Source organism: Shimia isoporae, assembly GCF_004346865.1.
In the GTDB taxonomy this organism is placed as follows: Bacteria; Pseudomonadota; Alphaproteobacteria; order Rhodobacterales; family Rhodobacteraceae; genus Shimia; species Shimia isoporae.
The window spans coordinates 170656-226650 of the sequence record NZ_SMGR01000004.1; the positions used below are offsets into that span (position 1 = coordinate 170656).

The window sequence follows — 55995 nt, forward strand, 5'->3', positions numbered from 1 at the left end:
GGCAGGCGAATAGCGGCATCAACAGGTGGAAATTGTCGTAACTGTGCGACGCAAAGGTTAGAGGCGCCAAACAACTTTTCCATGTATTGATGCCGAGCTCCTCGTGAAGTTCACGGATGAGAGCAGCCTCCGGAGTTTCGCCGGTTTCCACTTTTCCCCCGGGAAATTCCCAAAGGCCGGCCATGGACTTACCTTCCGGACGCTGAGCCAGCAAAACGCGACCATCCACGTCTATCAAGCAAACGGCAGAAACAAGAACAGTCTTCACGAGCGATAGTCCGCATTGATCGTGATATAGCCATGCGTCAAGTCGCAAGTCCAAACCGTGGATAACCCTTCGCCCAGGCCAAGGTCGACCGAAATTTTTATAGTCTCGTTTGTCATATATTGCGCGCCTGCCTCTTCCGTATAACTGGGAGACACCCAACCGGCCTCAGCGACGAGAATATCGCCGAAGCGAATTGTCAATCGATCTCTATCCGCACCGGCACCGGATTTACCGATGGCCATAACCACACGACCCCAATTCGGGTCTTCGCCTGCGATGGCTGTTTTCACGAGCGGTGAATTGGCAATTGCCAAAGCGTGCGTACGTGCGTCTGGACTTGAGGCCGCACCTGTAACTTCGATTTCGACAAATTTCGTTGCACCTTCACCGTCACGCACAACCAGATGAGCGAGTTCCAGCATTACCTGGTGCAGGGCGTCGCGGAATTTGTCGTCGCCTTCAACGTCAACGCCACTTTGTCCAGTAGCAGCGAGCAAAAGCGTGTCGGAAGTGGACGTGTCGCTATCGACGGTTATGCTGTTAAAGGTCTTTTCGTTCAGGTCCGACAGCATTGCCTGAAGCGCTGGACGCGCAATTTTGCCATCAGTGAAAATATAAACGAGCATGGTTGCCATGTCTGGTGCAATCATGCCCGAGCCCTTGGCAATTCCCGCGATTTTCACAGGACCATTTGGCGTAAAAATTGTTCGATAGGCACCTTTGGAAAACGTGTCAGTAGTACGGATCGCTTCAGCTGCACTTGCCAGACCGTCTTCGGACAAAGTGTTGGTAAGTTCCGCCAGCTTACTTGTGATGCGATCATGTGGAAGTGGCTCCCCGATCACGCCTGTTGAACTCGAAAACACCCTATTTTCAGGCAACTGTAGCGCCTTTGCTACTGCATTTGTAACTGCCTTGGTCGCAGACACGCCATTCTTGCCGGTAAACGCGTTCGCGTTTCCGGCATTCACCAAAATGGCAGCACCTTTGTCGTTATCCACACCAATTTTTTCCTGACAATCAAGGACTGCGGCCGAGCGCGTTGCCGACTTGGTGAATACGCCAGTCATAACTGTGCCTGGGGCAAGGTGCGCAAGCATCACGTCAAGTCGGTCGCTGTACTTTACGCCCGCCGCTACGCTTGCAAAGCGAGCGCCTTTGATTTCCGGCAATTCTGGAAATGTTCCGGGTGCCAACGGCGATACATGGGAGATTTCAGCCATAGTCAGTCCTGAACAACAACGTCTTCAAGAAGTTCGCCACGCCGAATGATCTCAGGGCTGAACGAGGCAGCATCCGTTTTGACGATCTCGGCATCCGCCGTCAGTTCGGCAATGTAATCACGAACGGCATCCTCTTGGGCTTCGCTCATTAGTTGCTCGCGCGTTTCCTCAAAGCTTGGCGCCGATACTTCGCGCGTGTCATTCAACTTGATGACGTGCCATCCAAACTGTGTTTGGACTGGTGCCGAAATGCCGCCAACGCTCATTTCGACGACGGCTGCTTCGAATGGCTGAACCATCTGGCCCATGCCGAACCAGCCAAGTTCGCCACCGGAAGGCCCAGAAGGTCCGGTGGATTTGGCCTTGGCCAGCTCCGCAAAATCCGCGCCGCCCTCCAATTCTGCGACAAGCGCAAGCGCTTCTTCTTCTGTTGCGACGAGGATGTGGCTTGCGTTGAATTCAGATTCATCAGCTAGATTTGCGAATTTGCGTTCGTAAACCTTGCGGAGGTCTTCGTCCGTGATCTCCCGCACAGAGATAAAATCTTCTAGCGCCTGGGTGGCCAAAAGCGCGCGTTTTTCATTTTCGAGCGTCAGTTCGACTTTTTTGGGCATCTCTTCGCCCATCGTGGCGGCCAAGGCGGTCTGTTGAATCAGTTGTTCGAGTATGCTGTCGAATAGAACGTTGTCGGGCAAATCCTTGTATTGCTCTGGCAACGCTTCGCGGACCGCAATCATTTGACCCAGTGTGATATCCGTGCCGTTCACAGTTGCCAGCACGGTTTCCGCAGTTGCTGTGTCTTCCGCAAGTGCGGGAGTGGCTATCATCAGCGCGACAGCGCCAGCGCGCAGGAATTTGAGGGTTTTTGACATCGTTTTGTCCTTGGCTGGGGCCGCATGGGTCGGCGGCGTTGACACTGTATGACACGCCCCTTACATCGCTTTGAGGCTGAGGCATACGCCTGTTTGCACCCTTGTATGGGGACCACGGCAGGACAGCAAGAAATAGCCTCGCACGAATGCGTCAATGAAGGACACGACAAGCATGCTCGGATTTGGAAAAATCGCCCGAAAGGTTTTCGGAACTCCGAACGACCGAAAGATCAAGGCGACGCGTCCTCTCGTTGATCAGGTCAATGCACTGGAGCCTGAGTTCGAAAAGTTCTCTGACGAAGATATCAAGGCCAAGACTCAAGAGTTATCTGAACGCGCCAAAGGTGGTGAACCACTGGACAAGTTGCTGCCTGAGGCATTTGCCAATTGCCGGGAAGCAGCAAAGCGGGCGCTGGGGCTGCGTGCATTTGATGTACAATTGATGGGCGGTATTTTCCTGCACCAAGGCAACATCTCTGAAATGAAGACGGGCGAAGGTAAAACTCTGGTTGCGACCTTTCCAGCTTATCTGAATGCGCTGACCGGTAAAGGCGTTCATGTAGTTACAGTGAACGACTATCTCGCCAAGCGTGACGCAGAATGGATGAGTAACGTTTTTGGTGCTCTCGGAATGACAACTGGCGTCGTGTATCCGCAACAGCCAGAAGACGAAAAACGTGCGGCATATGCCTGCGATGTCACCTATGCGACAAATAACGAACTCGGCTTTGATTACCTTCGTGACAATATGAAGTCCGAGTTGTCGGAAATGAGTCAGCGAGAGCACAACTTTGCAATTGTTGACGAGGTGGACTCTATCCTGATCGACGAAGCGCGGACTCCTTTGATCATTTCGGGCCCCGCTCAGGACCGCACCGAGCTTTATGTGGCGATCGATAAACTCATTCCGGACGTACAGGAAGACCACTACGAACTGGATGAAAAAACACGAAATGTGACTTTTTCGGATGAAGGCAACGAATTCCTGGAGGAACACCTTCAGGCCCGTGGTCTTCTGCCGGAAGGTCAAAGTCTATATGATCCGGAAAGCACGACAATTGTGCACCATATCAACCAAGGTCTGCGTGCTCACAAGCTTTTCACCAAGGACAAAGACTACATCGTTCGCGACAACCAGATTGTACTGATTGACGAATTCACCGGTCGTATGATGGCTGGCCGCCGTTTGTCTGACGGTTTGCACCAGGCCATCGAGGCTAAAGAAGGCTGTGATATCCAACCGGAAAACGTCACTTTGGCGCAGGTTACGTTCCAGAACTACTTCCGGCTGTATAACAAACTTGGCGGAATGACCGGCACTGCCGCGACTGAGGCCGAAGAATTTGCTGAAATTTATGGTTTGGGTGTGGTGGAAGTTCCCACCAACCGCCCAGTCGCTCGAGTTGACGATGACGATGCCGTCTATCGCACTGTGCGCGAAAAGAACGATGCTATTGTAAAGACGATCAAGGAAGCTCACGAAAAAGGGCAGCCTATCCTCGTTGGCACCACTTCCATCGAAAAGTCGGAGATGTTGTCAGTTTTGCTGAATGATGCCGGTATCAAGCATAATGTCCTAAACGCGCGGCAACACGAGCAAGAGGCGCAGATTGTTGCTGACGCAGGTAAACTGGGCGCGGTCACCATTGCTACGAACATGGCTGGCCGTGGTACCGACATTAAACTGGGCGGCAACGTTGAGTTCAAAGTACTGGAAGCAATCGCAGCTACCCCGGACGGGGACCATGAAAAAATCCGTGCTGACATCGAAACCGCGCACGAAGCGGATGAGAAGGCCGTAAAAGACGCTGGCGGATTGTTCGTTCTTGCAACCGAACGGCATGAAAGTCGACGAATTGACAACCAGTTGCGTGGCCGTTCTGGCCGCCAGGGCGACCCTGGCCGATCTTCGTTTTTCCTGAGCCTAGAAGACGATTTGATGCGTATCTTCGGGTCGGATCGACTCGAAAAAGTCCTGTCTACCCTTGGTATGGATGAAGGCGAGGCGATTGTTCACCCTTGGGTCAATAAGTCACTGGAACGCGCGCAGGCAAAAGTTGAAGGCCGCAACTTTGACATTCGGAAACAGCTTCTGAAGTTCGACGATGTTATGAACGATCAGCGTAAGGTTATTTTTGGCCAGCGCCGCGAAATAATGGAAGCCGAGGATCTTTCTGAAGTGGCACAGGATATGCGTCACGATGTGATCGCGGATCTTGTAGACCAGTACATGCCTCCCAAGACGTACGCTGATCAGTGGGATACTGAGGGATTGTATGCCGCAGCAATTGAAAAACTGGGCATTGATGTGCCGGTAATCGAATGGGCAGACGAAGAAGGCGTAGACGATGATGAAATCCGAGAACGTCTGGAAAAAGCCGCGGACGAGATGATGGCTTCAAAAGCTGTCAGCTTTGGTCCCGAGGCCATGAGAATGATCGAAAAGCAAATTCTGCTGCAAACGATCGATACCAAATGGCGCGAACATCTTTTGACTTTGGAGCACCTGCGTTCCGTCGTTGGCTTCCGTGGATATGCGCAACGCGATCCGTTGAACGAGTACAAAAACGAGTCTTTCCAGTTGTTTGAGGGGATGCTCGATAACTTGCGGGAAGACGTGACCACGACGTTGTCCCGAATCCGTCCGATCTCGGAAGAAGAGCAGCGTGAATTGGCCCAACAGATGGCGGCGCGCCAGCAACCCGCGCTTCAAGACGCCACGCCAGCTCCGCAAGAAGATGAGCCACAACCAAACCCCGAAAACGCGCTACAGGGTTTTGACGAGAACGACCCGACCACTTGGGGGAATCCGGGCCGAAATGACAAATGTCCTTGTGGTTCCGGCAAGAAGTTCAAACACTGTCACGGCCGCTTGGCCTGACCAATTTGCGACAGACTTAAATCAAAAGGGTGCCTTATGGGTGCCCTTTTTGTTTGTGACCTTGGACTTCCTGTTTGAAGTTCCAGAGGCTGCCATGCGCAATATGAGAAACGTCTATCGCCGCTATTCAATGGCGTGTGCGACCGCGACCATCGCAATCTTTATTGGTTTCGTGATGGAGCGTACTGAGGCCAGTCAGGCTATGGTGGTTCCTCAGGGCTCTTTGAAACCGGCGCCTTCTCTGGTTGTTCCGGCAAGTTTGGGTACGGGAGCTCTTCCGGTTGAAGAGGAAGCTGCACGCTTGCCTTTGCCACCAATGCCGAAAGACTACAGTACAGAAATTGTTTTACCAGGTGCGCCAACAGTTGTTGCGACTACGGACTCTCTTCCAAAGGGACTGATTTCAGAGCAAAGCGCTGCGCCGGAAGGGAACTGTGAAATCGAGTTGCGGGCGGAAGCAGGCGCTGGCGCGATGGTTCTGCTTTCTCTCAAAGCCCCCTGCTTAAGTGGTGAACGTGTAACTATCGAGCACGGCTCATTGGTTTTTTCCGAACTTGTTGGCGAGGAGGGGGTCGTCACTCGCTCAGTGCCAGCGTTGGCGGTAGAGGCGACGTTCTCTGCGCGTTTTGCCAACGGGCAGGCTGCGAGTGTCACTTTGGAAGTGGATAGTTTGGTGTTTTATGAACGCACCGTTATTCGTTGGACAGGAAACAGCGGGGTGGAACTCCACGCTCGAGAATTCGGTGCGTCCTACGGAGATGATGGCCACGTTTGGCGTGGGAGCGCTCGAGACATATCCGTACTTGTTGGCGGAATGGGCGGTTTTCTCACCGAATTAGGGGATGTACGTTTGCCGGATGCAGCCAGGGCGGAGGTTTATACTTTCCCTTCGGTGACGGCGCAGCGAAGCGGGCTGATTTCTCTAAGCGTTGAGGCTGAGATTACTGAAGCAAACTGCGGCAAAAGCATCTCCGTACAGACAGAGCGAATCAAAGACGGCGAAACGGTTGCCAGCCGCGAAATGGCTATGGACATTCCCGGATGTGAAGCGGCCGGACAATTTCTGGTGTTGAAAAACCTCGTGGAAGACCTGACAATCGCCCAAAAATAAATGGCGGTCAGGACATCCAGATGTTGAAATTCTGTGCGGCGATTTGCGCCGCACTTTGTTTATTTTCCGGTACCAGCGCGGTAAGGGCGCAAGATGTGACACTAAAGTCGCACGATGGTGCTGTTGAGATTGTGGGTACGCTGCTTGGCTTTGATGGAGAGTTCTACAGGGTGGAATCCATCTATGGTGAGCTGACAGTCGACGGTTCCGGTGTGACGTGCGAGGGCCCCGGATGCCCTAACCTTATCAACTATGTGGCTGATATTTCGATTTCTGGATCGGAGAGTATGGCCGAGGTTCTCATGCCGGCGCTGCTTGAAGCTTTCGCGCTTAGAAATGGCTACGGAATTTCACGAAAGGATGCCGGAGAAAATCGATTTGAGTACCATCTAACGCAACAGGACACTGGCGATCTGCGCGCAAAGTTTCGATTTCATGCCAGCAGTGCGGACGAAGGCTTCGCAGAATTGCTCGCGGACGAGGCTGATATTGCAATGTCGCTGCGTGAAATTCGGTCACGCGAGGCTGCGATGGGGTATGAGGCAGGTCTTGGCGACATGAGTGATACCAATCGAAGCCGTGTCCTTGCGCTTGATGGCATGGTACCCATTGTTGCTCCCGGAAATCCGATTTCCACTTTGTCATTGGCTGAATTGGCCAGAGTGTTTTCCGGCGATGTCCGGAATTGGACAGAGCTGGGTGGGCCAGATGCACCGATTTCGGTCCATCTAACCAAGGCCAGTTCAGGGTTTTCCCAAGCGGTAGAAGACCAGTTGATGGCGCAAGCCGGTCTCAAATTTTCCTCGGAAATTATTCGCCACGCAAAAACCGACACACTCTTGTCTGCGGTCTCTCGCGATCCGTTCGCCATTGGAATCACGAGCTTTTCCGACACAAACGCTACCAAGGTACTGACCCTGTCTGGCGCTTGCGGGTTTTCGCTTCAGGCGTCACGCCGCAACATCAAGACCGAGGACTACCCGCTCAATGCGCCGATGTTCCTTTATTTCCCAGCTCGTCGATTGCCAAAACTGGCGCGTGATTTTCTTGCCTATACCCGAGGGCCATCAGCTCAGGTTGTAATTCGGCGGGCGGGTTTCGTTGATCAGACCTCGGAAGAAATCGCTGTCAATTTACAAGGTGATCGACTGGCGAATGCAATTTCGGTTGTGGGCGACGATCTGACTTTTGAAGACACACAGGAGATGATGGCGACGCTTTTGGGTAAAAAGCGGCTGACGACGTCGTTTCGTTTTCAAACGGGTTCGTCGCGTCTGGATGCACAGTCACGATCCAACGTACACCAGTTGGCTCGGGCGATCGAAGGTGGTCGATATGATGCCCGAAAGCTTTATTTTGTTGGATTTTCTGATGGGGAAGGGCCAGCGAGAATCAACCGGAATATTGCTTTGAAACGGGCTGAAACTGTGAGGGACGCAGTCCTTAAAGCGGCAGAGACAGCCAATCCGGATCGGTTGGATCTTGAGGTGGTCGCCTTTGGGGAAGCAATGCCGATGGCCTGTGATGACACGTCATGGGGGCGGCAGGTGAACCGTCGCGTGGAAATCTGGGTCGACTGATTTCAGAGATAGCCCTCGGACCGGAAGCTGAGTTCGCGTGATTTCCCGATGATCAGATGATCGTGCAAAGTGATTCCGAGCACGTGTGCTGCTGTATTGATTTGTTGCGTCATAGTGATGTCGCTGTCTGATGGCGTCGGATCCCCGGATGGGTGATTATGCACTAAAATCAACGCGCTGGCGTTAAGCTCAAGTGCGCGTTTGGCGACCTCTCGAGGATAGACGGGCACGTGATTTACCGTGCCTTGAGCCTGTGCTTCATCAGCGATCAGGGTGTTTTTGGTATCGAGGAAAAGAACGCGGAATTGCTCTGTGTCTCTGTGTGCCATTGTGGTGTGACAGTAGTCGACCAACGCGTCCCAGCCAGACAGCACGTGGCGCTGCAAAACGCGGGATCGGGCAAGACGATGAGCCGCAGCTTCGACGATCTTGAGTTCGGTCACGATGGCGGTACCCACTCCTTTGACCTCTTCCAGGCGGGCAACCGGCGCGGACAGCACTGAGTTAAAATCTCCGAATTTTTTCAGCAGCTTATGCGCAAGTGGCTTTACATCCTGACGCGGAATTGCACGAAAAAGGACGAGCTCCAGCATTTCATAGTCAGGGAGCGCGTCTGCTCCTCCGCTCAAAAATCGCTCCCGAAGGCGTTTGCGATGGTCGCTGATGTAAGAAGGCAGTTTTCCGGGTGTCAGTGGGGCGACAGGAGCTTCGTCCGCCTCAAAGAGCGGCAAGGTCTTTTCGGAGAAACGACGCTGGTCTGACATCACATCAGCTTGCGTTGGCATGGTAAATCAAAGGTTAACGGATGCTGTGATGAGCGGGATCCGGTGTGTCTGCAAAACGTCGGTATTACGTCTGCAAAACGTCAGTGTCATTTTAAGTTGTGACGGCAGGGGTTCAATGGAATGCTTCAATAGGGTCGCATGGGATTTGCGGCGGGATGATGGAGACTTTGATGCGCATTTTTTTGGCGGCTGTTTTGGCTGCGACGACACTTACAGCGACCACCGGCAGCGGCCTTGCCCAAACTATTGAGCGCATCGTCGAACGGAACGAATTGCGTCTGGGGTATCGTCGCGACGCGCCACCGATTTCGTTTGAAACAACCGATGGTCATCCCAGTGGATACGCGCCCCAATTGTGCGTGCATGTTGCGCATGGGATCGTCAAAGCGCTCGAGGCAGAAAGCCTTGATGTGCAGTTTGTGAACGTCGACGCGACTGATCGGTTCGACAAAGTCGCCAACGGTGACATCGATCTCTTGTGTGGCGCTGCTACGATCACACTGGAGCGTCGCGCCGAGGTCGATTTTTCGATTCCGATCTACGTGGATGGAACTTCTGTGCTTCTGCCCGCGGGAGCGGAAGAAGATTTGCGCGCGCTCGAAAATTCAAAAGTGGGTGTTCGGCGCGGAACGACCACCGAGGCACGCATGCGAGAATTGCTGGACACGACGGGGCAGGAATTTGAACTTGTCCGGTTTGCCGACCACGAGAGCGCCATTGTCGCCATGGAAAGCGGAGACATCGGGGCCTATTTTGCGGATCAGTCGATCCTTGTGGGCCTATGGATGTCGAGCCCCAAGCGCGACAGCCTGAAGCTGGCACGTGAGATTTTCACGGTTGAGAAGCAGGGACTGGCGATGGCCCGTGGTGACACCGATTTTCGCCTGATGGTGGATGGCATTCTGTCCGACCTTTTTGCCAGCGGGGTGGTGCGCGAAACAATGGAAGCCGCAATTCCCGGTATTGAACCGGGGCAAGGTTTGAAAGCCATGTTCCTTATGGCGCCAATTGTGAAATAAAACTTACCGGGTCCATTAGAGAATTTTTGGGCCCGGATTTTTCGACTTGTTAAAATTTTATTTCTAAGGTCTTTTGCCCCAAACAACCAAAAGACGACTATTTAATGCCTTTCAAAAATTTACTCTTTATTCTGGCCGGAATTCTTCTCACATCTTGCATGACCACTACGACCCAAGCGCCTGACCCGCGGTATGCAGGTGTGGAGCCGAGTATCGTCGAAGTAAACGGAATGCGCTGGGCGGTGTTTGAAAAGCAAGGATCGGATCGTGTCCTTGCGAGACGAGCGGGGCTTCAAGGGGAACAGTTTAGCACAACTCGTACTCATTCAGGCAGCGTTGAGAATCGTCTCAAAATAGCATTGAGAAAACACTTCACCTCGACAGGCAGGTCCTGCGACGTCGGATCAGGGACGCTTATCACCGAAACCACCTATGAGTTCCGGTATACGTGCAAAGCCTCGCCGAAGCCGGTCAGATATTGCGTGACCGAGACAGAGTGTCGGACGTTTGCGTCGCAGGGATTTGCGGTGGATCGGAGTTTTGTTGGACCAGTGGCGGGTGTTTCCTTCGGTGGTTATTTGGCGGATGTGGCTGAGGACAGCGAAAGCGGCAGAGTTCTTGTAAGAGTAAAAAATGACCCGAGAAATGCATCAAGCGGCAACCGATATCCGGAAATCGCGCGTCAGTATTTTGCAAATGGGAAACGGAAATGCTCCGTGTCGCGTTTGGAGATTGTGACAGAGGACACCCAGATTTTCAGCTACTCCTGCTAAAAGAAAAGCCCCGGCGCATTGCACCGAGGCTTTTGAATTTTTGTCGCTTGCTATTGAAGGCTTTTACCCCTTCATCGAGTCCCAGAAGCTCTTCACCGAACTGAAGAAGCTGGAGCTTTCGGGGTTGTTCTCTTCGCTCAGGTCTTCGAATTCACGCAGGAGTTCTTTTTGACGGCTTGTGAGGTTCACCGGAGTTTCTACCGCCAGTTCGATCATCATATCACCGGAGCCGCCGCCGCGCAGGGCGGGCATGCCCTTGCCGCGCAGGCGCATCTGACGGCCGGACTGCGATCCGGACGGGATTTTCACGCGCGAGCGGCCGCCGTCTATGGTTGGCACTTCGATGTCGCCACCCAAAGCTGCGCTGGCCATGGAGACCGGGACGCGGCAATAGAGGTTCACGCCCTCGCGTTCGAAGATCTTATGCGGGGTGACCTCGATAAAGATGTAGAGGTCACCGGAAGGTCCGCCACGCATGCCGGCTTCGCCTTCGCCAGCAAGCCGAATGCGGGTGCCGGTTTCGACGCCTGCAGGAATGTTGACTGACAGGGCGCGGTCTTTCTCGACGCGGCCCTGGCCTCCACAGGATTTGCAGGGGTTCTGGATGATCTGACCGAGACCGGAACAGGTCGGGCATGTGCGTTCGACGGCGAAAAGACCCTGTTGCGCACGCACCTTGCCCATACCGGAACATGTGGGACAGGTGGTCGGTTCGGACCCGCCTTCAGCACCGGAGCCGCTGCAGCTGTCGCATTGGACCGAAGCCGGTACGTTGATGGTCTTTTGCATCCCGCCGAAGGCTTCTTCGAGCGTGACACGCAGATTATAGCGCAGGTCGGCACCGCGGGTGGCACGACGTCCGCCACCGCGTTGACCTCCGCCCATAAAGTCGCCGAACAGGTCGTCGAACACGTCAGAGAAAGCAGAGGCGAAATCACCCTGACCAGGGTGGCCGCCGCGTGGACCTCCGCCCATGCCGCCTTCAAATGCGGCGTGGCCATAGCGGTCATAGGCCGCTTTCTTTTCAGCGTCTTTCAGAACTTCGTAGGCCTCATTGGCCTCTTTGAACTGACCTTCCGCCTCGGGATTATCCTTGTTGCGGTCAGGGTGCAGCTCTTTGGCCTTTTTACGGTAGGCCTTCTTTATTTCGTCTGCCGAAGCCCCTTTGGCGACGCCAAGCACCTCATAGAAGTCACGTTTTGCCATGGGTTACTCCTTTGGCCCGAATGCAAAAGGCCGATCCGGTGACCGGACCGGCCCTTTTGTTACATCCGGACGCGCACTATCAGCGCTTGTCGTCGTTCAGGTCTTCGAAGTCGGCATCGACGATGTCGTCGTCGCCCGGACCCATGTCAGCGGCGTCCGGCTCTGCGTCGCCTTCTTCCTGGCTGGCCTTGTAGATGGCTTCGCCAAGTTTCATCGCGGACTCGGTCACGTTCTGGATGCCGGATTTGATTTTCTCGGCAGAGGCGTCCTCTTTTTCCAGATCGTCCTTGAGTGCGGCGATTGCCAGCTCGATGGCTTCGACGGTGGTCGGGTCGACCTTGTCGGAGTGCTCTTCCACAGACTTCTCGGTCGAGTGGATGAGGCTTTCCGCCTGGTTTTTCGCTTCGATCAGCTCGCGGCGCTCTTTATCGGCCTCGGCGTTCTCTTCCGCGTCCTTGACCATTTTATCGATGTCCTCGTCGGAGAGGCCACCAGATGCCTGGATGGTGATCTTCTGCTCTTTGCCGGTGCCTTTGTCAGCAGCGCCGACAGACACGATGCCGTTGGCGTCGATGTCGAAGGTCACTTCGATCTGTGGCATGCCGCGCGGTGCGGGCGGGATGTCTTCGAGGTTGAACTGGCCGAGGATCTTGTTGTCGGCGGCCATTTCGCGCTCACCCTGGAACACGCGGATGGTCACGGCGTTCTGGTTGTCTTCGGCAGTCGAGAAGATCTGCGATTTTTTGGTCGGGATCGTGGTGTTGCGGTCGATCAGGCGGGTGAAGACACCGCCGAGGGTTTCAATACCCAGAGACAGCGGAGTTACGTCCAGCAGAACCACGTCTTTGACGTCGCCTTGCAGAACGCCGGCCTGAATGGCGGCGCCCATGGCAACCACTTCGTCCGGGTTCACACCCTTGTGGGGCTCTTTGCCGAAGAACTTGGTCACTTCCTCGATGACGCGCGGCATGCGGGTCATACCACCGACCAGAACAACTTCGTCGATCTCGTTTGCTGACAGACCAGCGTCTTTCAGAGCGGCCTGACAGGGCTTCAGCGAAGCTTTGATCAAGTCTCCGACCAGCGACTCAAGCTTGGCACGGGTCAGTTTGATGACCATGTGCAGCGGGGTGCCGGAGGACGGGTCCATGGAGATGAACGGCTGGTTGATTTCGGTCTGGGAAGAGGAAGACAGCTCGATCTTGGCTTTCTCTGCCGCTTCTTTCAGACGCTGCAGTGCCATCTTGTCTTTGGTCAGATCGACGTTGTGCTCTTTTTTGAACTCATCCGCGAGGTAGTTCACGATGCGCATGTCGAAGTCTTCACCGCCGAGGAACGTGTCACCGTTGGTGGATTTTACTTCGAACAGGCCATCGTCGATTTCGAGGATGGTCACATCGAACGTACCGCCGCCGAGGTCATAGACCGCGATGGTTTGGGTTTCTTCTTTGTCCAGACCATAGGCCAGTGCGGCTGCGGTCGGCTCGTTGATGATGCGCAGGACTTCGAGACCAGCAATTTTACCGGCGTCTTTGGTTGCCTGACGCTGGGCGTCGTTGAAGTATGCTGGCACGGTGATGACCGCTTGGGTCACATCTTCTCCGAGATAGGACTCAGCGGTTTCCTTCATCTTGCCGAGGATGAACGCGGAGATCTGCGAAGGGGAGTATTTTTCGCCCTTGGCTTCGACCCATGCGTCGCCGTTGCCGCCGTTGATCACGGAGAACGGCATGTTTTTCAAATCTTTGGCCAGATCCGCGTCGTCAAACCGACGGCCAATCAGTCGCTTTACGCCAAAGACGGTGTTTTCAGGGTTGGTGACGGCCTGGCGTTTTGCCGGCTGGCCTACGAGGCGCTCGTCATCTGTGAAAGCCACGATGGAAGGCGTGGTGCGTGCACCTTCTGCGTTTTCAATGACTTTCGGCTGGGAGCCATCCATGATGGCCACACAAGAGTTGGTTGTACCGAGGTCGATACCGATCACTTTGCTCATTCTATATCCCTTCTACTTAAGGCGATGTATGGTGCCCGGACCCGTTTTGGCATCCGTGGCCTGATCCAGTTTGCCTTCCCGAGAGATCGGAAAAGCGCTTCGGAGCGTATATAGGGCGACGAAATAAGCCCTGCAAGCGCCAGCAAGGGGCGATTCTGCAGGAATCATGACATTTGTTTTGGCAATTGCGCGGAGAGCACAGGCGAAGATGAACAGTCCGTTAAAAATTCGGGGCTTCGAAGTACACAAAGGCCTTTTGGACTCGCAAGCGCAGGCGGAATTGGTTTCAGACTTGAGAGATGTTGCTCGGGCGGCTCCGATGCGCTCGCCAGTGACCCGCTGGGGGAAGCCCATGAGCGTGAAAATGACCAGCGCCGGACGGCTGGGCTGGATTTCTGATCGCCGCGGGTATCGCTACGAACCAAGACATCCTGACGGCATGGAGTGGCCGCCGATCCCGTCACGGATTCTCGCATTGTGGACGTCCGTTACCGGACTCGAACGGGCGCCGGATTGCTGTCTCATCAATTATTATGGGGAAGGCGCGCGCATGGGACTGCATCAAGACAATGACGAGGGCGATTTCGACTGGCCGGTTCTTTCGGTGAGCCTCGGAGACGAGGGCTTGTTCCGCATGGGGAACGTGGAGCGTGGTGGCAGCACCGAGTCGGTGTGGTTGCAGTCCGGTGATGTGGTGGTGATGGGCGGCGCGGCGCGGCTGGCTTATCACGGAGTAGACAAGATCAGGTTCGGTTCTTCCCGACTGCTTCCCGATGGGGGGCGAATCAACATCACGTTACGTGTGGTTGAGGCGTAGCTTGGTTTGGCTTCAATAGCCGGCAATTGCGCAGCAGCCGGAGAGCAGTGAAATTTCACCCGAATGCAGTTTGTAGAGTGCGACAGACAGGCCGAACTGTCTGTCTGACATGCCATCGGAACAGGCTTCGCGTCGGAAAGTAGCGACGGAATCTCCGTATCCCATTGCCCAGAGCCCGGTCACACCGCGCCCGGAAACCATAAGCCCAGCGCCGGGGGTTTCATACTCCCCTTCAGGAGAAGAGAAGCGCACCAGTTCGCCTTGCACAAACATAGCGTTCCAGAACGGTTCGTTGCCGTAGCAGAACAGGCGTTTTGCGAGCGCATAGTCCGGGTTTGGCTCTTGCGCCTGCAAATAGCGCATTGAAACCCAGCCGGACGTTTCACCAAGGTTTATGCGGCCCCATGTTGCGGCTTCGTTGAGGTCAACGACTTCGATGGATGTGGCATCCGGGGAAAGAGAACCGAGCAATTCACCAGATGCAGCCGGTTCTGACCGCACGTTCAGAACGTCATCCTTGGCAACGCCTGTCACATCATAGAGCGCTGGAAGGTCATTGGCCCAAAGTAGGCCGGGCAACAACAGGAAGATGGCGACCAGACGGATCATCGTTTTGCATTCCAGGAAAGGGAGGCGTGACGGCGTGTATAGAATTCGCCCATCAGACCAATCATCAGCAGGACGATACCAACCATGAGCGGATACATCACCGAAGAGTTGCGCGGAAAGTAGTTTATGAAGGCGAAACCGCGGGACTGGTCGATGCAATGAAAAAGCGGGTTCCAGTCAAACATCGCGAGCATGAAGCTGGGAAGTGTGTTTGCCACAAACATTTTGCCGGAAGCGATCATGTTGGCACGCGCATAGACTGTTGAAGCGATGCTGACGAAGGTGGGGAACCATGGCTTCAACGCGAGAAACACCGTGCCAATGGCAAGACCGGTAAACCATCCCAAGAGCAACATACCAAATGTCGGGATTGGCTTGTCGATGGATATTGGCGTGAACGCCACATGATACACGAACAGGATCGCGAAGAGCGACAGCACCTGAATATAGAGCGTGCCGAGGGCTGCGGACATGATCGAGATGATCGTGTTCATCGGCGCGTGTTTCATCATGGGCGATGAGGGTCCTTCTGAACCCACCACCGCGCCCAGCGTTTTGGTGTGCGTCAAAAACAGAAACACACCGGACATGAGGTAAATCAGGAAATCGCCGCGCAAGGCTGCGCTGCGTAGCCCGAGGACAGAGAACATTACGTAAAACGCGAGTACGAAGATGATCGCCTGCAGCATGTTCATGATGATCGACAAAACCGCGTTGCCGTGTGACTTGCGCACGTTTCGCACGATCGAGTGATAAATCAGCTCGAATATATTCAGCGCGGACGAAAGCGTCGTTTTATGTGCGGTTTGCTGAAACATGCCTGTGCCGTTTGCGGGGTTTCTGCTGTTATCGCAGGGAATTCTTGCCGTTCTGTTACGCTGGTATCATAAGGGGCGCCGTGTAGCAGTTCAACAAATGCCGCGTAGGAGAGATCTTTTGAATTACGATGTGCTGATTCCCGTTATCCGTAAACTTGCGATCGAGGCGGGTGCCAAGATCATGGAGATCTACAATTCCGACGATTTCGACGTGAAGGTGAAGTCAGATGACAGCCCAGTTACGGCGGCCGACGAGGCAGCGGATGCCATTATTTCTGCAGGTCTTCGTGCAGCATTTCCGGACGTGATGCTGGTGACGGAGGAGCAGGCAGAGAGCCATGCCGCGAAGGGCGACACCTTCCTGATTGTTGACCCGCTGGATGGTACCAAAGAATTCATCCATCGCCGCGGGGATTTCACCGTGAACATTGCCTATGTGGAGAACGGGGTGCCGCAGCGCGGTGTGGTCTACGCACCGGCCAAGGAACGTATGTTCTTTACCCAGGCGGACGGACAATCCGTCGAAGAGGTTGGTGCCTTTGATCTGGAAACCGTAGGCGAAACCCGCGCGATCAACGTTGCGAACTCGGACAACAGCGCACTGATGGTCGTGGCGTCCAAATCGCATCGGGATCAGGCCACCGACGACTACATCAATAAGTACAACGTCAAAGACAGTAAGTCGGCGGGCAGCTCGCTGAAATTCTGTCTGGTGGCAACTGGCGAAGCGGATATCTATCCACGTGTGGGTCGTACGATGGAATGGGACACAGCCGCCGGTCACGCGGTTCTGCTCGGTGCCGGAGGACAGGTCGTGCGCTTTGACGATCACACTCCGCTGACCTACGGCAAGGAAGATTTCGCCAATCCGTTCTTTATCGCCTATGCACCCGATGTGGCATTGAAGAGTGCCTGATGTCTGTTCTGATTGTCATCCCGGCCCGCTATGCCTCGACCCGCTATCCCGGAAAGCCTTTGGCGGAACTGCGTGGCGCGACCGGACAGGCGCGCAGCCTGATACGGCGCAGCTGGGATGCAGCCTGTGCGGTTGAGGGCGTGGACCGCGTCGTCGTTGCCACGGATGACATTCGGATCAAGGAGGCCGCTGAAGGGTTCGGCGCAGAGGTCGTAATGACTTCGGAGGATTGTGCGAACGGAACTGAGCGCTGTGCAGAAGCCTTTGATGCGCTGGGCGGGGGCTACGACATTGTCGTGAATTTGCAGGGCGACGCGCCACTGACACCTGCCTGGTTTGTGGAAGATCTTGTCAAAGGCCTTCGCGAAGACAGTATGGCAGAGGTGGCGACGCCGGTATTGCAATGCGACGGGCGCGCATTGAACGGTTTTCTGGAAGACCGTCGTGCGGGGCGCGTCGGCGGAACAACAGCGGTCTTCACTACGGATCGTCACGCGCTTTACTTCTCAAAGGAAGTGATCCCGTTCACCTCTGACACTTACGCGGATGACGACGGCACACCGGTGTTCCACCACGTCGGAGTCTATGCCTATCGACCCTCTGCGCTGGGCGCATACCCGCGCTGGTCCGCCGGCCCTCTTGAGAAACTGGAAGGCTTGGAACAGCTGCGGTTTATGGAGCACGGCCGGCAGGTTCTTTGTGTCGAAGTTGAAGCTCGCGGGCGTCAGTTCTGGGAGTTGAACAATCCCGAAGATGTTCCGCGGATCGAAGCGATGATGGCCGAGATGGGCGTCGCATGACGCAACCGCCGGTCAGCGTGGTCGTGGTTAGTAAGGGTCGACCCCGATCTTTGCGGCGCACGCTGACGGCAGTGTCCCAGCAAGCCTATCCCGAGTTCGAAATCATCGTTGTCACCGATGATGATGGCGTGGACGCGGTGGGGTTTCTGGAATTCGGGCACCAGATCAAATTGGTGTCTTTTGACGAGGACAACATTTCCACAGCGCGCAATCAGGGTATCGCTGCTGCGGCGGGAGAAATCGTTGCCTTTATCGATGATGATGCGGTGCCGGAGACGGGCTGGTTGTGGCATCTGACGGCGCCGTTTTCCGAGGCGGAAGTCGCCGCAGCAGGCGGGTATGTACGCGGACGCAATGGCATCACCTTTCAGTGGCGGGCGCGATCGGTCAACAGCGCGGCAGAATACGATGACATTGCGATTTCAGGCGACAAGCCGGTGGTGATGACGCCCGCCAAGGGGCGCGCGATCAAGACCGAAGGGACGAATATGGCCTTTCGCCGGGACGTGATTGCCGAAATGGGCGGTTTTGATCCGGCATTTGAATTCTATTTGGATGAGACTGACGTGAACATGCGGCTTGCAGATCAAGGCGCGGCCACAGCAATTGTACCCTTGGCGGAAGTTCACCACGGATTTTTCGAAAGTGCGCGGAGGACCGCTCGACGGGCACCTCGAGATCTTGCCCAGAACGGCGCAAGTATGGCGGTGTTTCTGCGCAAACACTGCCGCGAGGCAGATCGTGCCGACGTTTGGAGCGCGTATCAACGCGGGCAACGCAAGCGGTTGGTGGATTATATGATCAAAGGCGAGCTGATGCCCGGGGATGTGGCGCGTCTGATGCGCGGGTTACGCAAAGGATATGCAGAGGGGCTGGAGCGGAAAATCACCGTTCTGGAACGCATTCCCAGAGCTTCGGACGGGTTTCGCGCTTTTGAAAGGCAGGTCGCTGGCGCCGAAATCATAGCTGGACGTCAGTGGCGCAGGGCTGCAATCCGGCGCGAGGCACTCGCAAGCTCCCGCGCAGGCAGAATACCGTCAGTATTTGTTTTTTCGCGCACCGGATTGTTTCATCGCGTGACGTTTCATTCCGAAGGATACTGGGAGCAGGTCGGCGGATTGTTTGGCCGATCGGACCGTGCGCAAAGGCTTTTTCGGATTACCGGATTTCGCAAACGGTTGCGGCAGGAACAACAAAGGGTTGCCCGACAGCGACTCTTGTTGGATGAAAGCGAGACTTCGGCCAGAGAGGGCAAAGCATGACGCAAGAACAACGTACGGCACTTGTGACCGGGTCTGCGGGATTCATCGGCTATCATACGTCCAAGCAGCTGTTGGCGGATGGCTGGCGCGTGATCGGTCTGGATGCGATGACGGATTACTACGACGTTTCCCTTAAAGAGCGTCGACATGCGATGCTGCTGCAAAACGGAGGTTTCGCAGCCATCAATGCCCGGCTGGAGGAGCCGGGCAAGCTTACGTCAATTTTCGAGGAATACCGCCCCGACGCGGTGATCCATTTGGCGGCTCAGGCCGGGGTGCGCTATTCGATTGATGAGCCGCGGTCCTATGTCGAGGCAAATCTGATCGGGACATTTGACCTTTTGGAAGCGGCAAGGGCCTTTCCGCCCGCGCATATGCTGATGGCGTCAACGAGCTCAGTGTACGGTGCGAACACGGAAATGCCTTATGCGGAGACTCATAAGGCCGATAGCCAAATGTCGTTTTATGCGGCAACCAAGAAGGCGAATGAAGCGATGGCGCATTCCTATGCGCATCTCTATCACTTGCCGATCACCATGTTCCGTTTCTTTACCGTTTATGGACCTTGGGGGCGGCCCGACATGGCGTTGTTCAAGTTCACCAAGGCTATTTTGGAAGGCAAGGCGATCGACGTTTACAACCACGGCGACATGAAGCGTGACTTCACCTTTATCGACGACCTGGTGCGGGGAATTGTGAATCTGGTTGAAGCCGTACCTGCGATGCCGGATGCCCGCGAAACCGTCTATGAAAACGACAGTCTGAGTGCAGTTGCGCCTTGGCGGGTCTGCAACATTGGCAACGGGCAGCCGGTCCAGTTGATGGATTACATCAAAGCCATCGAGTTGGCGCTTGGACGGGACGCCGACAAGAACTTCATGCCGATGCAAGCTGGCGACGTTCCTGCAACGTGGGCAGACGCGGGTTTGCTGGAGCAGTTGACGGGCAACATACCTCAAACGCCTGTCGAAGTCGGTGTCGCAAAGTTTGTCGCGTGGTATCGGGAGTACTACGACGTCTGATCAGCCTTCGCCGACAACTGTCAGATCAGGACCGTCAGAGGCGTCACCGGATTCCATCCAGCGATTCATGGTGTTGCGCAGAAGATCGGCATCCCGCTGATCCACAGCGCGCCGCAAATCCTGCAGGGCACCGGCAATTTCCAGTTCTGACAGGTATTTTTCCTGCGCTCGCAGAATTTTCGGATGCGGTGTCGTGAGCATGTCCGAACCGATGAGCAACTCTTCATGGATTTTTTCACCGGGCTTGAGACCAGTGATCACAATCGGAATATCGCCGTTGGGGTTTTTCTTGTCGCGCGGTGTGTAGCCTGCAGCCAGGATCATTTTGCGGGCGACTTCAAGAATTTTCACCGGTTTACCCATGTCGAGGACGAACACATCGCCGCCCCGGGAGAAACCACCAGCAAGCAAGACAAGCCGAACAGCCTCGTTGATGGTCATGAAGTAACGGGTGACTTCGGGATGGGTCACAGTGACGGGGCCGCCGCCGCGGATCTGATCCTGAAAGAGCGGGATTACCGAACCGGACGAGCCCAAAACGTTCCCGAAGCGCACCATGGAGAACTTGGTGTACTGAGACCGCGTTGCCAGATCCTGAATGACAAGTTCGGCAAATCGCTTTGTGCATCCCATAACGGATTCAGGGCGCACGGCCTTATCGGTGGACACAAGAATGAAACGTCCGACGCACGCTCGGCGGGCTTCTTCGGCGACGATGCGCGTTCCGAATACGTTGTTGCGTACACCTTCGAAGGCGTTTCCTTCGACGATGTTCACATGCTTGTACGCTGCGGCGTGGAAAACAACGTCTATGGTGTGTATTTCGAGAATTTCGCGGATCATCTCCGCCCGTTCGACCGAACCAAGGATGGCCGTCAATTTCGGGGCCAATCCCAAGCCGTCCAGTTCTCGCTTGATATTATAGAGCGCATGTTCGGAATGGTCGATCAGTACGATCTGAGCGGGTTCAAGTCGGATCAATTGCCGGCAGAGTTCGGACCCGATTGAACCGCCTGCGCCTGTTACCAAAATATTCTGTCCGAGATAGGTGGACTCTTTGGCGGGTAGTTCCGCCTCCAAAGCATCCCGGCCAAGCAGAGTGCGCATTTTGGCTGGCGCTGCATGTTTGATTTTTTCTCCATGCAGGACCATGTCCGCGAAAGACGGAAGGGAAAGCACTTCGCAACCCAGGCCGCTGAGTTTCTTGGCCAGACGCTGGCGTACAGCTTGATCGGCGGAAGGCATGGCAAGGATTACACGATCTATGCCGATGCGCTCCACGAGCATGGCCACGTTGTTCGGAGAGTGAACGCGCAAACCGTGAACAGTCAGTTTGTGGAGGTTTGGGTTGTCGTCGACAAAACAGGCGACCTCGAACTCGTCATCGGTTTGCAAGGCTGCGGCAAGTTGCTGTCCTGTTTGACCAGCCCCGTAGATCAACACCAGCTTGCGGCCCTGTCTGCTGAAATAGACCCGTTGCACAATTTTGCGAATGACAACGCGGCTGCCGACGGACAGGACGGCAAATGAAAAGCCCAGATTCAGAAAGGTCGCAAACGGAACGTGCGGAAAGACACCGCCTATTTTGCTGAGTGCTTCGGCGACAAAGATCATCATACCGGCAACGATCAATGTGTGACCGATGTCGTCCATTCCGTAGGCGTTAAGTTTGACCTGATGGAGTCCAAAAAAGTTCAACGCTGCGCCGGCCAATGGCAAAAGAATCACAATATAGGTCGCCAGTTCCGAGATTCGGACGTTGAAAGGCTCTGTGCTTTTGACCAAAGCCAAGCTGATGAAGGCCGCAACAAAGACCAGTACCAGATCCACCGAAAAGAGGATCCAGCCTTTTTGCGAGCGATTCAAAGTGGTTAGCAGGTTGTACAGCATTTACTTCTCAACTGGGACGCGCAGCGGATGACAGGGCTTAGGCTGAACGAAATAGGTAATCAAACAAAAACAACGCACTTTCCAAGGACGACCTTAGCACCAAATCCGGTTACCACGCCAAATGTTGTGCACTTTCGGCAGTGTTTTTTGTCAGTTCGATTGTTTGTGCTCGCTCGGAAGGCGGTTGTGTGTAATGTGAACGTGCTTTGATGATCCGGACGTAGGTATTTGACCTTAATGCAACAAGTGACGCACTTTTCTCTGGGTTCCGGCCTCATTGAGATAGCCAAGATACCGCGAAACTGTCATTTACTTCGTCCAAAACGTGCGAAGACGTTCAGATCAACGGGGCAATGAAGATGTCAGCTTTGCGTTTAGTTGCAGCGGCGTTTGTCGGGCTTTCATTGCTCGGTGGTTGTACTTTGCCGCGCGGCGGTCCGGTTGCTTATGAAATTACCGGGGATGCAACGCCTGAAGATATCAAGATCGAGGAGGTAACACGCGCCTCGGTGAAAGAGATTGAGCGTTGGCCAGCAGCCGGATGGCATGGTCACTATCACTGGTTTTCGAGACAGCCAGGACCTGCGTCTCGTGCGATCCTACCAGGTGATTTGATTACGCTTACGATTTGGGACAATCAGGATAATTCGCTTTTGCTGGGCCCAGAACAGCGCAGCGCCCCTTTGCGGCCTGAAGAGGTCGCCTTGGACGGCACCGTATTCGTCCCTTACGTTGACAATATTCAAGTCAAAGGGCTGACACCTCAGCAAGCACGGGAAGTCATTCAGGAACGGCTGACGCCAATCGCGCCATCTGCTCAGGTGCAAATCGAGGTCAAATCCGGCCGGCGCAATTCGGCAGATCTGGTAACTGGTGTTGGAGCACCGGGCACCTACCCACTTATGGATCGGAACGTGTCCATCCTGTCGCTTATTGCTCAGGGCGGCGGTGTAAACGAGTCTGTTGAAAACCCGTTGGTGCGTCTGATGCGTGACGGCAAAGCCTACGAAATACCCGTGGACACGCTTTACAAGGATCCCGCCAAAAACGTGATTGTGCGTGGTGGAGACCAGATTCTCGTTGAAGAAGAAGAACGGTTCTTCCTTGCGGTTGGCGCCACACAAGAAGAACGGCAGGTGTTTTTTCACAAAGAATACATCTCGGCGATGGAAGCCCTGTCCATTGTTGGCGGTCTGATCGATACCCGTGCCAACCCGCAGGGCATACTGATTTTACGCCAGTATCGGCCTGACGCTGTGCGCGCTGACCGGTCGGGGCCACCGTCGAGTCACGTCGTTTTCCTGTTCGACATCACCAAGGCTGATGGTGTGTTTGGTGCAAGGAATTTTCGGATACAGCCGAATGACATTGTGATGGCGTCCGAATCCGCTGTGAAACCGGCACAAGCCGTGATCGCGCTTGCTGGATCCCTCTTTGCTTTGAATAATATCTTCGAGTAGGAAGGCCCGCCAGGAAACCTGGGAACGTCAGTGCACAATTTGCAAAGGTTTTCCCCTGTATAAACTTGTTGTCGAAATACAGAGTGTAACGGTACCCGCGGATCAGAAAGGTCCGGAAGACTGAATAGAGTGAGTGATCTATGCGCAAAAAAGTGACCAAGGCGATTTTCCCTGTGGCAGGGCTTGGCACCCGATTCCTGCCTGCAACGAAATCGGTTCCCAAAGAGATCATGACACTGGTTGATCGACCTTTGATCCAATATGCGATCGATGAAGCGCGTGAAGCGGGAATCAAGGAATTCATCTTCGTTACATCTCGCGGCAAAGGCGCTCTGGAAGATTACTTCGATCATGCGCCGCAGCTGGAACAGCAACTGCGCAAGAAAGGCAAAGACGATTTGTTGGAAACACTCAAGGCGACCAACATGGAAAGCGGTGCCATCGCGTATATCCGTCAACACAAAGCGTTGGGTCTTGGTCACGCTGTAGCCTGTGCGCAGCGCCTGATCGCGAACGAGCCGTTTGCGGTTATCTTGCCTGACGACGTCATTGCCGGCGATCCCGGCTGTTTGAAGCAGATGGTAGATGCCTATAGCGAGACCGGCGGCAGCATGGTCGCCGCTATGGAGGTGCCACCGGAAAAGGCGTCTTCCTACGGTGTGCTAGACGTCAAAGAAGACATGGGCGCGTTGGTCTCGGTTAAAGGGATGGTAGAAAAGCCGGACGCCAACGAAGCACCCTCCAATCTTGCAGTTATCGGTCGTTACATCCTGACTCCGGACGTTTTGCGTAACCTGAATCGGCAGCAAAGCGGCGCTGGCGGAGAAATCCAGCTGACCGATGCGATTGCCAAGGAAATCGAAAACGAACGCAATGTGTTCGGTTTCCGTTTCAAGGGGCAGCGCTATGATTGCGGCTCCAAGGCAGGGTTCCTCCAAGCCACGGTTGCCTTTGCTTTGGCGCGCGATGATCTGCGCGATGAGCTTGAAATTTATCTTGAAGAGATGCTTGCAGCCCGCAAGGCGGCACAATAAGCCTGAAGCCAAAAGCGGCTAGGAGGTTTTGTTGTGAGCAATGTTCTGGTGACCGGTGGAGCCGGCTATATCGGCTCGCATGCCTGTAAGGCGCTGCGCGAAGCAGGGTTTACGCCGATCACATACGATAACCTGTCCACGGGTTGGAATGACGCGGTAAAGTTCGGTCCCTTTGAGCAGGGCGAACTTCATGACCGTGCGCGGCTGGATCAGGTTTTTGCAAAATACGCGCCAGTCGCTGTTATGCATTTTGCTGCGTTGAGCCAGGTTGGTGAGAGCATGTCCAAGCCTGGGCTTTATTGGCACAACAACGTTGGTGGCTCTCTTGTTCTGTTCGAGGCTGCAGTGGCAGCGGGGTGCTTGAACGTCGTTTTCAGTTCGACCTGCGCGACATATGGCGATCATGACAACGTTCTGCTGGACGAAACTGTCGAACAGCACCCGATCAATGCATACGCGAGTTCCAAGCGCGCCATTGAGGACCTTCTGCGCGATTTTGAAGGTGCGCATGAAATGAGCAGTGTCATTTTCCGATATTTCAATGTTGCGGGCGCTGACCCCGATGCAGAGGTAGGCGAGTTTCATCAGCCGGAAACTCACCTCGTCCCGTTGATGCTGGATGCCATCGCGGGCAAACGCGCCGCTTTGACCATTCACGGTACTGACTACGATACTCCGGATGGCACGTGCATCCGAGACTACGTGCATGTCTGCGATCTGGTGGACGCGCATGTGCTTGGATTGCGGTGGCTTTTGGACGGCAAGGCAAGCCGCGTTTTCAATCTCGGGTCTGGGACAGGCTTCTCTGTGCGCGAGGTTGTAGACCAGTCGCGGGCCGTCACGAATATGGCGGTTCCGGTGACTGAAGGACCGCGCCGGGCAGGTGACTGTACAAAGCTGGTTTCCGGGTCGACACGTGCCGAGAAAGAGCTAGGCTGGGCCCCGACACGTTCCAAAATGGACATCATGATTGCCGATGCATGGCGATGGCACCAAATCGGTCATTACGACCGCTGATCCTTCGGCAAGATTATTCGAGCTGACGCGGGTTTGCGCGCTCAAGGGGCGCCCGCCGACAGGCGTGGATCGCGTGTGCCTGGCGTATTTGCGCGGTGTTGTCGATGACTCCCGACCGGCCTTTGGACTGGCGCGGACAAAACTAGGTTATGTCCTTGTAAATAAGGAAGGAATGAGGAAGGTCCTTGCGCGATTGGAGGGCCGCGAGCCGTGGGGCGACAGTGACTGGATTTCGCGTCTAACGCGCGATGCAGACAACTCCCGGCGCGAAACAGAGGCAGACTTACGCCGAATGTGCATTGCGCGATGTTCGCCGTCATTTTTGGGGCGCATGTTGCGCAAGCATCTGCCAGCCGGGACGGTTTATATCAATGTGGACCATGCCAATTTTCCCGAGAGGGTGCTCAAAGCGGTCAAAGGTGTACCGGACGGTAAAGTTGCTATTTTCCTGCATGACACCATTCCGCTGGATTTCGCGGAACTCGAGGTGGTGCGGCCCGAGACCGAATTCAAAAGCATGTTCGAACGCACGCGCATTTACGCTGATGTGATCCTGACAAATTCGGAGGTGTCTAAACAGGACATCACCCGTCACATGACAAAGGCCGGTGCGATGCCTCCGGTAGTGGCGGCTCACCTTGGGATCGAAGGTGATTTGTTCCAAATCGTGGACAATGAACCGAAACTTGTGCCGTCTCCCTACTTTGTTTCTGTAGGAACGATCTCGCCGCGTAAGAATTACAACGTGCTTTTGGATCTTTGGGAGGAGATGGCGAGCGAGCAACCGCCCGAGACTTTGCCGCATCTTGTGATCGCCGGGCGTCGTGGTTGGAAGAGTGAGGATTTGTTTGCGCGATTGGACAGTAGCCCGTTGATGGGCGTCTGCGTGCACGAATTCAATCGGCTTGACGACGCGGCTCTGGGTAACCTCGTTGCGGGGGCGGCAGGGCTACTTTTTCCGAGTTGCGCAGAGGGATTCGGTTTGCCGCCGGTGGAGGCAGCAGCGGCAGGGGTTCCGGTGGTGTGCAACGAATTGCCCGTCATGCGGGAAGTTCTCGGTGAATATCCCATTTACGCAAACGTTACAGACAGTTATTCATGGATTCAGGCAATACGGAAACTGGCTGAGGCTGACCAACTTGCACGGGGTGCTGATGGTCGGCCCAAGACGCGTTTTGAAGCCCCCAGCTGGGAGGCGCATTTCAACACCGTCTTAAGGGTCACGTGATAGCCCATTTGAGCGCGTGTTGGGCGACGGCAAAAAGGAAGTGTAGACGGGTTGGGTGTTTGGCAATCATATCGCCTTCGGGTCAGACGCCGGTATCGGTTGGCGCGCGCGATCCGCAAGCGGCGTGAGCTGCGGTCGATTGTCAATCGCACAGGGCAGATCAAGCGCAACGATTTGCTGCTGTTTTCCACGCAGCGCAACGAGCAAATCCGCCTTCCATTCTTCCTTGAGTACTATCGGGACAAAGGTGTCGATCATTTCCTGATCGTGGACAATGACAGCGACGATGGATCGCTGGAGTATCTGTCCGAGCAACCGGATGTTTCGGTTTGGCATACCCGGAACAGTTACAAGAAATCTCGTTTTGGCGTGGACTGGCTGAACTGGTTGCAGCTTCGCTATGCGCATAACCATTGGTGTCTGGTTGTCGATCCGGATGAATTTTTTATCTATCCGTTCTGCGATACCCGTCCGATCAAGGCGCTGACAGATTGGCTGGATGCTTCTTCGATCAAGTCGTTTTCGGCGATGTTGCTGGATATGTATCCGCGTGGTCCAATCACAGAACAGCCTTATCGCGAAGGACAAGATCCGCTGGATATCGCCTGCTGGTTTGATGCGGGCAACTATACGATGTCCAAGAATTCAGCGTATGGAAACCTGTGGATTCAGGGTGGGCCGCGTTCTCGGGTCTTTTTTCCTGATACGCCCGAACTTGCTCCTGCATTGAACAAGATTCCGCTTGTTAAGTGGAACCGCCGGTATGCCTACGTGAGTTCCACGCACATGCTACTGCCGCGTGGACTTAACCAGGTTTACGATGAATGGGGCGGGGAGAAAGCATCCGGACTTTTGCTACATGCAAAGTTCCTCGACACGTTCACGGCCAAAGCCGAAGAAGAGCTGCTGCGTAATCAGCATTATTCCGCGAGTGTTGAGTACAAGGCCTACGCCGAGCGATTGCGCGATAATCCCGAACTTTGGTGCAAGTGGAGTGAGAAATACATCAACTGGCGCCAACTTGAGATTCTGGGGCTTATGTCCAAAGGAAACTGGGCATGAGCGTCGGGATTTTGATGCTGGTACACACCGCGTTCGGTCGTGCCGAGCAAGTGGCGCGTCACTGGAACAAATACGGGTGTCCGGTGGTGATACACGTGGATGCTTCGGTTAAGCCCAAAGCATATAAAAAGTTCGTCAAATCCCTTGGCGATCTGGCGGATGTGAAATTCTGCAAACGCCACAAGTGCGAGTGGGGTGCGTGGGGTCTTGTAGCGGCGTCGCAATCAGCATCGGAAATGATGTTGGAAGAATTTCCCGAGGTACGACACATCTATCTGACTTCTGGGTCGTGTCTGCCTTTGCGTCCGGTAGAGGAATTAAAGGACTACCTGAAATCGCGTCCTCGCACCGACTTTATCGAAAGCGCAACAACAGCGGATGTGCCGTGGACTGTGGGTGGACTTGATGCGGAGCGGTTCACGCTACATTTCCCGTTTTCGTGGAAGCGTAATCGGTACCTGTTCGATAAGTGGGTCGATATTCAACGTTTCCTGCGCATCAAGCGACGTATCCCGCACGGGATCGTGCCCCATATGGGAAGCCAATGGTGGTGTCTGACCCGACAGACGTTGTCCGCCATCCTTGAAGACCCCGAACGTGATACCTTCGACAAGTATTTCAGCCGAGTCTGGATTCCCGACGAAAGCTATTTCCAGACGCTGGCGCGCCTTTATTCGACCAAGATTGAAAGCCGATCTCTGACGCTGTCCAAGTTCGACTTTCAGGGTAAGCCGCATATTTTCTATGATGACCACCTACAGCTTCTGCGGCGGTCTGATTGTTTCGTCGCGCGAAAAATCTGGCCCAAGGCGGGCAAGCTGTACAACGGTTTTCTTCGAGATCCTGAAGGCGCGATCAAGATGAGCGAGCCGAATCCGGCAAAGATTGACAGAATTTTTGCCAAAGCTGTGGAACGTCGAACAAAAGGTCGGACCGGCCTTTATATGCAGAGCCGCTATCCCAACGAGGGTTGGGAAAACGGCATGACCTTCGGGCGCTATTCTGTGTTTCACGGTTTTGCCGAGTTGTTCGAAGACTTCGAGACGTGGCTTGCGCGCGCAACCGGTACGCAGGTTCACGGACACATTTTTGCACCGGAACGGGCCGAATTTTCCGGTCGGCAGCGGGTGATAAACGGCGCACTGAGCAGTTCACCGAAGCTGCGGGATTACAACTCGATTGCGTTTCTGTCGAACCTGATCTGGAACACACGCGGGGAACGTCAGTGTTTTCAGGTCGGCCCAAGGGATGAAGGCACGCCTATCTGGTTTATTGCCAAAGATCCCAATGCGCAGGTCAGCGTGATTTCCGGTGCCTGGGCCGTTCCGTTGTTCAAGTCAAACCTGAACTTTACAGACATTCGTGCCGAAGCCGCTCGTTTGCAGAAACTGGAGAATGACCAGCTTTATGCATTGCGCTCTCCCTATGCCAAGGCGCGTGTGCGGATATGGACAATGGCCGAATTCATCGAAGCGCCAATGGAGCCGTTGCAGACCATTATTGACGAGATCGGTATGGATCGCGCGAGGCGGCTGTCGGAAGCGCCGCGAATGACGGACCTGAGTGGATTTGGCCAATTCCTGCAAAACCTGAAAAACCAGGGGATGCACCCGTACCTGATGGGTGATTTCCCTGTTGAGCAGCCTGAAACGGGGCAAAAGAAGCCGCCCCGAAAACCCTATCTGGTGCAGTAAAGACCCATGTCCAAGTTCGATTATTTTGTGGTGTTCGCAGAGATGCGCACCGGGTCCAATTTTCTGGAAACCAATATCAATGCGTTTGAGGGATTGAGCTGCCATGGTGAGGCGTTCAATCCACATTTTATTGGTTATCCCAACCGAGATGATGTTCTTGGCGTGACGCTTGAGCAGCGCACCGCTGATCCGATGGTTCTACTACGGGCGATCAAAGACGAAGCTGGCCTGATGTCTGGGTTCCGCTACTTCCACGATCATGATCCGCGCATACTTGAGACAATTCTCAACGACCAGCGTTGTGCCAAGATTGTTCTGACGCGCAACCCTCTGGACAGCTACGTGAGTTGGAAAATTGCACAAGCAACTGGTCAGTGGAAGCTGACTGATGTGCGCCGCCGACGCGACAGTAAAGTGCGGTTTGACGGGGTCGAGTTCAAACGTCACGTGGAAGAATTGCAGGATTTTCAAGTCACGCTGATGAAGGCACTTCAGACGAGTGGCCAGACGGCGTTTTATGTGGCGTACGAAGATCTTCAGGATGTGGCCGTGATGAATGGTCTCGCGCGGTATCTCGGTGTGGAAGAAAGCCTTCCTGCGCTCGACACGTCTTTGAAGCGACAGAACCCGAGCGCGCTGTCGGAAAAAGTCTCAAATTTCGCCGATGTGTCCTTGGCTTTGGCGGAACTTGATCGATTTAATCTGAACCGAACGCCGAATTTTGAGCCGCGTCGTGGCGCGGTGGTTCCAAGTTATCTTGCAGGGGCTGTTGTGCCGTTGCTTTACATGCCTGTGCGGTCCGGACCGGAGGCCGAGGTTGCCTCATGGCTTGCCGGGCTGGATGAGGTGCCAACCTCGGGGCTTTTGACGGATTTCAATCAGAAATCACTTCGGAAATGGAAGCGCGGCAACAAGGGCCACAGAACCTTTACCGTGGTGCGTCATCCCGTGCCGCGAGTTCACGCTGCTTTTTGCGACCGCATTCTGAAAACCGGCGAGGGGAGCTATACCAAGATCCGGAATACGCTGCGCAAGGTCTACAAGCTGCCGATCCCGAAGGACGGGCCCGGGTCGGACTACGATGTTTCGGCTCACCGGGAGGCGTTTCTGGCGTTTCTGGATTTTGTGAAAGCGAATCTCCTTGGTCAGACCAGTATTAGGCAGGATGCGCATTGGGCGACTCAGTCTGGTGCTGTGCAGGGATTCGGGGACATGGCGTTACCGGACATGATCATCCGTGAAGAAGAGATGGCCAGCTATTTGCCAGCGCTCGCCATGCAGGTGGGACGGTCTTCCGTGCCTGATCCTGATGCTGCTGCACCGGACACACCGGTGCCGCTGGATGCGATCTACGATGAGGAAATCGAAGCCCGTGTCCGAGACATCTACCAGCGGGACTATCTGATTTTCGGGTTTGAAGCCTGGCGTTAGCGGCGCGACGAGCGGACCGTTAGGCATCGGTTGGCGTGCGTTTACGCCGCCTGAACCTTGTCGTCTTCAGTCAGGATCGCGAACAGGGTGCTGGCATCCTGGTTGGCGCGCAACTTGGCGCAAATGGCTGCGTCGCGTAGGCTGCGCGATACACGCGCAAGCGCTTTCAAGTGTTCCACTCCTGCGTCCTCGGGCGCAAAGAGCGCGAATGCGATGTCGACCGGCTGTCGGTCTACTGCGTTGAAATCTACGGGCTTTTCCAAAAGGATGAACGCACCGAGGACACTGTCGATGTCCTTGAGACGGGCATGCGGAAGGGCAACCCCCTTGCCAACACCGGTGGGGCCGAGGTTTTCCCGGTCTTGCAAAGCTTCCACGACGCGAGACGCGGACAAGCCATAGGCGGACGCCCCGAGGTCGCCGAATTCCTGAAGCAAACGCTTCCTGCTTGAGGCGGCCGTAACAACTTTGACCGCCTCTGGCTTGAGGATCGTTGAAAGGTCCATCTTGCCTGTAACTCCGGACCGGGGAGATGCCCCCAATCGCTTTATGTCTGAGGATCAACCCAGCCTATATTGCCGTCATCACGGCGATAGACCACGTTCAATCCACCTTTGCTTTCGTTTTTGAAGACCAGCACAGGCGCTCCGGCAAGTTCCATCTGCATCACGGCTTCGCCGACGCTCAGAGAGGGGATCTTAGTCTCCATCTCGGCGACGATTACTGGCTGCAGTGTTTCGGGCTCGGCCTCATGTTCTTCGGTTTCAGGCGCGAGGATATACGAGGATGCGCCCAAAAGTTCAACCGGGTCCTGACGTTCCTTGTGGTGGTCCTTCAGCCTGCGCTTATATCTGCGCAGTTGTTTGTCCATTTTCGCGCCACATTGATCGAATGCGGCATAAATTTCAGTGGCATGTGCTTTGGCCTGAGCAGTCAGCCCCGTGGACAGGTGGACAGTGGCTTCGCAAACGTATTCGTGGGCGCTTTTGGAAAAAACAACATTCGCGTCAGTAGGTCGTCCCGCATATTTGTCGAGGATATCATTCAACTCGGTCTTTACATGGGTCTGCAGGGCCTCGCCGACGTCGATTTGTTTTCCGGTAATTTGATAGCGCATCCTGTCTCCTTTTCGATGACATGTCGGACCACGGGCCAAATTGCCCCGTGAATTGCTTCAGGTCCGAATGCTGGAATGTGACGGTTTGCACCCCTGTGTGCGGGTCGCCCTTTTATCAAGGGTCGCCAGAAACACAGCAAAGGGTGGCTGAACTGTCATGACTACATTTGAGTATTCCGGCCGCTCAGAGTCAATGATGCCGATCAATTTTCGCGAAAATATGCCGCCGGATTGACGGGACCAGCTCAGGAAATTTTAAAGTTATCACCGAGATAGACGCGCCGGACGTTTTCGTTTTCCACGACTTCTGCCGGTGTGCCGTTCATCAGCACCTTGCCGTCATGCAGAATGTAGGCGCGATCAACGATTTCCAAGGTTTCACGTACATTGTGGTCGGTGATCAGAACCCCGATACCGCGCTTTTTGAGATCGGCGACCAGATGGCGGATGTCGTCCACAGAGATGGGGTCAACACCGGCAAAGGGTTCATCCAAAAGGAGATATTTGGGTTCCGCCGCCAGACAGCGGGCGATTTCCACACGGCGACGTTCGCCGCCAGAAAGGGCCAGTGCCGGCGCACGACGCAGATGCTCTATAGAGAACTCCGACAGCAATTCTTCAAGTCGTTCGCGGCGTTTGTGACGATCCTTCTGTGTGATATCGAGAATCGCCGTGATGTTGTCTTCAACCGAGAGACCGCGGAAGATCGACATCTCCTGAGGAAGATAACCGATGCCAAGTTTCGCGCGGCGGTACATAGGCAAAGTGGTCACGTCGAGACCGTCGATGGAGACACGTCCACCCTCGGGCTGCAGCAGGCCTGCAACCGCATAAAAGGTGGTGGTCTTACCGCTGCCATTTGGGCCAAGAAGCGCAACGACTTCGCCGCGGTTCAGAACCATTGAGAAATCACGGATCACAACGCGCTTGCGATAAGCCTTGCGCAGGCTTTCAACTTTCAAGCCGGATTGGCCTTCGGTTACAGCAAGATCAGGTTTCGCCATGCCTACTGGTTCCTGAGAATGGTTTTGACGCGACCGTGCATTTCGGCGGTGTTATTGTTGAGGTGAACTGTCATGCGATCGGATGCGATGGTCGTGGTTTCCTGCACCACGAGAACGTCCCCGTACATTTTCACAGTACCGGCCTCCGGGCTGTAGATCGCCCGGTTTCCTTCCGCCGCATCTGGACCGCGCACAAGCAGCACGTCTCCAACGGCGATCATCTTTTCGATCGCCGACTGATCCTCGAGATAATAGACGTTCACCTTGTCGGCGGTCATGCGCATCTCACCCTGGATGACGACCACGTTGCCGATGAACACGGCGCTACCGTCGTTTTGGTTCACGGACAGGCTGTCAGAGGTGACTTCGACAGGCAGGGAGCTGTCTTGCTCCATCTCGCCAAAACCAACCGTGAGACCTTGAGCGGCCGCCATTGCCGGAAATATTGTGATGGCCAGAAAGAGCAGTGCTCGCAGCATATCTATTGGTCCCCTGTGGTTTTTTGCGGCGTGTATATCAGTCGCACACCATTTGTGAAAAACAAATAGATATCATCATCGTTTCCAGCAGGTCGGACAGCCATTCGTCCGGCGTTCAGACGGCCGAACTGGGTGTAGGCCACCACCTCGCCGCTGCTTTCCGCTCGCACTTCGTCGATGCTCATGGTCATTTCGTGCGTGTCCATTGTGATGCCTGACGAGGTGACGAACTGAACGTTATTGGTGAGAACCACTTCCTTAAATGTGGAGTCCATTTCACCATCATCGGACACGACATTGATTGTCTGTCCGTTGGCAAGGTCAATGCGGGCTTTCAGATCTGTGGCAACGGTGCGGGTCGGGTCCTCAAAATCAGGGTGGGCCGTTGATGCGGTTACGGCCACGAGATGTCCGCTGGACGTTTTGGTGGAGAATGACGCGGCGGTGACCTGCTGATCTCTAAGCCGCTTTTCCAGTTCTACCTCGGCGAAGGGAATAGCCGCTTCGAGATCAACTTCGCGAGGCACAAGAAAAAGAGTCGCCAGAATACCTAGCGCGATCAGGGGCAGGACGACTTTGAGAAAAGCCACCACCTGAGAATATGTGTTGCCGGAGGCCATATTAGGTCAGCCGAGTCCGGCACGCAGGCAATCGTGAATGTGCAGGATACCTTCCGGCGTTCCTTCGCCATTCGGATCAACCACAAACAGACAGGTGATTTTGCGCTCGTTCATAATGGCGACCGCTTCTTCGGCCAGTGCCGATGGTGCAATGGTTTGCGGGTCGCGCGTCATCACATCCGCAGCAGTGCGATCCAGAAGGCCGGCCATATGGCGGCGCAAGTCACCATCGGTGACGATACCGGTTAGGCTACCTGAGGATCCGGTTACACCCACAACGCCAAAACCCTTTTGGCTGATTTCAATCAGCGCGTCAGACATCGGCGTTGTCTCAGAAATGAGCGGTACAGCATCGCCTGCATGCATCAGATCGCGCACGCGGCTGAGTTGTGCGCCGAGCTTGCCGCCTGGGTGGAACTCGCGGAAATTCTCGGGTGTGAATTGGCGATGCTCCATCAAAGCCACCGCCAGCGCATCGCCCAGGGCGAGCGTCATGGTGGTGGAGCTGGTAGGAACCACCCCGGTACCGCAGGCTTCTTCAGCCTTGGGGAGAATAAGACCGATATCGCTTTGTTTTATCAGGGTGCTGTCCGCGCGGCTGGCAACCCCGATCAACGGTATGTTGAAGCGTCGGGTGTAGGCGACCAGATCTGCAAGTTCTGGCGTTTCACCGGAATTCGACAGAACCAGCGCAACATCGCCCTGCGCCATCATCCCAAGATCGCCGTGACTTGCCTCGGCTGGATGCACAAAGTGTGCGGGTGTTCCGGTTGAGGCAAACGTGGCGGCGATCTTACGGGCGATGTGCCCTGATTTGCCCATTCCCGAGACAATTACACGGCCCTTGGCCGAAAGGAGCAGAGCAACGGCTTCACCAATTTCGGCCCCGAGGCTCTCGCCCAACAAACGCAGTGCATCGGTTTCAATCGACAGCACACGGCGCGCCGTGGCGAGAAAGGTATGTTTGTCCTGATCGGTCATCAGTGCGCGAAGATATCTTGTTCCGGCCATCCCGCGATATCGAGTTGCGCGCGCATCGGCAGGAAGTCAAAGCAGGCCTGCGCCATTTGACTGCGGCCCTCGCGATCTAGCCGTTTGTTCAATTCTTCGCGCAGGCGGTGCAAGTAGAGTACGTCGGACGCCGCGTAGTCCATTTGCGCCTCGGTCAGCTCTGAGGCACCCCAGTCGCTCATTTGTTGCTGCTTGGAAATATCGACACCAAGCAGCTCCTGAAGGAGGTTCTTTAGCCCGTGGCGATCCGTGTAGGTGCGGATCAGTTTGGAGGCAATTTTTGTGCAGTAGACAGGCGCAGTGACGGCCCCGAATGTGTGAAACAGTGCTGCAATGTCGAAGCGGCCGAAGTGGAACAGTTTCAGGATGTTGGGGTCTTCGAGCATGCGTTTCAGGTTGGGCGCTTCGGTTTGACCAAGCGATACCTGCACGAGATGGGCGTTTCCGTCTCCACTGGACATCTGGATTACGCAGAGTCGGTCTCGATGCGGGTTGAGTCCCATGGTCTCACAGTCGATGGCCACAATCGGGCCAAGGTCGAGCCCGTCGGGCAGGTCGTTTTGATACAGGAAGTTCGCCATATGCGCCTCGGTGTCTGAGATGCCTAGCACTTACGTTGTCTCGGCCTGTGTTTCAATATTGTTGCAGCGTGGGAAGGACGGAAGACCGGGGCAATTTCATGTGGTGTCGACATGATTGTGACCGCGTGTCAAAGCAACTACATTGCCGCCATGATTGAGCAGACTCCTAGGAACGCCGAAGCAGAATTGAAACTGCTGGCTGAATCGCGTGCGCATGATGACGCGCCAAGAGTCGAGCGTGTGAAAACTGAGTATGGGGTTTTCTGGATAAAACGTCCCGAGAAACTGAATTTGCGTTTTCGGTTGATCAAGGGCGACCCCCGCAAGGCATTTGAACGCGAGCGTCTCGGTCTTCATGACGTGAATGCCGCTGGTGGCCCGGCGCCGCAACTTGCCGCAGAGGGGCCGGATTTCTTTGTTCTGCCGGACTGTGGTCCGGATTTGCGGCATCGGTTGAGGCAAGTGCACGACGCCGAGGTGCGACGAAGCCTTTTGATGGATTGCGCCCGTTCTTTGGGTGAGTTGCATGCAATGGGTCTGTCCCACGGCCGCCCGAGCCCTAAGGACATGTGTCGGGTAAACGGTAAAGAGTTGCTGCTAGATTTCGAGCGCTATGATCGGGCCAACAATAACGTCAGGGGGCATGCCGAAGATTTGGTGATTTGGGCGTTTAATGTGTCCGCTCACTCTCCTGAAGTGCGCGACAACCTGCCGGAAGCGTTGGAAGTGTATAGCGATATTGCACCCGCAGGTGTGCGCGCGGTTGCAGAGGAAAAGTGTCGAAAACTCGTGTGGGCCAACTGGCTTACAAAGCCGCTTCAAATGCGACCGGGGAACAAATCCAAGGAAGCCAAGGCGATCCCGTCTGTTCTGGAACTTTTTGGCGCACGCGTTTGATCCGCATACCGATCAAAGGCCATTGTCTCGGGAAAATATGGTGCCGGTGATAGGACTCGAACCTACGACCCCATCATTACGAATGACGTGCTCTACCAGCTGAGCTACACCGGCGCCGTCGCGGTATATAGGCGCGGCTTTGGCGAAGGGCAAGGGAAATAGAAGGTCGTCAACGGACTCAGTTTTCAGGGGTCAAAGCCACTCTGCCTTCAGGTTTCAGTTGCCAGATTTTACCATTCTCGAACACCGCCGCGCAGAGCGGACGACCGAATGCGGCGCCTCCGTCGAGATCGATGCGATTGCCAAAGTGGGTCGCTTTTTCGAGAGCGGTATGACCGTGAACAACGAGCCATGGATGGCGTGTTGTGTCGTCGATGAAGCCCTGTCGAATCCACACAAGATCGTGTTCCTTTTGCGCTTGCAGTGGCACGCCGGGCTTGATGCCTGCATGGACAAAGAGAAGATCGTCTTGTTCGTGGAAGAGGGTCAGGTCTTTGAGAAAATCCACATGGGTTTGTGGCACTGCCTTTTTTGCTCGTTCATGTACAGAACTCAATCGTTCGTCCATTGAGACAGACACGCCGTAGCTTTCGAGTGTCTGCACACCACCGAGACGGTCGTGAAGCCAGAAGAAATTTACCAGCAGATGCGGATCATGGCGCGGGGTGTCTTCCATAAACCACTCAAACATGCGGTCATGGTTGCCTTTCAGGCAAATCCAGTTGCGCCCGCTGTCCACACCAAGGCGCAGGCGATTGATCACGCCTCGGCTGTCTGGGCCACGGTCTACGTAATCTCCAAGAAAAACGATCTTGGCGTTTGGTCCGCCGTCAGCCTCTATGCGCGCAAGCATGTCGTCGAGCAGGTCTATCTGCCCGTGGATATCGCCAATGGCGTATATGGGGTCGGTCATTTCAGTTCGTCGGCCGTCTCGATGATTTTGCCGACGAGGCCATAGTCGATGGCCTCCGGAGCGGTCAGCCAGAAATCCCTCGCGGTGTCGGCTGCGATTTTTTCGGGCGTCTGTCCTGTGGCTTCAGCAAACAGGTGATCGAAGCGTTGACGCATGATCCGAATTTGCTCTGCCTGAATTTGCATGTCGGTGACCTGCCCGCCGATGCCGCCAGACGGTTGATGCAACAAGAAGCGGGTATTTGGCAGGCAAAACCGGTTCTCTGGTTTGGCGCCAACGAAAATCAGGGCACCAGCGCTTGCGACCCAACCGGAGCCTATTGTGCGCACCGCTGGTTTGATGAAGCGTATCATGTCGTGAACCATATCGCCGCTCTCTACGTGTCCGCCCGGAGACGAAATGAACACGTTGATCGGATCATCGTTTTCTTCGGCCAAGGCCAGAAGGTGTGTTGCTGTACGCTGCGCGAGTTTGTCATCGATCTGGCCTGCGACGATCACGTTGCGACTCTGGAAAAAGAGCTCGCCAATGCGGGCCGGTGCTTGGGGCTCTTCCTGATTTTCTTTCAAATAGGTGGGCGTCATGGACTTAGGCCTTTCGCGCAAGAACTGGGAACTATGAGACTACTGTTTCTTCAAACTTGGAGGAGTGCAACCAATCGACAGACCAAAGAAAACGCCGCCTCGAAGAAGGCGGCGTTTCTGGATTTTCAGATGACGTTTCTGATTAGCTTACATCAAAGGCCAGCGGTTTCACCTGACGGAACATGCCGGTTTGGCAAAGCTTGTCGATTATTGGGGTCGGCACCGGAGCATCCACATAAAGCAGAGCAATGGCTTCGCCGCCCACATCAGCACGACCAAGAGTAAAGTTCGCGATGTTGACGCCGTTTTCGCCCATGGTCTGTCCGAGCGTACCGATGATGCCTGGCACGTCCTCGTTGGTGGTGTAGAGCATGTTTTCACCGATCTCGGCGTCGATGTTGATGCCTTTGATCTGAATGAAGCGCGGCTTGCCATCGGAGAAGACAGTGCCCGCGATGGAGCGTTCGCGCGCTTCAGTCACCACGGTCACTTTGATGTAGCCATCAAAGGTGCCGGATTTGTCCTGATTTGTGGTGGAGATCTGAATGCCACGCTCTTTGGCCACCACGGGGGCGGAAACCATGTTCACGTCCGGGTTGGCCTTTTTCATGATACCGGCCACCACGGCGCAGTTCAGCGCGGCGAGGTTCATGTCAGACACAACACCGTCATAGAGGATGTTTATTGCTTTGATGGGCTCGTCGGTCATCTGGCCGGAGAAGGCACCGAGGTGATCGGCCAGTTTGATCCACGGACCCATAACCTTAGCTTCTTCGGCGGTCACGGATGGCATGTTCAGCGCGTTTTCCACGGCGCCGGTCAACAGATAGTTGGACATCTGCTCAGCCACCTGAAGCGCCACGTTCTCCTGAGCTTCAGTGGTTGCCGCGCCAAGGTGCGGTGTGCAGACCACATTAGGCAGGTTGAAGAGCGCGTTTTCCTTGGCTGGCTCCTCAGAGAACACGTCAAAGGCTGCGCCAGCGACGTGGCCGGATTTCAGCAGCTCGGCGAGCGCTTCCTCGTCCACCAGACCACCGCGGGCACAGTTGATGATGCGCACGCCTTTTTTGGTCTTCAGGAGGTTTTCCTTGGAGAGGATGTTTGCAGTCGCGTCGGTGAACGGAACGTGCAGGGTTATGAAGTCGGCGCGGGCAAGAAGTTCGTCCAACTCAACCTTTTCGACGCCCATTTTGTCGGCTTTTTCCGCAGACAGGAACGGGTCGTATGCGACCACTTTCATCTTCAGACCACGGGCGCGATCACACACGATGCCACCAATGTTGCCGGCACCAATCACGCCAAGGGTCTTGTTGGTGAGTTCCACACCCATAAACTTGGATTTTTCCCATTTGCCGGCGTGGGTGGATTCGCTCGCCTCAGGGATTTGGCGGGCCACGGCGAACATCATCGCAATCGCATGTTCTGCGGTGGTGATCATGTTGCCAAAGGGCGTGTTCATAACGATCACGCCTTTTTTCGACGCGGCTTCTTTGTCCACGTTGTCGGTGCCAATGCCAGCGCGACCGACGACCTTGAGGTTGGTTGCGGCATTCAGGATGGTGGGGGTGACTTTGGTAGCAGACCGGATCGCCAGACCGTCATATTGGCCAATCACTTCGGCCAGTTTCTCTTTGTCCTTGCCAAGATCGGGCATGAAATCGACGTCGATGCCACGGTCACGGAAGATCTGAACGGCGGTTTCGCTGAGTTTGTCAGAAACGAGTACTTTGGGAGCCATGTTGAGCGTCCTTTTGTCGGGGGCCCTCAGGTTTTCGAGCGGCCATAATGGGGAAGGGGGCGCCCGGCGGGCTCGCCGGGCAGTTGTCGCTTAAGCTTGCGCTGTGATCTCGGCCTCGAAGGCCCACGCGAGCCAAGGCAGCATCGCCTCCAGATCGGAGGTCTCAACTGTACCGCCGCACCAGATGCGCAGACCGGCTGGGGCATCGCGGTAAGCACCGATGTCCAGCGCGATGTTTTCGGCTTCAAGACGTTTGGCGACGGCTTTTGCAAAAGCTGCGCCGTCCTGAATGCGGTCATCGGTGAACTTCAGGCACACAGAGGTGTTGGAGCGTGTCGTGTCATCCTCGGCCAGATTGGCGATCCAGTCGTTGGCGTCGCAGAAATCAAACACGGCTTTGGCGTTGGCGTCTGCGCGGGCGATCAGACCCTGAAGGCCACCTTCGGAACGGGCCCAGTCCAGCGCGAAAAGGTAGTCTTCGACGGCCAGCATGGACGGCGTGTTGATGGTCGCGCCGGTGAAGATGCCTTCGATAAGCTTGCCGCCTTTCGTCAGGCGGAAGATTTTTGGCAGTGGCCATGCGGGGGTGTAGCTTTCCAGACGCGCAACGGCGGCTGGGGACAAAACGATCACACCATGCGCCGCTTCACCGCCGAGCACTTTCTGCCAAGAGAAGGTGGTCACATCCAGCTTGTCCCAAGGCAGGTCCATGGCAAACGCAGCGGAGGTGGCATCACAGATGGTCAGACCCTCGCGGTCGTCCGCGATCCAGTCGGCGCTTGGCACGCGCACACCGGATGTGGTGCCGTTCCATGTGAAGACAACGTCATTGTTTTTGGTGTCGACGGTCGCAAGATCAACGATCTGGCCATACTCGGCGGTTTTCACCTCGGCGTCGATTTTCAGTTGTTTCACCACGTCGGTGACCCAGCCAGCGCCAAAACTTTCCCATGCGAGCATTTCAACTTTGCGCGCGCCCAGAAGGGACCAAAGCGCCATTTCAACCGCGCCGGTGTCGGACGCAGGGACGATACCGATGCGGTAGTCTGCGGGGATGCCCAGAACTTCGCGGGTGCCTTCAATCGCGGATTTCAGCTTATCCTTGCCGATAGCGGCACGGTGGCTGCGACCCAGAGCGGCGTCTGCGAGTTTGGAAACATCAAATGTGGGGGGTTTGGCGCAAGGGCCAGAAGAAAAACGCGGGTTGGCCGGCCGCGTCGCCGGTTGCTGAGTAGCCATCAATGCTATCCTTCCAGATAAATGCCTCTCGTTGGGGAGAGGTGTCCCACGGACGGGCATAGAAGGGTTGCCGCGGCTGCACAACAGGGAAAATGCCGCATCTGCGACCGATACTGAGTCAATTGCGACGGGGAACGACCACTATAGGAAACTTGACTGCACGGTCCGAGGGGGCTGGTGACCTGAAACTAGACCTTCACAGCTTCAAGTGTGTCTTTCAGCAACTCTGCCGAAGCTCTCAAACCAAGCCGCTCGTCTGCGCTTATCTCGGGCATGACATCGCCCAGCACTCCGTTCTTGCCAAGAACACGTGGCAGTGAGAGCGGAACGTCTTTTACGCCCTCAACATCCGGCGTCATGATTGAGACGGAATGCACCGACCTTTCATCGCCACCGATTGCGGCCACCAGTCGGGCGAGGCCTGCGCCTATCCCGTAATAGGTCGCACCCTTGCCTTCGATAATTCGATAGGCGGCGCGACGCACGCCATCGTCGATCTTTTCGCGTACGGCATTTGTCACCGGTTTTCCATTTGCCAGCGCCACATCGGCATATAGCGACGCGCCCACGGCTGCGGATGACCACGAGAGCACTTCACTATCGCCGTGTTCGCCTAGTACGTAGGCGTGAACGGAGCGAGGATCGATGTTCAGGTGCTGTCCAAGCAGAACACGAAAGCGGGCCGTATCGAGAATGGTGCCCGAACCGATTACCCGATGCGCAGGCAAGCCTGTGAGGCGCTGGGTGACTCCAGTCATTATGTCCACCGGGTTTGAAGCGATCAGCAAAATAGCCTCGGGTGCGTGTGTCAGAACCTCGCTTGTGACCGCGCGAAACACCTCAGCGTTCCGGGCCAAGAGGTCAAGGCGGGTCTCTCCGGGTTTCTGGCTGACGCCCGCGGCGATGATGACAACTTTGGCGCTGGCCAGGTCACCATATCCGCCTTTGCGAACATGTGTTGCAGAGGCAAATGGCGTAGCGTGGCTGATGTCTTCTGCCTGCGCGGCTGCCATAGCAGGATCGAGGTCGATCAAGATGATCTCGCGGACAGTGCCCAACAGTGCGATTGCGTAAGCGGCCGAGGCTCCGACCTGTCCTGCGCCGACGATTCCGATCTTCATGGGCGCGCTCCTTTGCCAGACAAGCGATGTGTTAGCGATAACGCATTCCGGGTCTGGTGTTAAGCGCTCCGGCATGGTCTATGGCGCATAGCCGCAATGCAGAAAACTCAAAAGGTCCGCAGATGTTTGTAGCAACACTCCTGTCTTCGCCCGCAAGTCCGTCGGTTGATCCTGCTTTGGTGGAGAACTTGCGCAACGCATGGGGCGGTGGAGACGCACTTTGGCTTGCTCCCGACGAAGCGGCGGAGTTTTCCCTGAGCGTGTTGCCGGACAATCAGTGGGAGGTCTGGGCCGACTTGCAGAACATGGGTGTTGATCTGGTGATCCAGCCTGCCGAGGGGCGCCGCAAAAAGATGCTTCTGGCCGATATGGACAGCACCATGATCCAGCAGGAATGCATTGATGAGCTTGCGGATGAGGCTGGTGTTGGCGCGCGCGTCAAGGACATTACCGCCCGTGCGATGAACGGTGAACTGGATTTCGAAGGCGCGTTGACCGAGAGAGTCAGTCTTCTCAAGGGCTTGAGCGAAACGGTCATTGTCAAAGTCCTTGCGGAGCGCATCACTCTGATGCCTGGCGGTAAGCAACTTCTGGCGACGATGAAGTCGAACGGCGCTTATGCAGCATTGGTGTCGGGTGGGTTTACCGCATTCACCGCCAAAGTGGCCGGTGAACTGGACTTTGACGAAAACCGTGCAAACAGGTTGCTGGTGGATAATGGCGTCCTCACCGGCGATGTCGGTCGTCCGATACTGGGACGCGAAGCCAAGGTGCAGGCGCTGGAAGAGATAACAGCGCGGCTAGGTCTGACGCATGAAGATGTGATGGCTGTCGGAGATGGGGCCAATGATCTTGGCATGTTGGGGCTGGCTGGTGCGGGTGTTGCCTTGCACGCAAAACCCTCCGTAGCAGCGGAATGCGATATCCGCATCAACCACGGAGATTTGACCGCGCTGCTGTATATTCAGGGGTACGCCAAGACCGAATTCCTCGGAGACTAATGCACTATGGAATTCGGTGTCGAGGCGCTGCTGATACTGTTGGCAGCGGGTTTTTTCGCGGGATTTGTGGACTCGATTGCGGGTGGGGGAGGATTGATCACCCTGCCGGCTTTGATGATCGCGGGAGTGCCACCCATTCAGGCGCTTGCGACCAACAAAATTCAGGGCATGTTCGGGTCAGGCACGGCCGCCTATTCCTATGCCAAGAGCGGGCTGGTGAATCTGCGGGAGCAGCTGCTGCCAGCAACTCTTGCGGGGTGTGCCTCGCTGGCGGGCGCATTGCTCGTTTCAGTGTTGCCGACCGAGTGGATCCGCCTGATTTTGCCGGTTCTGCTGATCGGAATTGCGGTGTTTTTTGCTTTCCGCAAGGACCCCGGAGACCTGGACCGCACCGCGCGTCTGACACCCGCGGCCTTTACGTGGACAGCAGTGCCGTTGATCGGCGCGTATGACGGGCTGTTGGGGCCGGGGGCAGGCAGCTTCTATATGATCGCCTTTGTTGCGCTGGGCGGGTACGGCATTTTGAAAGCGACAGCGCACACAAAGTTGCTGAATTTCGCGTCCAACGTTGGTGGGCTTGTCGGTTTCATTCTGATGGCTGAGCCGCTCTGGGCTGTTGGTCTCGCGATGGGCGTGACGCAGATTGCAGGAGCCCGCATCGGCGCCAAAATGGCGATGGCCAAGGGTGCGAGGCTGATCCGTCCGCTGTTGGTCGTGACATCAATGGTGCTGGCCCTGAAACTGCTGTGGGACGTGCTCTAGCTGCGATTTTGCCGATTTCGGGAATCATGGGACACTCGCAAAACCAGTTTGTGTTTTCAGGAGGGTCCAATGCCAAAGTTTATGTTCATTTATCACGGAGGTGGTCGCCCCGAGACGCCGGAAGAAGGCGAAAAGGTCATGGCCGCATGGATGAAATGGATGGAGGGGATAGGTTCTGACATGGTGGACCCCGGGAATCCCGCCGGCCTGTCCAGAACCGTCAGCGTTGACGGGGTTTCCGAGAACGGTGGGTCTAACCCTGTATCAGGCTACACACTCGTAAATGCGCCGGATATGGACGCCGCTTGCGCCATTGCCAAAGGCTGTCCGATCCTAGAAGGCGGGAAAGGCACCGTTGAGGTCGCCGAAGCAATGGACATGTAACCCAGGCTTCTTTCTGGTCAGAAATACCCAAAGGCTCAGCGAAGCTGAGCCATGTCCATCCCGGAGGTTATACCCGAAAGGGGAGCCGTCATTGGGTGGGCTGCCGAATTACAGAAGCGCACTGCCGGCTTTCATCACGCCGGTTTGCAACCCGTCCCAGTTCCGTATCGGAGCGTCGAGATACTTCTTTGCCTCCGGATGGGTCGGATTCAACGCGCCGAGTTTCACGAGGATTGCGGCAATTGCGTTTTCGGAAGCGCGGGTGGCGCCATCAACGATCTTTAGCGCCACGCCAAGCTTTTGTTCAGGCAGCATGGCTACGAAATAAGCCTCGGCGCCGGTTTTGATAGCCACAGTGTGACCCATCGCCCGCATCAGATTGGTACAGGCGCGACCTTCTCCGGCCACATACTCGGGATGCTTTGCCATTGCGATGCGGAGTCGGGCCGCGGCGGTTTCGCGTGTCCCATTGCCTTCCCTCGCTGCTGCAAAAAATGCCATCGCTCGAGCCATGCCTTGCAGCGTGGAAGCGTGGTTTGGCGCGGAACATCCGTCGACCCCGTAACCGGCGCTGGGCTCTTGCGTCAGGTCCTCATGCGCAGCCTGCACCGCTTTTTGAACAGGGTGGTCGATTTCGCAATACTCTGCGTGTCCACCCAAGTGTTTGTTCAGAGTTAGGAAGCCCGAGTGTTTGCCTGAGCAATTGTTGTGAACCCGACAGACCGGATCATTGCAGCGGATCAGTTCGTTGCGGATTGCGATGTCACGCGGTTCCTGCGGGCCACAGCGCAGATCGTCTTCGACAAAACCCTGCGCAGATAGCCACTCACGCACCATGTTGTTGTGAATGGCCGATGCGTTGTGGCTTGCGCAGGCAAGCGCAAGATGCATTTCACTCAGTCCGGCAGCATCGGCAGCACCACTTTCCACCAACGGCATTGCCTGAATCATCTTTGACGAAGACCGCGGCAGCACAACGGCATCAGGATCGCCCCACGCGTGAACAATCTCTCCCTCTGCATTGCAGACCACGGCATGGCCGTGATGCATGCTTTCCAGAATATCTCCGCGCCAGATTTCCGTCATCAGAACCGGATCAGTCATCACATCTCTCACATTTGCAGGCAATTTTGTGCCAACAGGCCTTTCGCCTTTGGACGAATTTGGGTTAGACTCATCCTATCGAGACAAAAATGTCCAGCCACAAGAAACGGCATCAAGCCGGGGCGGACAGGTAATTGAGGTAAGTCACAGCTTGGAGGCTGTTGAGAATGGGATCACGTTTTGTGAAAGCCATGGTTGCGGCGGCGAGTCTGTCGTTGGCGTCGTTTGGTGCGCAGGCGCAGGAAAGCAGCGAAAATCAAGTCGCTGCAATGACCGCGTGGAGCGTTTTTGAAGAGAAGCAAGGTGACGAAAAGGAATGCTGGGCAGTGAGCACGGCATCTGAAAGCGTCAACACGCGCAATGGCCAGGTCGTTGCCGTGAAGCGTTCCGACATTCTGTTGATGGTGGCTTATGTGCCCCAGAAAAGTGTGTCCGGTCAGGTTGCTTTCACGGGAGGTTACCCGTTCGCCTCAGGGTCCAATGTTGGCGTCGAGATTGACGGCAACTCGTTTGTTCTGATCACTGACGGTGAATGGGGCTGGCCGGCGTCACCCGGCGATGATGCTGCTATTGTTGCTGCCATGAAGCGCGGCAAGACCGCAGTGCTGACAGCCCAGTCGTCGCGCGGCACCAAGACCAAGGACACGTTCTCTCTTCTGGGGTTCACTGCCGCAGTAGAAGAAGCGGGCAAGCGCTGCCAATAAATTGAACGGCGTGATCCGCGCCGTCTGATCCCTGCCAGGATTGATCGAAGCCACATCGCCACATGGGGGACGACCGCCGGACCAACCGGCGGCATCCAACAGGTGCGAGGTGCAGGCATGCCTGATCCGAAGTTTACTGAGATCAAATATCGTGGCCCCGGGTCTCAGGACTTTATTGAGGTTGCCGTTGACGCGGGCATGGATGTCTCAGGCATCCAGATCATTGTTTACAATCCGAGCGGCACGGTGCGGTCAAGCAACGGTATCGGTACGTTTGATGGCACGATGTTCGGACAGGATGTCTACTCGCTGGATGCGCCGGTTCACAAGAATGGCGCGGTTGCTCTCGTGGTCGATGGAGTCGTTGTGGACTTCGTGTCGTTCGACAATGTGGTCACCGCGAGCGAAGGTCCGGCGGCTGGGCAAGTTTCGAGTCAGATCGGTTCCACGGGCAACAACCAAGGTCAATCGGTACAGTTGGACAACGACGGAAACTGGACGGCAGGCGCTCTGAATGAAGGCACGATCCCATGTTTTCTGGTAGGAACAAGAATTGCGACACGTCGCGGCGAGGTGGCCGTCGAAAACCTGCGACCTGGCGATCATGTTATGGTTCGCGACGGTGGATTTGCACCGGTGCGTTGGATCGGCAGTTATACCACTGAAGCGCGCGGAGCTTCATTCGAGAAAGCCGCGCCCATCAAGATCCCGCGTGGCGCAATGGGAAAGGGGCAGCCAAGTCGCGATCTTTATGTTTCGCCAAACCACCGTATTTGGATGCGGGATGCCAGTTTCGAAATGCTGTTTGAGGCGCGGGAGGTTCTGATACCAGCAAAGCAACTGATCGGGTGGAACGGGATTTCCCAAGTAAGCTATGTGCCACAGCCTGAGTACTTTCACTTCCTTTTTGACCAACATCAGATTGTGTTGTCGGACGGGTTGTTGACCGAAAGCTTTCATCCCGGCGAAGTCACGCTGGATCAGTTCCAGAACGAGGCCCGGGATGAATTGCTGCGGATGTTCCCGAATCTGATGGATGTGGCTGTGTCCGGCAAAACGGCCCGAAAATGTCTGAAGTCTTTTGAAGCCCAACTGGCACTGAATGCAAAATCAGTTGCCTGAAGGATTTTCAGCGTAGAAGCGTTGCAGATAGGTTGGGAGGTCCTTGCCGGCTTCATCGACAAAAGTGTGCCCGGTCTCCTGACAGTCTTCGATACGGTCGATGCGGAACACTCGGAAGTCTTCACGGGTTTCGCACCATCCCGTCATGGTCCATGCACGGCCCCAGTACTCCATTTGCAAAGGCCGAACGCGGCGGCTTGATCGCAGATTGGCGAGGGAAAGATAGTCGATTGCGAGGACCAGATGTTGTCGGATCGCTTTTCTGATCAGCGGCATTAGTTCAAAGCTGGCTTCGACATCGGGCGCCGCGAATATTTCTTTTCCGAAACCGTCAAGTGCGCCAAACATCGGATTGGGCATGGCTTGGTCTACTTTGGTCAGAACGCGATTGGCCGCATCCTGTAGTTCGGAGTCGGCTGTTTGGCGAACCAGTGCGGCGCCCAGATGCAAAGCTTCGAGCTCCACCTGTGTCAATGCCATCGGTGGCATGAAAACAGGGGCGCGCAAGATATATCCGACCCCGCGCTCACCCTCTACCGGGATGCCGGACGCGACCAGTGTGTCCATGTCGCGATAGATAGTGCGGACCGACACTTCCAAGTGCTCTGCCAGTTCGGACGCACGGTGCAACCGCCCGTCGCGCAGGAGCTGGATGAGGTCAAAGAGGCGATCGGTCCGGCGCATGGATCAGTTTTCGCGACCTGTTACAGTGAAATGTTGAATTTCGATGGTAGCGTCATCCAAGACTGCCACAAGGTCCGCGAGTTCGGGATGCTTGTCGACTTTGAATTCTTCCATCACTGCAAGCGCGGCCTCCATGGTTTCCCATTCCACGATATCAGCAAAAACGCCTTCTTCGGTTTGGGCCAGCTTGCGTGACACAAATCCGGGCTGCGATGAAGCAAAGGGTTGCGACTTTTTCCACGCGGATAGGGCGGCTTCAGCTGTGACACCTTCTTTGACCCGATAACGCACGATTTCCAGAACGGACATGATTTCTCTCCTTGGTTGGTTTCTAATGTCCGATCAATGGCACAGCCCAACTGACAGGGTCTGTCAGCTGACGTCGTCTCGGCGTGTATTATTTGCAAATTGCCCTATATGGTGTATCTGCACCGCTTGAATTCCCAGATGAGTCCGAAACCATGACCACCAGCGCGCCAATCACGCAGGACGTAATGACCATTCCTCGCAAAATGCCTGAGGGCGGCAAGATCAATCTTGTCGGCCTCACAAGGGATCAGTTGCGCGAAGTGTTGATCTCAAATGGTACCAAGGAAAAGCAAGCCAAGATGCGGGTCGGGCAGATCTGGCAGTGGATTTATCAATGGGGTGTACGCGACTTTCACGAGATGACGAACCTGTCCAAGGCATATCGCGCCGAGCTGGATGAAAGGTTTGAAATTGCCATTCCAGAGGTGATCACAAAACAAGTTTCCGAGGATGGCACCCGCAAGTATCTGGTTCGAATTGCTGGTGGCCACGAAGTTGAAGTGGTCTACATTCCGGAAGACGACCGCGGTACGCTGTGTATTTCGTCGCAGGTTGGCTGCACGCTCACTTGTTCCTTCTGTCACACGGGCACCCAGAAACTGGTGCGTAACCTAACAGCGGCGGAAATTATCGGTCAGGTAATGATGGCTCGCGACGATCTGAACGAATGGCCGGTTCCAGGTGCGCCCAAAGACGAGACGCGCCTGTTGTCCAACATCGTTCTGATGGGCATGGGCGAACCTTTGTACAATTTTGACAACGTGCGGGACGCGATGAAAATTGCAATGGACCCTGAAGGGATATCCCTGTCGCGTCGTCGTATTACGCTTTCGACGTCCGGAGTTGTGCCGGAGATCGCTCGGACTGCGGAAGAAATTGGCTGTCTTCTGGCGATTTCTTTTCATGCGACCACCAACGAGACCCGCGACGTTCTTGTGCCAATCAACAAGCGCTGGGATATCGACGAGCTTTTGCAGGCGCTGGCGGATTATCCGAAGGTGTCCAACTCCGAGCGGATCACATTTGAATATGTCATGTTGGACGGGGTGAACGACACCGATGAAGATGCGCACCGTTTGATTGATCACATAAAACGCTACAATATCCCGGCCAAGATCAACCTGATCCCCTTCAACGAGTGGCCAGGAGCGCCATACAAGCGCAGCTCGAACAACCGCATCCGTGCGTTTGCCAACATTATTTATCAAGCAGGCTATGCCTCTCCGATCCGCAAGACGCGTGGTGAGGACATCATGGCGGCCTGTGGCCAGTTGAAATCCGCAACCGAGCGCGCGCGCAAGTCCCGCAAGCAGATCGAAGCGGAAGCGGGAATGTCCTAAAAACTGGAAACGGCAAAAAATCTGGTTAGTCTGAACACATATTTCTTAGGGAAAGGTGCGTTCATGCCCAAATTCGTTCTTTCTGCCGCAGCGCATCTGATCGCCAATGCGGTTGGTTTGATGCTTGCCAATATCCTTTTGTCGGGTTTCTCGATCAGTGTCCTTGGTATCGTGATCGTGACCGTCGTTTTCACGGTCGTGTCGATGGTGCTCTTGCCGATCCTGCGCAAAGTTTCCGAGAAGAAAGCGCCTCAGCTGCTTGGTGGCCTTTCTTTGATAGTAATCTTCTTCGGTTTGTGGATCACGGAATTGCTTGTCAGCAGTTTCACCATGGGTGGCTTCGTAAACCACATTGCAGCGACCATCATTGTCTGGATTGGCGCCTTGATCGCGGCTGTTTTGGTGCCGAAGTATCTGATCACCGGCTTGAATGTACCGAAAAAGTAAACAATCGACTGCCGTGTCTAAAACTTTCCTCATTTGAGAGCCAATTGCGCCTCGATCAACAGTCAGTTTCTTTTTTGTCAACAAACAGGAGGGATTGACACATGGCACATGCAGACATCGGTGGCGCAATGATCGACGCGCCTGTTCTGGACATTCTGGCACGCGAAAAGTCCAACTCGCTGAGCAATCGCGAATGGAAATTCCGCCTCAAGGGCTACGGCTATGCCATCAAAGACGTGGCAGGCGCACAAGTTGTGACCAAACTGCCTCAGGGCATTGAACTTGGTGTGCTTCCGGCGAACTTCCACTAAGACGACGTTCGCACCGACAAAAAGGGTGCGCCCCGGGTAAGATTTCGGGACGCCTGATATGTTTCTCAGCGACCGGGCAACTCGCCCCGTCGGGAATAGTCTTCCCAATTGTTGAGAATACTGACCGCCTCTTCGGCGGTTTCGACAAACTGGAACAGGTCGAGATCATCGGCCGAGATTGTGCCCGCATCCGCGAGCGCCTCCCAGTTTACGATCTTTTCCCAGAATTCGCGGCCAAACAGCAGGAACGGAACCCGATGCATTCGGCCAGTCTGGATCAGGGTAAGTGATTCAAACAGCTCGTCCAGCGTGCCAAAACCACCGGGGAAAATGCAGATAGCACTGGCACGCATCAGGAAATGCATTTTGCGGATCGCAAAGTAGTGAAAATTGAAACACAGGTCGGGCGTTACGTATTCGTTGGGAGCTTGTTCGTGTGGAAGCACAATGTTCAGTCCAATAGACCGGCCGCCTGCGTCCACCGCACCACGGTTACCAGCTTCCATTACGCCGGGACCACCGCCCGTGACGACGACGTTGTTCCGGCCATCGGATTGTTCCGTGATGATGCGGGCAAAGGTTCGCGCCTCGTCATAAAACCTCGAGAGATCTGCGAGAGTCTGAGTGCGCGCTGTGTTCTTTTTGGCTGGTTCGGGAATGCGGGCGCCGCCAAAAAGTACGACCGTGCTTTCGACACCGTGTTCGTCCAGCGCCATCTCCGGTTTCAAAAGCTCAAGCTGTAGACGCGCTGGGCGCAATTCCGGACGGCATAGAAAGTCTTCATCCGCGAAGGCCAGTCTGTAGCTTGGCGCGCGGGTTTGTGGGGTATCGGGCACCTGCTTGGCGGTCACGCGATCTGTGCGGGCATAAGACAGCGGGTGTGAGCGATTTTCAGTCATAACAAGGGTCCTTGGTCACGCGGTTTGCCCATGGCTATCCGGTTCCGCTACGTCTGACCAGCGCGGCCTTGGCCGTGCCCGAACAAGATTGCGTCGCTTTGCAAGGTGACGTGGCCGTTTGAAGCGGTTAAGAAACGCCAAATCCATCTGGAAATTCCTGCAAACGGAGACGCAAAGACAATGTCCAACGCCCAACTGGAACAAGCCATCGAAGCCGCCTGGGATGCGCGCGATACCATTACGCCTGCAACGACCGGTGAAACCCGCGAAGCCATCGAAGATACGCTGAACGCTTTGGACAGCGGAAGCCTTCGAGTCGCCGAAAGGATGGAAAACGGCAACTGGCATGTGAACCAATGGGCCAAGAAAGCGGTTTTGCTTGGGTTCCGCATCAAGGACATGGAAATCCAGTCTGGTGGTCCGCAAGGCAGCGGCTGGTGGGACAAGGTCGACAGCAAGTTCGCCGGTTGGGGTGAAAACCAGTGGAAAGCAGCAGGGTTCCGCGCGGTGCCAAACTGTGTCGTTCGCAAGTCGGCTTACATTGCACCCGGTGTGGTTCTTATGCCGTCTTTCGTAAACCTCGGTGCATTTGTTGATGAAGGCACCATGGTAGACACTTGGGCTACTGTCGGCTCCTGTGCGCAAATCGGCAAAAATGTGCACCTTTCCGGTGGTGTCGGTATTGGTGGGGTTTTGGAGCCAATGCAGGCCGGGCCGACGATTATCGAGGATAACTGCTTTATCGGAGCGCGTTCCGAAGTCGTCGAAGGCTGTATTGTGCGCGAAGGTTCGGTTCTTGGGATGGGCGTTTACATTGGCCAGTCTACCAAGATTGTTGATCGGGAAACCGGCGAAGTGATGTACGGCGAAGTGCCGCCCTATTCCGTGGTTGTTTCCGGATCCATGCCATCCAAAAACGGCGTGAGTCTTTACTGTGCGGTGATCGTGAAACGCGTCGATGAAAAGACGCGTTCGAAGACCGGTATCAACGAACTGCTGCGTGACTGATCAGTTGCGGAAGTTGGCGCCGAACCAGCGTTCAATCAGAGCGTCATAGGTTCCATCTTCGCGTAGTTTGAGCAGAGATTGATCAATCTCTTCCCGCATCGCGCTGTCGGAAGGCAGTGCGATGCCATAGTTTTCAGGGCGGTAGACACGCTCAATGACCCGCGCCTTGGACTTCGGGTTAGAGCTAACGTGGTAGGCGAGGATCGGACCGTCAAAAACCACTGAGTCAATGGTTCCAGCATCGAAATCCGCCAGCATTTCCTGTGGAGAAATGTATCCGGTAAATCGGATCTCGCGCTGGTTCAGGAAGTCCGCACTTGTGGATCCAATAACTGTTCCGACATCGCGACCATCCAGATCGTTGATACTGTCGACGCTCTCCTGCAACGCTTCAACTGTCACCGCGGCGGTGATTGTTGCAACGAAGACAGACACGACAAAGAGGCTTGCAACGACCAGAATGACCGCAAAAAAGCGGCCCGGCCGCGATTGCGGCATACGTTCTTCAAAACCGCCGTTCACAACAAGGTTCAGCGCCCACCAGAAAGATGGGAAAAGCGCGTCTTTGGCCGGACGGTCAAAGTAAGGTTGATGGCGGCGCTCGAAGATCCACATCAGCATGCCTCCCCCGAAAAGAAGCCCTAAAGCGATCAAAATTGCGGTGCCGATTTCGCGGGTTAGAAGGCCGCCTACGCGACCCAAGGCGCTGACCTCCGCAGGCATCAGGATTTGGATGCCACTCGCAAAGATGGGTTGGCTGAAATCCATTTCGACTTCGCGGGCTGCGGTGATCGAAATGTTGGCTATGGCACCGTCGACTGCTTCGGACTTAACCGCGTCAAGCATAGCGCTGAAGCTTTCCGCTGGAGCAAAGGATACGCTCCGCCCCAGATCGTCGGCAATGGCGCGCATAAGGTCTACGCTGAACCCCTCGGGTGAACCGTTTTCAGTTTCCAGAATTGCAAAGGGAGGGCGATCAACTGTTGCGAAGACCATCGCGTCGTTTGATTGCGCCAACACGGCAGATGCGAAATTGAGAAGGGTCACGGTCGTCAGTGCGACGGCGGCAAGGAGTTTCATGGCGAAAGTCTATCCTGATTTCGCGTTTCCTTAGCCTGTGCAGAAAAAAGCGGTCAACTAGTGCCTTTGGGTGACCCAAGGGAAATCAGTGGCTTTGGTCTCAATTATCGATCATTCGGGGTGTTTTGCAGCTCTTGGTTGCATCTAGGCTGCATGCAGCAGTGCTCTGGCTTCTTGTTCTCGTAGGGACACGCGTGCCACAGGACCATATCCATAGCCCATAAACCGATCGGTGTTGGGCATGTGCGAAAGGATTTCCTGCCGCGTATCGGCGTCGAACATGTCTAGTGTCTCGTGGCTGGGGTGGTAGCTTTCGCAGTCCAAGCCATTGGCACGGACAATTTCGTGCCGGTCGAAAAGCAGATGGACATACGTTACTGGCAGGCCGTCATCGCGGAGTTTGACGGAAGTGCCATTCACAAGATCTCCTGCACGGATCAGCACTTCGCGTTCCCCGAAAAGGGTGGTGGCTGCATCAGATTGCAGCAAAACCCGGTGATTTCTGGAAAATGAAATGGCATCGTGGTTGCCCAGCACACCTGCAGCGATTTCAACAGGAGCATCTTTGCCGGTGGCGAGGCGTCCGGATCGCCCGATCCATTGAAGTTCCTGATACCCGTTGTCCCGTGTCAGAACTCGATCGCCTGGCGAAAGGGTTTCAATAGCGACCATTCCCTTCTGAGTGACGATCTGTGTACCGGCGACAAAACAAGGTACGGATGTCTTGGAACAAGTCCCGACTTCTGGACGTCGCAGTGACGGAACCATAGTGGTCCGAACACTTTCGCCAAACGCCACGGGCAGTTCGCTTCCGGCACGGAATGCGGTGGCCTGTGTGGAATGGCCCAGCGAGTCGGTCATGAGTGCCCCCCGGCATAGTGTATTCGGCTGGTGTGGGCGGATTACCCGCACACCTGTCCCGATTGAAAAGATTGTTCAAAAGTGACGGTCAGGGGTTACCAAGTGGTGAGCAGGGCTCAACAAGTTGCCTAAACTTTTAGGTGTTGAAGGACCCTTTATGTCTCGCCGGTTGACCGAGGCGGTCCATGCGCGTTATGGCCTGCCGCCATGAGCAACTCAAAGTCCGCCCCAAAGAAGAAATCGCGTCAGCAGGTTTTTACCTTGTTGGTCCAAGTTGGTCGTAAGGAAGACGATGGTCTTCCGGATGGGGCGACCGGTGGTGCCCTTATGATTTATGCAAGCGGCGTTGACGAAGCTGAGGCTGTTCGTGAAACCGTAGCGATCCTGAAGCAGGCAGATTTGAACCCGCTCGACGTGACGGGATACGGCACAATTGAGGAGCGTGAAGCTCAGGGTCATGAAATCGATCAGGCCGAACGCGATCTTATGCAGCGAGCGCTTGACGAGAACTCTGTAGTCGTTGCCCAGATGACGCCGTTTTATCATGGCGAAGAAAGCGACGGGGCGGATCAGCCGCAGCACTGACTTTGTTTTTGGTCAGGCCGCACGCTGCGCAGCCAACGTCAAAGCCTCAAATTCTCTCAACACCGGGTAGGCCGTTCGCGAATGTTCGGGTAGGTCAACACGGGCGAACTGGCCGAGAAGGCTGGCGCGGAGGACATCCTTGCGACGTCGAATTCGTCCCAAATCGAGACTTTCCAAATAGGTGCCGGCAACAAGAAGCGCATCGTGATCTGGCAAAATCAGTTGGCAATAAGTGACCAGCGGTTCGCTCTTGATTGGTTTGGCTGCGGTGCCGTGAAGCAAATGTCCTGCAGGCACAAGCACGTATTCAGATCCGAAAGTGTATTCCACTCGCGAACCGCCAATCACCAGCCGCTGTGTGGGCCCTACTACTATCGGTTCTTGTAGCCCGAAGAATGGCGCGCGAAGGCGGATTGGCGTGAATTGGCCGGCGGCAGGGACAGATCGTTTGATGGTGTTGAGAACCGGCACAATGTCGCCCTGAGTCGTCTGCACCAAATCGCCTCGTTTCAGCGATCCTGCAGGCACGTAGCCCTCCGCCGTCATAACCGGTGTATCGTTGGTCATTGTGGGCATCGGACCTACGGGTTCGACCCGGTCGCTCAGAGCAGCGTAGATCACGTCTGGCGAAAGCACGCGGGACAATTCATCGTGAACAAACTCGCACATATCCTCCGGCGACAACGCTACTGGATTGATCAAGTCTTTGACGGCTATCCGGAAGGTGCCGGGGCGTTCAACGCACAAACGTCCGCGGAATTGGTCCAGGTCCCAACTGTAGGTGATGCGAATGACGTCAGCGCGGCCTCCGGTGTCCAGATTGACCGCGGTATGAAAGGTCTCGCTTCCGCGGTTCAGAACCAAAACGACTCCGCCGCCGGGAACTGCCTGCAAGGACAAGCGCACACCACTGCGTGTCTGAGGCGCATATCCCAGAAGCATTTGCGGTTTGTCATATGGCGAAACACGAGTTTCCACCACAAGGCTACCTGTTGTCATCGGCGCGCGCAGGTCTACGAGGTCTCTACCCGGTTTCTGTCCGTAGCGCGCCAGCCCGTCCAACCGAAACAGGGTCCGTGTCTTGTCGATCAAAGCCAGCCAACTCATGCCTGTCCCCTCAACTCGCCAATGCCCAGTTGGCCATTGCGGTCACTTCGAATGTTTTCAATCCCGGTCGTGCCATTTGGCCATAGCCGGTGCCGCCTTTGTTCTTCAGCTCGGGAAAAAGCGCGCAAAGTTCTTTGACAATTTCAGGATCGAAACTTGCGGAGGTCTGTGGTCCGGGCAGATAGCTTTCCGTGGCCAGTTTTTCCGAAAAG

General features: G+C 55.3%; 56 protein-coding genes and 1 tRNA gene (2 of these 57 cut by a window edge). 27 read left to right on the forward strand and 30 right to left on the reverse strand.

The annotated features are described in order from the left end of the window. The 3 genes in view from BXY66_RS17700 to BXY66_RS17710 are tightly spaced (at most 2 nt apart) and all read right to left on the reverse strand, a layout consistent with a single transcriptional unit that may run on beyond the window. Nucleotides 1–268, reverse strand: the 5' portion of a protein-coding gene (locus tag BXY66_RS17700) for a (deoxy)nucleoside triphosphate pyrophosphohydrolase (RefSeq protein ID WP_132861736.1). 131 nt of this gene lie to the left of the window's left edge; 268 of the gene's 399 nt are visible here — the first part of the coding sequence; it begins with the start codon at nt 266–268; its stop codon lies beyond the left edge, outside the window. Continuing rightward, the gene (gene argJ / locus BXY66_RS17705; RefSeq protein WP_132861737.1) at nt 265–1491 is read right to left on the reverse strand and encodes a bifunctional glutamate N-acetyltransferase/amino-acid acetyltransferase ArgJ; all 1227 of its coding nucleotides are present in this window, start codon (nt 1489–1491) and stop codon (nt 265–267) included. Before argJ ends, BXY66_RS17700 begins: the two co-directional genes overlap by 4 nt. A gap of 2 nt (nt 1492–1493) precedes the next feature. Continuing rightward, entirely contained in the window at nt 1494–2363 is an 870-nt protein-coding gene (locus BXY66_RS17710) for a peptidylprolyl isomerase (protein WP_132861738.1), read from the reverse strand. Between the two features lie 172 nt (nt 2364–2535). Here BXY66_RS17710 and secA point away from each other — a divergent pair, with 172 nt between their 5' ends. The 3 genes from secA (at nt 2536) to BXY66_RS17725 (ending at nt 7935) form a co-directional block, all read left to right on the forward strand. After that, entirely contained in the window at nt 2536–5244 is a 2709-nt protein-coding gene (gene secA / locus BXY66_RS17715) for a preprotein translocase subunit SecA (protein ID WP_132861851.1), read from the forward strand. Nucleotides 5245–5338: 94 nt separating this feature from the next. Next, complete coding sequence (locus tag BXY66_RS17720) at nt 5339–6355, forward strand: translocase (protein ID WP_132861739.1); 1017 nt, start codon at nt 5339–5341, stop codon at nt 6353–6355. A gap of 20 nt (nt 6356–6375) precedes the next feature. Beyond that, on the forward strand, nt 6376–7935 hold the full coding sequence (locus BXY66_RS17725; RefSeq protein WP_132861740.1) for a phosphate ABC transporter substrate-binding/OmpA family protein: 1560 nt from the start codon (nt 6376–6378) through the stop codon (nt 7933–7935). 2 nt (nt 7936–7937) lie between these two features. On the opposite strand, the gene radC is transcribed toward BXY66_RS17725, so the two are convergent. Beyond that, complete coding sequence (gene radC, locus BXY66_RS17730; RefSeq protein WP_132861852.1) at nt 7938–8699, reverse strand: RadC family protein; 762 nt, start codon at nt 8697–8699, stop codon at nt 7938–7940. Nucleotides 8700–8890: 191 nt separating this feature from the next. On the opposite strand from radC, the gene BXY66_RS17735 reads away from it, so the two are divergent. After that, nucleotides 8891–9739: an amino acid ABC transporter substrate-binding protein gene (locus BXY66_RS17735; protein ID WP_165929235.1), complete on the forward strand. Its 849-nt coding sequence runs from the start codon at nt 8891–8893 to the stop codon at nt 9737–9739. 836 nt (nt 9740–10575) lie between these two features. Here BXY66_RS17735 and dnaJ read toward each other — a convergent pair. Next, the gene (dnaJ, locus tag BXY66_RS17740; RefSeq protein ID WP_132861742.1) at nt 10576–11718 is read right to left on the reverse strand and encodes a molecular chaperone DnaJ; all 1143 of its coding nucleotides are present in this window, start codon (nt 11716–11718) and stop codon (nt 10576–10578) included. A 79-nt stretch (nt 11719–11797) separates the two neighbouring features. Then, the gene (gene dnaK, locus BXY66_RS17745) at nt 11798–13711 is read right to left on the reverse strand and encodes a molecular chaperone DnaK (protein ID WP_132861743.1); all 1914 of its coding nucleotides are present in this window, start codon (nt 13709–13711) and stop codon (nt 11798–11800) included. Between the two features lie 166 nt (nt 13712–13877). On the opposite strand from dnaK, the gene BXY66_RS17750 reads away from it, so the two are divergent. Continuing rightward, entirely contained in the window at nt 13878–14528 is a 651-nt protein-coding gene (locus tag BXY66_RS17750) for an alpha-ketoglutarate-dependent dioxygenase AlkB family protein (protein ID WP_243694429.1), read from the forward strand. Nucleotides 14529–14540: 12 nt separating this feature from the next. Here the strand turns inward: BXY66_RS17750 and BXY66_RS17755 are convergent, their stop codons facing one another. Both BXY66_RS17755 and BXY66_RS17760 read right to left on the reverse strand, forming a co-directional pair. Beyond that, nucleotides 14541–15137 carry an SH3 domain-containing protein gene (locus BXY66_RS17755; protein WP_132861744.1) on the reverse strand — a complete coding sequence of 199 codons (597 nt, stop codon included), beginning with the start codon at nt 15135–15137 and terminating at the stop codon, nt 14541–14543. Next, a complete protein-coding gene (locus BXY66_RS17760) occupies nt 15134–15955 on the reverse strand; it encodes an ABC transporter permease (RefSeq protein ID WP_132861745.1) in 822 nt (273 codons plus the stop codon). The genes BXY66_RS17755 and BXY66_RS17760 overlap by 4 nt, the downstream gene beginning before the upstream one ends. A gap of 97 nt (nt 15956–16052) precedes the next feature. Here BXY66_RS17760 and cysQ point away from each other — a divergent pair, with 97 nt between their 5' ends. Genes cysQ through BXY66_RS17780 form a run of 4 tightly spaced genes read left to right on the forward strand, consistent with a single transcriptional unit; the run spans nt 16053 to nt 19955 of the window. Further along, nucleotides 16053–16871 (forward strand): 3'(2'),5'-bisphosphate nucleotidase CysQ, encoded by an 819-nt coding sequence (gene cysQ, locus BXY66_RS17765; protein WP_425057080.1) that lies wholly within the window; start codon nt 16053–16055, stop codon nt 16869–16871. Beyond that, nucleotides 16871–17671, forward strand: a complete 801-nt coding sequence (locus tag BXY66_RS17770) for a 3-deoxy-manno-octulosonate cytidylyltransferase (protein ID WP_132861746.1) — start codon at nt 16871–16873, stop codon at nt 17669–17671. Before cysQ ends, BXY66_RS17770 begins: the two co-directional genes overlap by 1 nt. Beyond that, a complete protein-coding gene (locus tag BXY66_RS17775; protein WP_132861747.1) occupies nt 17668–18933 on the forward strand; it encodes a glycosyltransferase family 2 protein in 1266 nt (421 codons plus the stop codon). The genes BXY66_RS17770 and BXY66_RS17775 overlap by 4 nt, the downstream gene beginning before the upstream one ends. Then, the gene (locus BXY66_RS17780; protein WP_132861748.1) at nt 18930–19955 is read left to right on the forward strand and encodes an NAD-dependent epimerase/dehydratase family protein; all 1026 of its coding nucleotides are present in this window, start codon (nt 18930–18932) and stop codon (nt 19953–19955) included. Before BXY66_RS17775 ends, BXY66_RS17780 begins: the two co-directional genes overlap by 4 nt. Here the strand turns inward: BXY66_RS17780 and BXY66_RS17785 are convergent, their stop codons facing one another. Continuing rightward, nucleotides 19956–21845 (reverse strand): polysaccharide biosynthesis protein, encoded by a 1890-nt coding sequence (locus BXY66_RS17785; protein ID WP_132861749.1) that lies wholly within the window; start codon nt 21843–21845, stop codon nt 19956–19958. It abuts the gene before it with no gap. A gap of 359 nt (nt 21846–22204) precedes the next feature. Between BXY66_RS17785 and BXY66_RS17790 the strand changes: the two genes are divergently transcribed. From BXY66_RS17790 to BXY66_RS17820, 7 genes are all read left to right on the forward strand, one after another. Further along, a complete protein-coding gene (locus BXY66_RS17790) occupies nt 22205–23305 on the forward strand; it encodes a polysaccharide biosynthesis/export family protein (protein WP_165929236.1) in 1101 nt (366 codons plus the stop codon). A gap of 140 nt (nt 23306–23445) precedes the next feature. Then, on the forward strand, nt 23446–24339 hold the full coding sequence (galU, locus tag BXY66_RS17795; protein WP_132861751.1) for a UTP--glucose-1-phosphate uridylyltransferase GalU: 894 nt from the start codon (nt 23446–23448) through the stop codon (nt 24337–24339). A gap of 33 nt (nt 24340–24372) precedes the next feature. Beyond that, nucleotides 24373–25356, forward strand: a complete 984-nt coding sequence (gene galE / locus BXY66_RS17800) for a UDP-glucose 4-epimerase GalE (protein ID WP_132861752.1) — start codon at nt 24373–24375, stop codon at nt 25354–25356. A gap of 172 nt (nt 25357–25528) precedes the next feature. Then, the gene (locus BXY66_RS17805; RefSeq protein WP_165929237.1) at nt 25529–26584 is read left to right on the forward strand and encodes a glycosyltransferase family 4 protein; all 1056 of its coding nucleotides are present in this window, start codon (nt 25529–25531) and stop codon (nt 26582–26584) included. Nucleotides 26585–26635: 51 nt separating this feature from the next. Next, nucleotides 26636–27646, forward strand: coding sequence for a glycosyltransferase family 2 protein (locus BXY66_RS17810; RefSeq protein WP_132861754.1), 1011 nt, complete (start codon nt 26636–26638; stop codon nt 27644–27646). After that, nucleotides 27643–29340 carry a DUF5927 domain-containing protein gene (locus tag BXY66_RS17815; protein WP_132861755.1) on the forward strand — a complete coding sequence of 566 codons (1698 nt, stop codon included), beginning with the start codon at nt 27643–27645 and terminating at the stop codon, nt 29338–29340. Before BXY66_RS17810 ends, BXY66_RS17815 begins: the two co-directional genes overlap by 4 nt. A 6-nt stretch (nt 29341–29346) precedes the next feature. Further along, on the forward strand, nt 29347–30771 hold the full coding sequence (locus BXY66_RS17820) for a sulfotransferase family 2 domain-containing protein (RefSeq protein WP_132861756.1): 1425 nt from the start codon (nt 29347–29349) through the stop codon (nt 30769–30771). Between the two features lie 41 nt (nt 30772–30812). On the opposite strand, the gene BXY66_RS17825 is transcribed toward BXY66_RS17820, so the two are convergent. From BXY66_RS17825 to BXY66_RS17855, 7 genes are all read right to left on the reverse strand, one after another. Continuing rightward, nucleotides 30813–31277, reverse strand: a complete 465-nt coding sequence (locus tag BXY66_RS17825) for a PTS sugar transporter subunit IIA (protein WP_132861757.1) — start codon at nt 31275–31277, stop codon at nt 30813–30815. A gap of 41 nt (nt 31278–31318) precedes the next feature. Next, nucleotides 31319–31888 (reverse strand): ribosome hibernation-promoting factor, HPF/YfiA family, encoded by a 570-nt coding sequence (hpf, locus tag BXY66_RS17830; RefSeq protein WP_132861758.1) that lies wholly within the window; start codon nt 31886–31888, stop codon nt 31319–31321. Nucleotides 31889–32133: 245 nt separating this feature from the next. After that, a complete protein-coding gene (gene lptB, locus BXY66_RS17835; RefSeq protein ID WP_132861759.1) occupies nt 32134–32892 on the reverse strand; it encodes an LPS export ABC transporter ATP-binding protein in 759 nt (252 codons plus the stop codon). 2 nt (nt 32893–32894) lie between these two features. Next, nucleotides 32895–33371 carry a lipopolysaccharide transport periplasmic protein LptA gene (lptA, locus tag BXY66_RS17840; RefSeq protein ID WP_207911348.1) on the reverse strand — a complete coding sequence of 159 codons (477 nt, stop codon included), beginning with the start codon at nt 33369–33371 and terminating at the stop codon, nt 32895–32897. 2 nt (nt 33372–33373) lie between these two features. After that, on the reverse strand, nt 33374–33991 hold the full coding sequence (lptC, locus tag BXY66_RS17845; protein WP_132861761.1) for an LPS export ABC transporter periplasmic protein LptC: 618 nt from the start codon (nt 33989–33991) through the stop codon (nt 33374–33376). A gap of 6 nt (nt 33992–33997) precedes the next feature. Then, nucleotides 33998–34972, reverse strand: a complete 975-nt coding sequence (locus BXY66_RS17850; RefSeq protein WP_132861762.1) for a KpsF/GutQ family sugar-phosphate isomerase — start codon at nt 34970–34972, stop codon at nt 33998–34000. Continuing rightward, entirely contained in the window at nt 34972–35583 is a 612-nt protein-coding gene (locus BXY66_RS17855) for a ribonuclease D (protein ID WP_132861855.1), read from the reverse strand. The genes BXY66_RS17850 and BXY66_RS17855 overlap by 1 nt, the downstream gene beginning before the upstream one ends. 150 nt (nt 35584–35733) lie before the next feature. Here BXY66_RS17855 and BXY66_RS17860 point away from each other — a divergent pair, with 150 nt between their 5' ends. Next, nucleotides 35734–36480 carry a BUD32 family EKC/KEOPS complex subunit gene (locus BXY66_RS17860; protein ID WP_165929238.1) on the forward strand — a complete coding sequence of 249 codons (747 nt, stop codon included), beginning with the start codon at nt 35734–35736 and terminating at the stop codon, nt 36478–36480. 38 nt (nt 36481–36518) lie between these two features. Here BXY66_RS17860 and BXY66_RS17865 read toward each other — a convergent pair. From BXY66_RS17865 to BXY66_RS17890, 6 genes are all read right to left on the reverse strand, one after another. Then, nucleotides 36519–36594 (reverse strand) — tRNA-Thr (locus BXY66_RS17865). Between the two features lie 64 nt (nt 36595–36658). Continuing rightward, the gene (locus tag BXY66_RS17870; RefSeq protein WP_132861764.1) at nt 36659–37393 is read right to left on the reverse strand and encodes a metallophosphoesterase family protein; all 735 of its coding nucleotides are present in this window, start codon (nt 37391–37393) and stop codon (nt 36659–36661) included. Continuing rightward, on the reverse strand, nt 37390–37977 hold the full coding sequence (locus BXY66_RS17875) for an ATP-dependent Clp protease proteolytic subunit (protein WP_132861765.1): 588 nt from the start codon (nt 37975–37977) through the stop codon (nt 37390–37392). The genes BXY66_RS17870 and BXY66_RS17875 overlap by 4 nt, the downstream gene beginning before the upstream one ends. Nucleotides 37978–38119: 142 nt before the next feature. Next, nucleotides 38120–39715: a phosphoglycerate dehydrogenase gene (gene serA, locus BXY66_RS17880; protein ID WP_132861766.1), complete on the reverse strand. Its 1596-nt coding sequence runs from the start codon at nt 39713–39715 to the stop codon at nt 38120–38122. Between the two features lie 90 nt (nt 39716–39805). Next, entirely contained in the window at nt 39806–40954 is a 1149-nt protein-coding gene (locus tag BXY66_RS17885) for a phosphoserine transaminase (RefSeq protein WP_132861767.1), read from the reverse strand. 188 nt (nt 40955–41142) lie between these two features. Next, entirely contained in the window at nt 41143–42075 is a 933-nt protein-coding gene (locus tag BXY66_RS17890; protein ID WP_132861768.1) for an L-lactate dehydrogenase, read from the reverse strand. Nucleotides 42076–42197: 122 nt separating this feature from the next. Here BXY66_RS17890 and serB point away from each other — a divergent pair, with 122 nt between their 5' ends. The 3 genes from serB (at nt 42198) to BXY66_RS17905 (ending at nt 44222) form a co-directional block, all read left to right on the forward strand. Then, nucleotides 42198–43076 (forward strand): phosphoserine phosphatase SerB, encoded by an 879-nt coding sequence (gene serB / locus BXY66_RS17895; RefSeq protein WP_132861769.1) that lies wholly within the window; start codon nt 42198–42200, stop codon nt 43074–43076. A gap of 6 nt (nt 43077–43082) precedes the next feature. Then, on the forward strand, nt 43083–43838 hold the full coding sequence (locus BXY66_RS17900) for a TSUP family transporter (RefSeq protein WP_132861770.1): 756 nt from the start codon (nt 43083–43085) through the stop codon (nt 43836–43838). Nucleotides 43839–43907: 69 nt separating this feature from the next. Beyond that, nucleotides 43908–44222: a YciI family protein gene (locus BXY66_RS17905; protein WP_132861771.1), complete on the forward strand. Its 315-nt coding sequence runs from the start codon at nt 43908–43910 to the stop codon at nt 44220–44222. Nucleotides 44223–44330: 108 nt separating this feature from the next. On the opposite strand, the gene BXY66_RS17910 is transcribed toward BXY66_RS17905, so the two are convergent. Then, nucleotides 44331–45326 carry an asparaginase gene (locus BXY66_RS17910; protein WP_132861772.1) on the reverse strand — a complete coding sequence of 332 codons (996 nt, stop codon included), beginning with the start codon at nt 45324–45326 and terminating at the stop codon, nt 44331–44333. A gap of 167 nt (nt 45327–45493) precedes the next feature. Between BXY66_RS17910 and BXY66_RS17915 the strand changes: the two genes are divergently transcribed. Continuing rightward, a complete protein-coding gene (locus tag BXY66_RS17915) occupies nt 45494–46030 on the forward strand; it encodes an invasion associated locus B family protein (protein WP_425057081.1) in 537 nt (178 codons plus the stop codon). A 117-nt stretch (nt 46031–46147) separates the two neighbouring features. Then, complete coding sequence (locus BXY66_RS17920) at nt 46148–47152, forward strand: Hint domain-containing protein (RefSeq protein ID WP_132861773.1); 1005 nt, start codon at nt 46148–46150, stop codon at nt 47150–47152. Here the strand turns inward: BXY66_RS17920 and BXY66_RS17925 are convergent. After that, nucleotides 47141–47836 (reverse strand): helix-turn-helix transcriptional regulator, encoded by a 696-nt coding sequence (locus tag BXY66_RS17925; protein WP_132861774.1) that lies wholly within the window; start codon nt 47834–47836, stop codon nt 47141–47143. The two genes, BXY66_RS17920 and BXY66_RS17925, sit on opposite strands and share 12 nt — an antisense overlap. Nucleotides 47837–47839: 3 nt before the next feature. Then, a complete protein-coding gene (locus BXY66_RS17930; protein WP_132861775.1) occupies nt 47840–48145 on the reverse strand; it encodes an antibiotic biosynthesis monooxygenase family protein in 306 nt (101 codons plus the stop codon). A 152-nt stretch (nt 48146–48297) separates the two neighbouring features. Here BXY66_RS17930 and rlmN point away from each other — a divergent pair, with 152 nt between their 5' ends. The 3 genes from rlmN (at nt 48298) to BXY66_RS17945 (ending at nt 50243) form a co-directional block, all read left to right on the forward strand. After that, the gene (gene rlmN / locus BXY66_RS17935; protein ID WP_132861776.1) at nt 48298–49485 is read left to right on the forward strand and encodes a dual-specificity RNA methyltransferase RlmN; all 1188 of its coding nucleotides are present in this window, start codon (nt 48298–48300) and stop codon (nt 49483–49485) included. Between the two features lie 63 nt (nt 49486–49548). Further along, nucleotides 49549–49932, forward strand: coding sequence for a phage holin family protein (locus tag BXY66_RS17940; protein ID WP_132861777.1), 384 nt, complete (start codon nt 49549–49551; stop codon nt 49930–49932). A 101-nt stretch (nt 49933–50033) separates the two neighbouring features. Then, entirely contained in the window at nt 50034–50243 is a 210-nt protein-coding gene (locus BXY66_RS17945) for a hypothetical protein (protein WP_132861778.1), read from the forward strand. Nucleotides 50244–50308: 65 nt separating this feature from the next. Here the strand turns inward: BXY66_RS17945 and BXY66_RS17950 are convergent, their stop codons facing one another. Further along, nucleotides 50309–51142 (reverse strand): LOG family protein, encoded by an 834-nt coding sequence (locus BXY66_RS17950; protein WP_132861779.1) that lies wholly within the window; start codon nt 51140–51142, stop codon nt 50309–50311. Between the two features lie 180 nt (nt 51143–51322). Between BXY66_RS17950 and dapD the strand changes: the two genes are divergently transcribed. Next, a complete protein-coding gene (gene dapD / locus BXY66_RS17955; protein ID WP_132861780.1) occupies nt 51323–52150 on the forward strand; it encodes a 2,3,4,5-tetrahydropyridine-2,6-dicarboxylate N-succinyltransferase in 828 nt (275 codons plus the stop codon). Here dapD and BXY66_RS17960 read toward each other — a convergent pair whose 3' ends face one another. Together BXY66_RS17960 and BXY66_RS17965 are read right to left on the reverse strand one after the other, a co-directional pair. Further along, nucleotides 52151–53230 (reverse strand): transporter substrate-binding domain-containing protein, encoded by a 1080-nt coding sequence (locus tag BXY66_RS17960; protein WP_132861781.1) that lies wholly within the window; start codon nt 53228–53230, stop codon nt 52151–52153. Between the two features lie 144 nt (nt 53231–53374). After that, a complete protein-coding gene (locus BXY66_RS17965) occupies nt 53375–54091 on the reverse strand; it encodes a Hint domain-containing protein (protein WP_132861782.1) in 717 nt (238 codons plus the stop codon). Nucleotides 54092–54298: 207 nt separating this feature from the next. Here BXY66_RS17965 and BXY66_RS17970 point away from each other — a divergent pair, with 207 nt between their 5' ends. Beyond that, nucleotides 54299–54676, forward strand: a complete 378-nt coding sequence (locus BXY66_RS17970) for a hypothetical protein (protein WP_132861783.1) — start codon at nt 54299–54301, stop codon at nt 54674–54676. 12 nt (nt 54677–54688) lie between these two features. On the opposite strand, the gene BXY66_RS17975 is transcribed toward BXY66_RS17970, so the two are convergent. Together BXY66_RS17975 and BXY66_RS17980 are read right to left on the reverse strand one after the other, a co-directional pair. Next, nucleotides 54689–55783: a Hint domain-containing protein gene (locus BXY66_RS17975; RefSeq protein ID WP_132861784.1), complete on the reverse strand. Its 1095-nt coding sequence runs from the start codon at nt 55781–55783 to the stop codon at nt 54689–54691. Between the two features lie 10 nt (nt 55784–55793). Beyond that, nucleotides 55794–55995 carry the 3' end of a choice-of-anchor L domain-containing protein gene (locus tag BXY66_RS17980; protein ID WP_243694430.1) on the reverse strand. 1367 nt of this gene lie beyond the right edge of the window, so the window shows 202 of its 1569 coding nt (coding positions 1368–1569); the start codon falls outside the window, past its right edge; it ends in the stop codon at nt 55794–55796.

Bases quoted from the DNA above. Each gene is read 5' to 3' on its own strand.
- argJ (WP_132861737.1), bottom strand. From the start codon at position 1,491: ATGGCTGAAATCTCCCATGTATCGCCGTTGGCACCCGGAACATTTCCA.
- BXY66_RS17710 (WP_132861738.1), bottom strand. From the start codon at position 2,363: ATGTCAAAAACCCTCAAATTCCTGCGCGCTGGCGCTGTCGCGCTGATG.
- secA (WP_132861851.1), top strand. From the start codon at position 2,536: ATGCTCGGATTTGGAAAAATCGCCCGAAAGGTTTTCGGAACTCCGAAC.
- BXY66_RS17720 (WP_132861739.1), top strand. From the start codon at position 5,339: ATGCGCAATATGAGAAACGTCTATCGCCGCTATTCAATGGCGTGTGCG.
- BXY66_RS17725 (WP_132861740.1), top strand. From the start codon at position 6,376: ATGTTGAAATTCTGTGCGGCGATTTGCGCCGCACTTTGTTTATTTTCC.
- radC (WP_132861852.1), bottom strand. From the start codon at position 8,699: ATGTCAGACCAGCGTCGTTTCTCCGAAAAGACCTTGCCGCTCTTTGAG.
- BXY66_RS17735 (WP_165929235.1), top strand. From the start codon at position 8,891: ATGCGCATTTTTTTGGCGGCTGTTTTGGCTGCGACGACACTTACAGCG.
- dnaJ (WP_132861742.1), bottom strand. From the start codon at position 11,718: ATGGCAAAACGTGACTTCTATGAGGTGCTTGGCGTCGCCAAAGGGGCT.
- dnaK (WP_132861743.1), bottom strand. From the start codon at position 13,711: ATGAGCAAAGTGATCGGTATCGACCTCGGTACAACCAACTCTTGTGTG.
- BXY66_RS17750 (WP_243694429.1), top strand. From the start codon at position 13,878: ATGACATTTGTTTTGGCAATTGCGCGGAGAGCACAGGCGAAGATGAAC.
- BXY66_RS17755 (WP_132861744.1), bottom strand. From the start codon at position 15,137: ATGATCCGTCTGGTCGCCATCTTCCTGTTGTTGCCCGGCCTACTTTGG.
- BXY66_RS17760 (WP_132861745.1), bottom strand. From the start codon at position 15,955: ATGTTTCAGCAAACCGCACATAAAACGACGCTTTCGTCCGCGCTGAAT.
- cysQ (WP_425057080.1), top strand. From the start codon at position 16,053: ATGCCGCGTAGGAGAGATCTTTTGAATTACGATGTGCTGATTCCCGTT.
- BXY66_RS17770 (WP_132861746.1), top strand. From the start codon at position 16,871: ATGTCTGTTCTGATTGTCATCCCGGCCCGCTATGCCTCGACCCGCTAT.
- BXY66_RS17775 (WP_132861747.1), top strand. From the start codon at position 17,668: ATGACGCAACCGCCGGTCAGCGTGGTCGTGGTTAGTAAGGGTCGACCC.
- BXY66_RS17780 (WP_132861748.1), top strand. From the start codon at position 18,930: ATGACGCAAGAACAACGTACGGCACTTGTGACCGGGTCTGCGGGATTC.
- BXY66_RS17785 (WP_132861749.1), bottom strand. From the start codon at position 21,845: ATGCTGTACAACCTGCTAACCACTTTGAATCGCTCGCAAAAAGGCTGG.
- BXY66_RS17790 (WP_165929236.1), top strand. From the start codon at position 22,205: ATGTCAGCTTTGCGTTTAGTTGCAGCGGCGTTTGTCGGGCTTTCATTG.
- galU (WP_132861751.1), top strand. From the start codon at position 23,446: ATGCGCAAAAAAGTGACCAAGGCGATTTTCCCTGTGGCAGGGCTTGGC.
- BXY66_RS17805 (WP_165929237.1), top strand. From the start codon at position 25,529: ATGAGGAAGGTCCTTGCGCGATTGGAGGGCCGCGAGCCGTGGGGCGAC.
- BXY66_RS17815 (WP_132861755.1), top strand. From the start codon at position 27,643: ATGAGCGTCGGGATTTTGATGCTGGTACACACCGCGTTCGGTCGTGCC.
- BXY66_RS17820 (WP_132861756.1), top strand. From the start codon at position 29,347: ATGTCCAAGTTCGATTATTTTGTGGTGTTCGCAGAGATGCGCACCGGG.
- BXY66_RS17825 (WP_132861757.1), bottom strand. From the start codon at position 31,277: ATGGACCTTTCAACGATCCTCAAGCCAGAGGCGGTCAAAGTTGTTACG.
- hpf (WP_132861758.1), bottom strand. From the start codon at position 31,888: ATGCGCTATCAAATTACCGGAAAACAAATCGACGTCGGCGAGGCCCTG.
- lptB (WP_132861759.1), bottom strand. From the start codon at position 32,892: ATGGCGAAACCTGATCTTGCTGTAACCGAAGGCCAATCCGGCTTGAAA.
- lptA (WP_207911348.1), bottom strand. From the start codon at position 33,371: ATGCTGCGAGCACTGCTCTTTCTGGCCATCACAATATTTCCGGCAATG.
- lptC (WP_132861761.1), bottom strand. From the start codon at position 33,991: ATGGCCTCCGGCAACACATATTCTCAGGTGGTGGCTTTTCTCAAAGTC.
- BXY66_RS17850 (WP_132861762.1), bottom strand. From the start codon at position 34,972: ATGACCGATCAGGACAAACATACCTTTCTCGCCACGGCGCGCCGTGTG.
- BXY66_RS17855 (WP_132861855.1), bottom strand. From the start codon at position 35,583: ATGGCGAACTTCCTGTATCAAAACGACCTGCCCGACGGGCTCGACCTT.
- BXY66_RS17860 (WP_165929238.1), top strand. From the start codon at position 35,734: ATGATTGAGCAGACTCCTAGGAACGCCGAAGCAGAATTGAAACTGCTG.
- BXY66_RS17870 (WP_132861764.1), bottom strand. From the start codon at position 37,393: ATGACCGACCCCATATACGCCATTGGCGATATCCACGGGCAGATAGAC.
- BXY66_RS17875 (WP_132861765.1), bottom strand. From the start codon at position 37,977: ATGACGCCCACCTATTTGAAAGAAAATCAGGAAGAGCCCCAAGCACCG.
- serA (WP_132861766.1), bottom strand. From the start codon at position 39,715: ATGGCTCCCAAAGTACTCGTTTCTGACAAACTCAGCGAAACCGCCGTT.
- BXY66_RS17885 (WP_132861767.1), bottom strand. From the start codon at position 40,954: ATGGCTACTCAGCAACCGGCGACGCGGCCGGCCAACCCGCGTTTTTCT.
- BXY66_RS17890 (WP_132861768.1), bottom strand. From the start codon at position 42,075: ATGAAGATCGGAATCGTCGGCGCAGGACAGGTCGGAGCCTCGGCCGCT.
- serB (WP_132861769.1), top strand. From the start codon at position 42,198: ATGTTTGTAGCAACACTCCTGTCTTCGCCCGCAAGTCCGTCGGTTGAT.
- BXY66_RS17900 (WP_132861770.1), top strand. From the start codon at position 43,083: ATGGAATTCGGTGTCGAGGCGCTGCTGATACTGTTGGCAGCGGGTTTT.
- BXY66_RS17905 (WP_132861771.1), top strand. From the start codon at position 43,908: ATGCCAAAGTTTATGTTCATTTATCACGGAGGTGGTCGCCCCGAGACG.
- BXY66_RS17910 (WP_132861772.1), bottom strand. From the start codon at position 45,326: ATGACTGATCCGGTTCTGATGACGGAAATCTGGCGCGGAGATATTCTG.
- BXY66_RS17915 (WP_425057081.1), top strand. From the start codon at position 45,494: ATGGGATCACGTTTTGTGAAAGCCATGGTTGCGGCGGCGAGTCTGTCG.
- BXY66_RS17920 (WP_132861773.1), top strand. From the start codon at position 46,148: ATGCCTGATCCGAAGTTTACTGAGATCAAATATCGTGGCCCCGGGTCT.
- BXY66_RS17925 (WP_132861774.1), bottom strand. From the start codon at position 47,836: ATGCGCCGGACCGATCGCCTCTTTGACCTCATCCAGCTCCTGCGCGAC.
- BXY66_RS17930 (WP_132861775.1), bottom strand. From the start codon at position 48,145: ATGTCCGTTCTGGAAATCGTGCGTTATCGGGTCAAAGAAGGTGTCACA.
- rlmN (WP_132861776.1), top strand. From the start codon at position 48,298: ATGACCACCAGCGCGCCAATCACGCAGGACGTAATGACCATTCCTCGC.
- BXY66_RS17940 (WP_132861777.1), top strand. From the start codon at position 49,549: ATGCCCAAATTCGTTCTTTCTGCCGCAGCGCATCTGATCGCCAATGCG.
- BXY66_RS17945 (WP_132861778.1), top strand. From the start codon at position 50,034: ATGGCACATGCAGACATCGGTGGCGCAATGATCGACGCGCCTGTTCTG.
- BXY66_RS17950 (WP_132861779.1), bottom strand. From the start codon at position 51,142: ATGACTGAAAATCGCTCACACCCGCTGTCTTATGCCCGCACAGATCGC.
- dapD (WP_132861780.1), top strand. From the start codon at position 51,323: ATGTCCAACGCCCAACTGGAACAAGCCATCGAAGCCGCCTGGGATGCG.
- BXY66_RS17960 (WP_132861781.1), bottom strand. From the start codon at position 53,230: ATGAAACTCCTTGCCGCCGTCGCACTGACGACCGTGACCCTTCTCAAT.
- BXY66_RS17965 (WP_132861782.1), bottom strand. From the start codon at position 54,091: ATGACCGACTCGCTGGGCCATTCCACACAGGCCACCGCATTCCGTGCC.
- BXY66_RS17970 (WP_132861783.1), top strand. From the start codon at position 54,299: ATGAGCAACTCAAAGTCCGCCCCAAAGAAGAAATCGCGTCAGCAGGTT.
- BXY66_RS17975 (WP_132861784.1), bottom strand. From the start codon at position 55,783: ATGAGTTGGCTGGCTTTGATCGACAAGACACGGACCCTGTTTCGGTTG.